Here is a 57,671-nt window from a genome sequence, read left to right on the forward strand (position 1 = left end):
AATCATAGAGGATCATAAGGAGGGTGGACATTTCGCACTTTTCCTTGTAGAGAACGATACTGTGCGCATCACTATCACCCCCGATGATGAAGGTGCACGTCTGGATGTTGTCGCAGGAGGTCCAGAGCAAGAGAAGTGGTTGGAGATGCAGCGTATGTCCAAAGGCCTTTTCGGACAGGAGGCTGAGATGATAGAGAGCAAGCTCGACTCCTTGGAAGACAACGATCTGCTGGATACGCCCGAGGGGCGTAAATTAGTGCAGGCACATGACTCACTCAAGGCACGGATTGACGCATGGATGAAAGCCTACAAGGCCGACCATCCAATGCTTTATGGATTGCTCTACTTAGAGGTTGGAATGCTCTATGCATACGATGATATAAACGAGGCTCGGCCTTATCTTGATGAATACCATCAGCTATATGAGCACCTCTTTCCAAAGCATCCCGCTCATCGCCGCATCGCCCTAAAGGAACTAGGACTCCAGCTGCAACCAGGACAGCCATACTTCAACGATTATGAGGCTGCAACAGCCGACGGGGAGAAAGTCAGCGTCGGCACTCTCTATCGTGGACGGGTAACCCTCATCATCATGTGGGCATCATGGTGTAACTCGTGTCGCGGCCATGCCAAGTTGCTCATCCCCCTCTATGAAAAATACCATGATGCAGGACTTAACGTCGTAGCTATTGCCCGCGAATGGAATATGAAATCCTTCCGTCTGGCTATGAAGCGCGACAAGTACCCATGGCCCAGCCTCGTGGACTATCAAGACTGCTTTGGCGTCTGGGAAAAGCATGCCAAGAAGAACGGCTCTGGTAAATTTCTGCTTATCGACCGCGATGGTACCATTCTATCCACCTCTTTCGATGCTCAGGAGTTGGAACCGATTATCAAGAAAGCACTAAACATTGAATAAAGCATGAACAAGCAAACCATTATCACCCTCCTGCTTGCCCCCGACGGCACCATCCTTGCCCGCGGCCTGCATGGAGAGGACATAGAAAAGAAACTGACTGAAGTGTTCAGCAACAAGAAAAAGGAATAAATATTTGGTAGTTTGGGCAAAATTTAGTATCTTTGCAACTGATAATATTTAATTAGTTTCTAAAAGAATAATGATTGATACAGATAATATATTATCAGTTCTCGACAACTATACGTTAGAATCTGCTGATGACATCGCGCTAAAGTTGGCAGAGGATTTTCGTCATAGGCGGATAGAGAAGAGTCTGACGAGAGAAGAACTTGCAAAGAAAGCAGAAATCGCTGTTAGCAACCTGGTAAGGTTTGAACAAAAAGGACTGATTTCGCTAAAGAATCTGATTGCGCTGGCTATGGCCTTAGGCTATACTTCGGAAATCAAGAATCTGTTTGCAACTCCCAAATACACCACCATGGAAGAACTGACGCAGATTCGCAAGAACACCAACAAGAAGAAAGCATATAAGAAGCAATGAAAAGTATAGATCGTCTGACTGTAAAATATCACAATGGGGTCGTTGGCATATTATCGCTGACACCCGATGATAAATTCTGTGCTTTCGAATACGACAAAAGCTGGTTGGCTGATGGTTTCAGCATCTCGCCACTCGAACTACCCCTACATCAAGGACTATTCATCGCCAAGCCACAGCCTTTCTATGGCAACTTCGGCATTTTCGAGGATAGTCTGCCTGATGGTTATGGGCGCTATCTGCTCCACAAAGCTTTAATGCGTGAGGGCATCAACGACACTAACCTTTCCTCACTTGACAGGCTAAGCCTCGTAGGAAATGGTGGCATGGGGGCGCTCACCTATCATCCTGAAACGCATATTCAATTAAGCAACGGTGCGACAGATTTGGACATGCTGCAACAGAAGGCTCTTGAAGTCCTGAAAGAACAGCAAGACACTGACGCAGGATTACTACTTTATAATAGCGGTAATAGTGGAGGCGCACGGCCCAAAGCCATCTTCCATGATGAAGAAGGACATTGGCTGGTAAAATTCCGCCACACCTACGACCCCAAGGATATAGGCCAGCAGGAATTCCATTATAACGAGGTAGCAAAACATTGTGGCATCAAAGTTCCAGATTTCAAACTGATGAACGGACGCTATTTCGCTTCACGTCGCTTTGATATCAACGAAGACGGACAGCGTATTCATACTGCAACTGCAGGGGCATTACTCTGTTTGTCGCTGGCCAATCCTGTTCTTGACTATAGCAACCTCCTGGCATTAACTGGCTATTTAACCCAAAGCAGCAAGGAAGTTGAGGAGATGTTCCGTCGTATGGTGTTCAACTATCTGACTGAGAATAAAGACGACCACTGCAAGAACTTTAGTTTCTTAGTCATCCAGGAACCTACAGGTCGTTATGTCTGGCATCTTGCTCCAGCCTATGACCTGACGCTCTGCACAGAAGGTTATAACGGTGAACACGCTACATCAGTCAACGGAACAGGCGATCCCACCTTAGCAGATATGATTGCCGTAGGAACAAAGATTAAGATGAGAGAAGAGCGATGCCGAGAAATCTTCGAAGAAGTAGAAGCTGGCTGTGGTGACCTTTTGCTTCATCGCATAAAGAAATAACATGGGACAGATTTGACTCCACCCTTCTGGCAGAAAATCAAATCTGTCCCAATAATGATTATTCGTATTGTCTTTACCAGTCTTCGTCCTCGTTGCCCACGATACCATTCTTGATGGCTTCTTCCACCTTATCCATGATAGCGTTGGAATAGGCGTGGGTCATCACGAGAGCCTTTGAGCAGGTACGCTTCTTATTATCTTTCTCCACAAAAGGATAATGCTTGGCAATCTCCCACTGCTCGTCATAGAGACGGCGATCGGTATTATCGCCCTTCAGGCGCTTGCCATCACCATAGACATTCTGACGGTCTGTACGGTTGGAACTGTTGTCAAGAATGCCACCAATCCAGCCAGCAGCCTCAGCCTTGAGGATGTCATAGTTTTGTACGGTATAAGTGACACGCACACGTCCTTCCTTGATATCAATCTTGATAACGGGCGTGATGCTCACCACATAACGGTTGAGGGTACCTGTATGATCAGCGATACCATCGATAGAAGAAGAGATGATGATGCAGCCTGCATCCTTATCATTGAGCGTGATAGCCTGCTTGTCCTTAAAAGTTGCCGTAGCCCAGTAGTTCAGCGCCACATAAAGCTGTGACTTCGTCTTACCAGGAGCCTCGATAACCTGCTGATAAGACAGCGACTCGTTCTTATCCAGCGTCAGTTCCTTGGCCAGGTTAGCAGCAGCATCGAGCCACTTATCACCATATTTCTCTTTAGCATATTTCTCCAAATCGGCTGCTTTCATCACTTGTGCCTGAGCACTCATAGCACCACAAGCAAGGATAGCGGTCAGCATCCAACAAAAAATCTTCTTCATATTCATCAGGTTTTTTATATAATTTTCAAACTTTCACCTTTCAACTCCTTGCACCTGCTGCATGACACGCAGGAAGTTGCCTCCCCATATCTTCTGGATATCGGCATCACTATAACGACGAGCCAGCAGCTGGCGGGTGAAGTTGGTCAGCTCACTACTGTTTGCCAACCCACAGATACCACCATCGCCATCAAAATCGGTACCCAGTCCTACGTGGTCGATACCCATCACCTGAATAGCATGATCCAAATGTTGCATAGCATCCAAGATGGTAGCCTCGCCCTCTTTCTTCAGAAACCCATGATAAAGCGTTATCTGGCACACGCCACCCTTGGCGGCAAGGGCACGCATCTGGTCGTCGGTCAGGTTGCGCGGATGGTCACACAGGGCACGAGCCGAACTATGACTGCATACGATAGGCGTCCTTGACAGTTCCAAGGCATCATAGAAACTCTTCTCGTGGGCATGACTCAGATCGACCATAATACCCAGTCGGTTCATCTCGCGGATAACCTCCTGCCCAAAGGCACTCACGCCACCATGGGTCTCAGAGCCACGGGCAGAGTCGCAGATGTCATTATCGCCATTATGACAAAGGGTGATATAGACGATGCCACGGTCCTTGAAATGCTGAATATTGTGGATGTCACCATCAAGTGCCAAACCGTTCTCGATACCCATCATGATACTCTTGCGTCCGGCATGCTTATTATCCCACAACTGCTGAGGCGTACGGGCAAGCGCCAGATAATCGGCATTCTGTGCCACGATTTGTTCAATCTTATCAAAGATATCGTCAGCAAAAGCACGTTTCTCGCCTTTAACGCCCTGCCATTGGTCACTCTGCTGAGGCAGATAAGCCACCATGATCGTGGCATCCTGGCGTCCCTCGGTCATCTTATGCAAGTCAACAAGGATACGTGGGTCGCGAGCGGCGAAGTTCACATCCTGAGGGAAGAACATCGGCGTGTCGCAATGGGTGTCGAGCGTCAAGGTGTGATGATGCACACGCTTCACCTCCTTGAACTTCCGTGCCTCGTCCACCAGCCACTGAAAGACAGGCAGTCCGTCGGCACCCATACACTCCGGATGCCACTGCACACCCAGGATAGGCTTGAACTCGGTACTCTCAATAGCCTCTATCACCCCATCGGCAGCACGACCGACAACACGGAAACGAGGTCCGGCATCGCTCACCGCCTGATGATGGAAGGAGTTGACATAGAGAGGGAAAAGTGAAGAGTGAAGAGTGAAAGACTTGCTACCGCTGTATATTTTATACAAGGTAGAATCTTTTTCAATGGAGACAGAATGCGTAGGTTCTGAGCGATCAGCATCCTGTGAATGTTTCACGGTAGTCAACTTGATATCCTGCTCCACCTTGCCGCCCAAAGCCACAGCCAAGGTCTGGATGCCACGACAGATGCCAAGGATAGGCAACTGACGGTTATAGGCCATTCGGGCAATGAGCAGTTCGGGCAGGTCGCGCTCACTATTGATGCCTCCCAGGCCCGGCACAGGTTCCTCACCACAATAGAGGGGGTTGATATCGGCTCCGCCACTGAGCATCAGGGCATCAATACGGTCGAGCGTGTCGGCCAGCACTGTCTTGTCAGCCACAGGCGGAATAATCATAGGCACACCACCAGCAGCCACTATCTGTTTATAGTATCCCTCACCCAGTTTACAGGTCAGCTCACCATAGTTGCCTGTAATACCAATAACCGGCCGACGCTGCGCGACAGGGAATTCCTGATGAGCCTCGGCCAGTATAGCATTCAAATCAAAATGCCTCATTTACAATTCTATTTCTTCGAAATGAACAGGTATTTCACGTTTGATGCTCTGTTCGAGCGAGATCAGCGTCTCTGTAGCCACCACGCCGGGAATTTCCTGCAGCTGGCCATTGATGAGGTCCATCAACTGCTCATTGTCGCGCGCATAGAGTTTCACCATCATGGTATAAGGACCAGTGGTGAAATGGCACTCCACAACCTCAGGGACGAGTTCCAGACGCTTCACCACATCCTTGTACATAGAACCACGCTCCAGGGTGATACCTACATAGGTACAAGTGCGATAGCCCAAAGACTTGGGGTTAACGTCAAAGCCGCTGCCCGTGATAACATTATTATCAACAAGGCGCTGCACACGCTGATGAATAGCAGCACGCGACACACCGCAGTCGGCGGCAACATCCTTAAAAGGAATACGTGCGTTCTGTGACAAGATGCTCAGAATTTTCTTGTCTAGGTTATCAATTTTCTCCATTTAAAAAGTGTACTTTTGCAATCTGATAGCAAAAGTACACTTTTTTATTTAATCATGCAACTTTTTTCGGAAAAATTGATGATTTATTTATCAATACCTACCAATTCTACGTCAAAAATTAAGGTAGAATAAGGAGGAATCTGTCCTGCAGCACGCTCGCCGTAACCCAGTTCCTGAGGGATAAAGAGCTGCCACTTAGAGCCAACAGGCATCATGGTGAGCGCCTCTGTCCATCCCTTGATAACCTGGTCGGGACGGAAGGTAGCGGGTTCGTTGCCATGCTTAGAAGAAGCATCAAATACGGTGCCGTCGATCAGTCGGCCCTCATAGTGCACCTTCACCTTGTCGGTCTTCTGAGGCACGATGCCATCGCCCTGCTTCAAGACCTTATACTGCAAACCGCTGGGCAGACAAATCACACCTTCCTTCTTGGCATTCTCGGCCAGGAAAGCACGACCTTTCTCTGTCAGGGCAGCAATCTTGGCCTGACGGTTAGCCTCGGTCTTCTGACTAGACACGGTATGAGCCTTTGCGGTAGTCATCACCGTGGTATCACCCAGCAAAGCATCAGCAAAGCCACGGAAGAAGAGTTGCTCGTTGATGGAATCGGGAGCACCATCGGCCTCCTGCTTCAAACCAGAGAGCATACGTCCGCTCACCTGCTCGGCAATCGTCACACCAGCCATACGCGCCTTCTGACGGGGATCCTTCAGTGCCTTGACAGCCTCTTCGAAACCAGCCACGAAATCAGTCATGTAAGCGGTGTCAACACCCAGCTGAGACTGCAGATAGCCTACCAGGCCCTCGGTAACAGACATACCAACGGTATAGCTCAGCGAGTCACTGCTTGAGAGCAGCTTCACGGGAGCCTTCACCACCTCGGTCTTGTCGGCCTTCTTATCCTTCTTCTTTTTAGCATCCACGGTGCTAAAAGAAGCACTCACCACGAGGGCGAGTGCTATAGTCAGTATCTTCTTCATATCAGAATTACTTCACTTCAACAAGTTCTACCTTGAAAATCAGGGCAGAGAAAGGAGGAATCTGACCAGACTGGTTGGCACCGTAGCCCAACTCCTGAGGAATGTAGATCTCCCACTCTGAACCAGCAGGCATAGCCTTCAGAGCCTCCTGCCAACCCTTGATAACACGGCCAACCATGAACTCGGCGGGCTGGTCACCATGACGGTTAGAAGCGTCGAACACAGTACCGTCAACCAGACGCCCCTCGTAGTTAACCACTACGGTAGAGGTATCAGCAGGCATAGCACCGTTGCCTTCCTTAATCACCTTGTACTGAACACCGCAAGGCAGGGTCTTCACACCTTCCTTCTTGGCATTCTGAGCCAGGAACTTCTCACCGGCAGTCTTGTTGGCACCAAACTGCTTCTCCTGAGCCTTGGCCTTGATAGCCTCGAACAGAACATTGGCAACTGAGTCAGCCTCCTGAACAGTCATCTTGCCGTCGCCCTTTACACCATTGACGAAACCTGCAAGGATATTGCGGAGAGATACGGTCTGAGTAGAATCCTCACCGAAGAGCTGATAGTTCAGACCCTTCACCATGTTGTTGGAAATCTGCTGACCAATCTCGATACCAGCGAAATAAGCAGCCTTCTTAGGATCATCAGCGGCATTGGCACCGTCGTTAACACCCTGCAGGAACTCTGCGATGTAGGTGGTGTCAACGCCCTTGGCACGTGACAGATAATCCATGAGACCCTGACTCTGACTCATACCGACAGCATAGCTCAGGGTATCAACATCAGTTTTCAAACTTGCCTTAGGCGAGTTTCCGTTGCATGACATCATGCCAGCAACAGCAATGGCTGCAACAGCCATAGAAAAAATCTTTTTCATTTTTGTTTTAAATTTTTATTGTGTTATTTGTCGATATACCAATTACATCACCTCGATGAGCTCTACATCGAAAATCAAGGTAGCAAAGGGAGGAATCATTGCACCTGCACCACCCTCGCCATAAGCCAGGCGGTAAGGGATGAAGAAGCGGTACTTGCCACCCTCAGACATCAGCTGCAGACCCTCGGTCCAGCCAGCGATAACCTGCTGCAGACCGAATACGGCGGGCTCGCCACGCTGTACACTGCTGTCGAACACGGTACCGTCGATGAGGAAACCCTCGTAGTGACACTTCACAGAATCCTTGGCGGTAGGCTTCTTACCGTTACCCTCCTTCAGCACCTGATACTGCAGGCCGCTGGCAGTCGTGATAACACCTTCCTTCTTGGCATTCTCAGCCAGATATTTCTCGCCCTCTTCCTTAGCAGCCTTGCCCTTCTCGGCACGCTCTGCATTCATAGCGGCTTCCTTCTTTGCAAAATATTCCTGCACAATCTGCTGGGCATCACGATGTGACACCTTCAGCTCAGCACCTGCGAGCACATCCTTGATTGACTGTGCGAAATCATCTACATTCAGATCTGTAGCACCCATCTGTGCCAGCTGCTGTCCGATGCCCAAACCCAGGGCATAACTTACTTTATCCATGCTTTTTTATTATATAATAATGTGTATTGTCAAAAATTGCGTGCAAAATTAAACATTTTCTACGACACATGTGCCAACTGTGGATAAAAATTAGTTTTATTTAAGGCTATATGCAGAAAAAAGTTCGTACCTTTGCACCCGGATTTAAATTAATATGATGAAGAAACTATTTATAGAAACTTATGGCTGTCAGATGAATGTGGCCGATTCTGAGGTAGTGGCCTCAGTAATGCAAATGGCTGGTTATGAGACTTGTGAAAGTCTGGAAGAGGCCGATGCTGTATTTTTGAATACTTGTTCGGTGCGCGATAATGCCGAACAGAAGATATACCATCGTTTGGAGGCACTGGGTGCCATCAAGCGCAAGCGTCCGTTGGTTATCGGCGTGCTGGGCTGTATGGCTGAGCGCGTGCAACAGGACCTGCTGGAGAATCATGGGGCCGACCTCGTGGCCGGACCCGATGCCTATATGACCCTGCCCGACCTGGTGGCCCAGGCCGAACTGGGACATAAGGCCATGAATATCGAACTGTCTACTTCAGAGACCTATAAGGACGTTGTGCCTCAGCGCATTGGCCTGGGTCATAAGATTGGCGGTTTCGTGAGCATCATGCGTGGCTGTAACAACTTCTGCCACTACTGCATCGTGCCCTACACCCGTGGTCGTGAGCGCAGCCGCGACGTAGAGAGCATCCTGCGTGAGGTACGCGATCTGCGTGACCGTGGCTTCAAGGAGGTAACGTTGCTTGGACAGAATGTGAACTCATACAAGAGTGAAGTCGTGAAGGAGGGTGGCAATGAAGAAGTCACTTTTGCCCAGCTCCTCAGACTGGTGGCCCACGAGGCACCTCAGATGCGCATCCGCTTCACTACCTCACATCCCAAGGATATGAGCGACGAGACATTGCATGTCATTGCGGAGGAACCCAATGTATGCAAGCATATCCACCTGCCCGTACAGAGCGGCTCTGACCGTATCCTGAAACTGATGAACCGCAAATATACCCGTGAGTGGTATATGGACCGTGTGGCTGCCATCCGCAGGATTATACCTGACTGCGGGCTGTCCACCGATATCTTCGTAGGCTATCACGACGAGACAGAGGAAGACCATCAGCTCAGTCTCAGTCTGATGCGCGAGGTAGGCTATGACTCTGCCTTTATGTTCAAATATTCTGAGCGCCCCGGCACATACGCCTCAAAACATCTGCCCGACAATATCGCAGAAGAAGAGAAGATTCGCAGACTGAATGAGCTCATTGCCCTGCAGACGGAGATTTCTGCCCAGCAGAACAAGAAGGACGAGGGCAAGGAGTTTGACGTGCTGGTAGAAGGTTTCTCCAAGCGCAGTCGTGAGCAGCTCTGCGGTCGCACGGAACAAAATAAAATGGTGGTCTTCAACAAAGGAAACCACCATATTGGAGAAACAGTACGGGTGCGCATCACAGGCAGCACCAGCGCTACTCTTTTCGGCGAGGAAGTATAAGGACTACTTCCGCATCCTCTCAGGATGCTTTGCCTTATACGCCTCGATTCGTTCGGCATACGCCCGGTCTTTCTTACTGGAAGGGTCGGGCGTATATTCCATATATTCAGGAATATCACGACCAAAGTCCAGGATATTCACACTATCACCTTTCTTTACAATACGCAGGGAGTCATAGAGTGAGTGATGATAGGATTCATAGGTAGCCATCACCAATGTATCTCCCTTAATATCAACGGTTTGATAATAGCGACTGGAGATACCAAACTTATCAAACTCATCATCAAACTGTATGCGATAATTCTTGGGTGAACAATGGCTCACGGTATAGACAGGCGTCGTTGCCTTGTCATTGTCATCATGGCGCGTCATGCGTCCATAGGCATGTTCGTGACCCTGCATCACCAGGTCAACCCCATACTCCTCAATCAGGTCATTGAACACCCATCGCTGAATCAGGTTGTTATGGCCTTTCAACGAGAAAAGAGGATGATGCAGAACCACAATCTTCCAACGTGCGCTGCTGTTCTGCAACTCACGTTCCAGCCAACTGCGCTGGGTCAGCAGGTAAGGCAGTTCACGGTTACTGTCCAACAGGAAGAACTGTGCAGAACCATAACGGACGGTATAGACCTGGTTATCCTCAATCTTGGAATCAAGGAAATAGGAATAAATCAGGGGGAAACGGCGTTCCAACGATACGATGACGCCCTTCAGATAGTCGTGATTACCCGTCACGGTGAGCAGGGGCATCGCCTGACAGATACTGTCCACATCACGGAAGGTCTCAGCCCAGCACTCATCTTTCGGACGATCCGTCAGGTCGCCTCCACAAACCAGGAACTCGGTCTGGGGATGATAAGCCAAGGCTTCCTTCAGAATACGGTTGGAAGCTCCGCCCACCGTATCCTGCACATCACCTACATACATGAACGACAGGTTGTTACGGTTTTCCTTGTAGGTCTGGAAATGATACCATTGAGAGGCTTTCCCGTCGGTCACAGCACGATAAGCATACTGGGCATCAGGGCGCAACTGACGGAGACGGGCCACATAATAGGCGGCCACGCCACTGCGTGAACGGAACACTTCGCCATAGGCCTCAATCCTTACCGTATCGCCATCAGGCAACTGGGCCAGCTCCAGATACGAGGGATGGAGGATACTGTCGGCCTGCCAACTGACATTTCTTGACGATTCCAGACTGTCACCAAAGGTGAGCAGCACGCGATGGGGTTCTGCCTCAGATACATAAGGCGCCTCTTCAGGATTACGAAACCAGGCATCCCAACGACTGGATGTCCAAAAACCAGCCCCTATCAACACTAGGAGAATAACGACTAGAGTCGTTCGTTTTGCTCTTTTTTTTGCCATATGACTGCAAAAGTAGTACAATTTTTTGAAATAAAGCCTTTACTACGCTGATTTTTCGTAAATTCTTCGTACTTTTGCACCTTTAAAGTATGAAAAGTACATTTACAAAAATGAAAAGTTCATTTTATAATCATCCCGTAATAGCACTGGTTGGCAACTTAGGCATTGTCTACCTGATGTTCACATTCTGCCGACTGGTATTCCTACTGCTGAACTGGGGTATGTATGCTGACACCATGACATGGGGTCACGCCCTTGACTTATTTGGCGCTGGACTGATTTTTGATACCACAGCCATTCTCTATACCAATGCCCTGGTCATTCTGATGATGCTATTCCCCCTGCATTGGAAAGAGCGTAAAGGCTACTACAAAGTAGTCAGGTGGATTTACGTTATCTGTAACTCCGTTGCCATCTGGGCAAATCTCTGCGACTGTGTATATTTCCCCTTTACGGGCAAGCGCACCACAACCTCGGTTTTCTACGAGTTCAGTAACGAAGGCGTGGGCGGCATGACCAAGATTATGGGCGAGCAGTTTATTGCCAACTGGTACCTGGTACTGCTGGCATTCCTGCTGTCGTGGGTGCTGTGGAAGACCTTCCTGCCAAGAGTAAAAGGAAAGGGGAAAAGTGAAAAGTCTGCTTTCACATCACCTCTGCTCAGATATTATATTGTGCAGACAGTAGCGTTACTGGTAACCATCCCCCTGACGGTGGCCGGTATGCGTGGAGGCTTTACCGCCGCTGTGCGTCCTATCACCATCAGCAATGCCAATCAGTTTGTAGACCGTCCTGCTGAGACAGGTATCGTACTGAACACGCCTTTCAGCATCTATCGCACGCTGAGCAAGAAACCACTCATCACACCCGATTACATGAGCGAGGAAGAGGCCTTGGCACTCTACTCCCCTATTCATACGCCGGCCGACTCTGTAGCTTTCACGCCGAAGAATGTGGTTGTGTTTATTCTGGAGAGTTTCGGCAAACAGCATTTCGGCTATTACAACAAGACGCTGCGTAATGGCACCTACAAGGGATACACACCATTCCTTGACTCACTGATAGCCAACGGAGCCATGACATGGCAGTACTCCTATGCCAACGGACGAAGGAGTATCGAGGGTATGCCATCGGTACTGTCGTCGCTGCCCAACTATGTAGAACCGCTGTTCCTCACACCTGCATCCCTGAACCACATGTCAGGACTGGCACGCGAGCTTGGAGAGCAGAAAGGATACACCACGGCATTTTTCCACGGCGCACAGAACAATTCCATGGGATTCCAGGCCTTTGCCCGTGCTACTGGCTTTAAGAATTATTACGGCAGAACGGAATATAATGAAGACCCCAACTTCCATGGCGACGATGATTTCGACGGCACCTGGGCCATCTGGGACGAGGAGTTCCTGCAGTTCTATGCCCAGCAGATGACCAAGATGCAACAGCCTTTCATGACTGCTGTATTCACGGCCTCATCGCATACGCCCTGCGTCGTGCCCGAAAGATACAAAGGGAAGTTCCCCAAGGGTGAAGACGACGTGATGGAATGCGTGGCCTATAGCGACAATGCCCTCCGCCTCTTCTTTGAGACTGCCAAAAAGCAGCCATGGTTCAAGAATACGCTCTTCGTGATTACCGCCGACCACACCAGTGGCGCCACAGACCCATTCTACCGCACCACGCTGGGCAACTACTGCGTGCCTATCATCCTCTACGCTCCTGGCGACAAGGCCTTGCGAGGCTATGACACGCAGCACATCGTGGAACAGACTGATATCATGCCCACCGTGCTCTCATACCTGCATTACGACAAGCCTTACCTGGCTTTCGGAAAGGACATGCTCAACACGTCAGCAGAAGAGAGCCACGCACTCCACTGGGTAGCGAGCAGCAATGGCTATGAATTCGTGAAGGGCCCCTATGCACTGGAGTTTGACGGCGAACAGGTCACGTCAGCCTTCCATTATCGTACAGACTCCACCTTTACGCACAATATACTGAAATCCATACCTGCCGACACGTTAGACCAGATGACGCGACAGATGAAGTCCATCATCCAGCAGTACATGCAGCGTATGAACAACGACCAGTTGGTAATCAAAAAGTGAAAGTTGAAAAAAGATAAATGAAAGAGTTTTTGAAAGTACTGAGGCGTTTCGTGCCTCCCTATAAGAAATACCTGCTCCTGTCGATATTCTTCAACGTGTCATCGGCAGTGCTCAACATTTTCTCATTTGCAGCCCTGATACCTATCCTGCAAATCCTGTTCCAGACCGGCGACGCAGAGGCTGCGACCTCCGTGATGGCATGGGACTGGGGAAATGTTCAGGAGGTGTTGATGAACAACCTGAACTATTATGTCAACGGCCTGATAGCCGACTATGGCCCAACCACTACCTTGTTGCTCATCGGTCTGTTCCTGGCAAGCACAACCATGCTGAAGACGGGATTCTACTTCCTCACCTCAGCCTGTATCGTACCTATCCGTACCGGTGTGGTACGCGATATACGTAACCAGATTTATCAGAAGATCACGTCTCTCCCCCTGGGTTTCTTCTCTGAGGAACGAAAGGGAGATATCATTGCCCGTATGAGCGGCGACGTACTGGAGGTAGAGTCGAGCATTATGTCATCACTCGACATGCTGTTCAAGAACCCCGTACTGATTATCGCCTATTTCTCTACGATGCTGTTTGTATCGTGGCAACTGACCCTTTTCACCCTGATTATCGTACCCGTCATGGGATGGATCATGGGAATGATAGGACGTAAGCTGAAGCGCAAGAGTATCGAGGCTCAGGCCCTATGGAGCGACACGATGAGTCAGGCAGAGGAGACGCTTGGTGGCCTGCGCATCATCAAGGCTTTCTGTGCAGAGGAGAAGATGAACAAGCGTTTCGACAAGATCAACTCTTCTTATCGTGACCATCTGATGAAGGTTAATATCCGTCAGTCATCGGCTCACCCCATGAGTGAGTTCCTCGGTACCGTGATGATTGTCATCGTACTTTGGTTTGGCGGCATGCTGGTACTCAACAACCAGGCTATCACCGGCCCTACGTTCATCTACTACATGGTGATTCTCTATTCTATCATCAATCCATTGAAGGAATTCTCAAAGGCCAGCTACAACATCCCCAAGGGACTGGCATCCATGGAGCGTATTGACAAAATCCTCTTGGCAGAGAACACCATCAAGGAGAAAGAGAATCCTAAGCATATCGGCTCTTTCGAACAACAGATTGAGTTCCGTCATGTATCCTTCCGCTATGGCGACAAGTGGGTGCTTCAGGACATCAACTTAGTGATTCCAAAGGGAAAGACCATCGCGCTGGTAGGACAGAGCGGTGGCGGTAAGTCAACACTCGTAGACCTGATTCCCCGTTACTACGACGTACAGGAAGGAGAAGTGCTGATTGATGGCATTAACGTGAAGGACCTTGGCATACACGACCTGCGCCAGCTGATAGGCAATGTCAACCAAGAGGCCATCCTGTTTAACGACACCTTCCGCAATAATATCGCCTTTGGTGTGGACAAAGCTACAGACGAGCAGATTGCCGAGGCAGCAAAGATTGCCAACGCCTATGATTTCATCATGCAGTCGGAACAGGGATTTGAGACTAACATCGGAGACCGTGGCGGACGATTGTCGGGTGGTCAGCGCCAGCGCGTGAGCATTGCCCGTGCCATCTTGAAGAATCCTCCCATCCTGATTCTCGATGAGGCCACATCAGCCCTCGATACAGAGAGTGAGCGACTGGTACAGGATGCCCTGGAACGTCTGATGAAGACACGCACCACCGTGGCTATTGCCCACCGCCTGTCGACCATCAAGAATGCAGACGAGATATGCGTACTCCACGAAGGACGTATCGTAGAGCGCGGCACCCACGATGAACTGCTCAGCATGGATGGCTACTACAAGAAACTGAACGACATGCAAAGTCTTTAAAAGAGCATAGCGGATAGTGAAGAAACGACTATTATATCTCATCAGGTTCTACCTATTGACAGTTCTGATTTTCATGGCTGCCAAATGGGCATTCATGATATGTAATCATGCCGAAGGCACATTCTCTGTAGGTGATATGTTTGCCGTGTTATGGCATGGACTGAGCCTTGACTTGTCAACAGCTCTCTATTTCCTGATACTGCCATTCCTCATCACCATGGTCAGCATCTGGGTCAGGATACCCAAATGGCTGATGAGACCTTATTATGCCCTGATAGCACTGGCTTTCGCCTTGGCATTCGTCAGCGACACCAGCATGTATGCATTCTGGCATTTCAAGCTTGACTTCTCATGGTTGCAATACCTGGAATCGCCCAACGAGGTGATGGCCAGTGTATCCGTTGGTTATATGATTATCAGGGTTATCGTCTTGGTTTTCAGCACAATTGTCTTCTTCTTTGCATACGACAGACTTGCAGGCGTACCTGCTTCGTCACGCGGCAACTGGAAAGAGCTGATTCTCTATGTCGTGACGGCCCCATTGATGGTCATTGGCATTCGCGGCGGATTTGGAGATGCGACAACCAATACCGGACAGGTATACTACTCGCAGAACCAGTTCCTGAACCATTCTGCAGTAAACCCCATATTCTGTTTCTTCTATTCCATGTCTCACCAACTGGAAGATTTATCACAATACCAGTTCTTTGAGCCGGAAGAATGTGAAGAACTGCTCCAAGGGGTCTACACCACAGAGAGTCTGCACCAGGACACCCTCCTCACCACCGAACGTCCCGATATCCTCATCATCCTTCTGGAAAGTGCGGGAGAACAGTTTGCCAGTGTCATGCCACATCTTCAGGAACTGAAGAAAGAAGGCATCTATTTCAGTCAGTGTTTTGCCAACTCCTGGCGTACTGACCGCGGAACGCTCTGCGTATTGAGCGGCTATCCTTCGTTCCCCGCCATCTCTATCATGAAGACGCCAGAGAAGAGTGGGTTCCTGCCCAGCATTGCCGGCAGATTAAAGGAAAAGGGCTATCAGACCAGCTATCTGTACGGTGGCGATGCCAACTTTACGAATATGCGCAGTTACCTGTTCTCCACAGGCTGGGACCGGCTCACGGACATCAAGGACTTCTCGTTCAAGGAACAGCAGACTGGTCAGTGGGGCGTGCGGGATGATATCACTTTCCAGAGGATTTACAACCAGATGATTCAGTCGTCACCAGATGTTCCTCACCTGTGGGGATACAGCACACTCTCCAGTCATGAGCCCTGGGAGGTACCCGTCAAGAAACTGGATGACGAGGTCGATAACGCATTCTGTTATCTGGATGACTGCATTGATGATCTCATCAACAAACTGAAACAGACACCCCGATGGGACAACATGCTCATCGTGATGATTGCCGACCATGGTATCATTCACGGAGAGATAGACCAGACAAAGCCCTTACAGAAGAACCACATCCCCATGCTATGGGTGGGCGGTGCCATTCGTGAACCACGAGTCATCGACAGGCTCTGTAATCAGAGCGACCTGGCCGCTACCCTCTTCGGACAACTCCATCTGAACCACGACGACTTTATATTCAGTCGCGACGTGCTCTCAGAGAGCTATACCCTCCCAACAGTGGTGAACAACTACAGCAATGCCCAATGGATTTACAACGCCACTGGACAACAGCTCTATGATTTCGACTTGAAACGGCCCCTCATCAATGAGTGCGAAGATGCACAACAGATGACACGCCTGAACAAGGCCATCATACAGCAGACCACTACGGACTTGCAAAACAGATAAATTAGAGCGATGATAAAATTCTTAGACCTACAGCGCATCACGCAGAAATACGGAGAAGAGATTCACGAAGCCATCACACGCGTCGTGAACTCGGGCTATTATCTGCAAGGAGCGGAGAACAAACGCTTCGAGACTGACTATGCTGCCTTTATCGGCAGTCGCTATTGCGTGGGCTGCGGAAATGGCCTGGATGCCCTGATTTGGATTTATCGCGCCTATATAGAGATGGGGGTGATGCAGCCAGGCGATGAAGTCATCGTGCCGGCCAACACCTTTATCGCATCCATTCTTGCCCTGACCGAGAATGGATTAGTTCCGGTCCTGGCCGAACCTCGTTATGACACCCTGGAGCTGGATGACAGCAAGTTGGAAGCCCTCATCACACCAAAGACCCGTTCCATCCTGTTGGTTCACCTCTACGGCCGGTGTGCATATACGGAAGAGATTGGCAGATTATGCCAGAAACACAACTTAAAGCTGGTGGAGGATAATGCGCAGGCCCACGGCTGCAGATATACTGATGGCCGACGGACAGGCAGTCTTGGTGATGCGGCAGGACACAGTTTCTACCCAGGAAAAAACCTTGGCGCATTAGGCGATGCAGGAGCCGTAACCTGCAACGACAAGGAATTGGCTGATACCATCCGTGCGCTGGCCAATTACGGCAGTCAACAGAAATATATCTTCAAATATACAGGACGAAACAGCAGAATGGATGAGACACAGGCTGCCGTGCTGGATGTCAAACTGCATCATCTGGATGAAGACAATGACGCGCGCCGTGCCATCGCCAGGATTTACTATGAGGGAATCAGCAATCCTCTAGTGACTCTCCCCGATTACCTGGAAGATGAGCAGAACGTCTATCACATCTTCCCCGTATTCTGCGAACACAGGGATGAGCTACAGGAATACCTGAAAGAGCAAGGTATTCAGACACTCATCCACTATCCTATCCCGCCTCACAAGCAGGAATGCTACAGCCAATGGAACAGTCTGTCGCTTCCTGTCACGGAAAAGATCCACCGCCAGGAACTCAGTCTGCCCATCAGTCCTGTGATGACACCCGACGAGGCCCGTGAGGTGGTTAAGGCTCTCAATACATTTAAACTAAAATCCAATTAACGATGATGAAGAATCTCTTATATTATCTCCTGTATGGTTTCGCATACCTGATTTCCTTGTTGCCCTTCAAGGTGCTTTACGGACTGTCTGACTGTATTTGGTTCCTGATGTATCGCGTCGTGAAATACAGGAGAAAAGTAGTGTGGAAGAACCTCAAGGCATCATTTCCTGAAAAGGACGATATTGAGTTATCCTGTATAGAATACGAATTCTACCAGTGGTTGTGCGACTATATCGTTGAAACGATCAAGCTGTTAAGTATCAGCGACAAGGAACTCCTGAAGCATATTGAGTTCCAGAATGTAGAGGAACTGGAGAAATGCTACGACCGTGGTCAGAACTGCGCTGCCATCCTTGGCCATTACTGCAACTGGGAATGGCTGTCAGCTACAGGACTGGCCTTCCGTCGCTATCCCAACGCTGTGATGGGCCTTATCTATCATCCGCTCTATAATGACGCGTTTGACAAGCTCTTCATTGCAGTCCGTTCGGCTCATGGTGGCAGTTGCATTCCCAAGAAGGATGTGTTGCGCCACCTCATCACATGCAAACAGGAGCAGAAGCCCTATCTCTTCGGCTATATCAGCGACCAGGCACCACGTTGGATGAACATCCACCTGTGGATTAAGTTCCTGAATCAGGATACCGCTGTCTTCACGGGTGGAGAGCGCATCATGCGCAAGGCAAACGATGCCGTGTTCTATGTTGACATGTTCCGTCCACGACGCGGCTATTATACCTGTACGTTCCGTAAGATAACAGATGACATCAATTCACTGCCCGAGAACGAAGTGACCAAGCAGTTCTTCCAGCTACTGGAGAAAGCTATCTATCGTGCCCCGGTTTACTACCTGTGGACACACAACCGTTGGAAGCGCACAAAGGAGGAGTTCGACCGGGTTTATAACCTGGTGAACGGACGTACCATTCCCAAGGATCCCAATGTCACAGGCAGTTAATCATAAAGACAAGACTATGGAAGTAAAAAATGTACTCGTAGTACGATTCCGACAACTGGGCGATGCCGTATTGACCACAGTTATCTGCAACACCATCAGGAAGACTTTCCCTGATGCACGCATCGACTATGTGCTCAATGATAACCTGGCTGCGCTTTTCGAGGGCCATCCCTCTATAGACCGCATCATCACCTTTACGAAGGAAGAACGTCACGATACGATGACATACCTGAAGAAGGTGTGGCGCATCATGCATGAGACCCGTTATGACGTCATCATCGACAAACGTTCGACCTTCAATACGACACCATTTGCCCTTTTCTCCTTGCACACACCCATCCGTGTGGCCTTGAAGAAGCCCTACACCTGGCTGTTGTATAACCACCGTGTCGGTTCGGTAGAGAACACACCAATGATTGACCACATCCTGGAGCATCTGGAACCCCTGGAGCGTATCTGTCCTGTGCAATACGACCGGAAGATGACCCTCTGGGTATCAGAACAAGAGAAGGAAGACTTCAGGACCTATCTCCATCAGCAGGGAATGGACCTCAGTCGTCCTATTGCCCTGATAGGTGTCACCGCCAAATTGGAGAATAAGACCTGGCCAAAAGAAAAGATGACCGAGGTACTTAAGCGTTTTATTGAGTGTTTCCCGGAGATACAACTCATCTTCAACTATGCCCCAGGCAAGGAGGAAGAGAATGCACGCGACATCTACCAGCGCCTTGGCGCACCGGCCTCCGTCTTCATTGACGTACAGGCCAGAAGCAGCAGACAATTGGCTGCCATGTGTGACGCCATCAACCTGTACTTCGGAAACGAAGGTGGGGCACGCCACATCGTACATGCCATGCAGAAGCCGTCACTGGTTGTCTGTTCACCAGTCGCCAATCCACAGGTATGGATACCCCAGGATGAAGTACCAGCCGTAGCCATCCGCAACGAGGAAGCAACGGTAGACCATGTATGGCTGATGCTGAAAGAATTTACAACAAAACATATAAAGACACAACTATGAGTGATTTGAAACGCAAGTTCTATTATACTTTCCACAGCGGAAAGAACCCGAAATTCATCTACTACCTGGTGAATTTCGTTCGTCAGGCTGTACCAAAGCCATTACTCAACGCCATGCTGGACCATGAGCTCCGCAAGCTTGACAGTCGTCCTGACAAGGAATATATCCTGAGTCGTGTGGACTACTATTGCAGGCTGACAGCCGAGACGCCCTATGACCGCGAGGCCTTTTTGAAAGCATCAACAGAACTGCGTCATACGAAAAAGACCGGTGCATCCGTCTACTATTACGATGCGCTGGAGTTCTCCCGTTGGTTCAACCAGTCCCTGCGCTGGATTCTTCAGGCTGGCGATATAGACTATGCCCTACCCCTGCCGTCTATTGTGAAGAGCCGCCTCATCGAAGGCGACATGACGAATAATGTCATCATGAAGCTTGAGAAGGTACGCCACTTTATCTTTGTGAAGGACCGTTTGAAATTTACCGACAAGAAGGATATGGCCATCTTCCGTGGAAAGATTGGTCAGGCCAATAGCAAGGAGATGAAACGTAACCGCTACGACTTTGCCTGCAAATACTTCGGCCACCCGATGGTTGATGTAGGTGAGATAGGTGGTGTGGAACCCAAATGGCAAGTGCAGAAGATGACCATCCCAGAACATCTTGACTATAAGTTCATCATGTCACTCGAAGGTAATGACGTTGCGTCAAACCTGAAATGGGTGATGTCGTCCAACTCTATTGCCATCAGTCCGAAGCTGCGCTGTGAGACCTGGTTCATGGAGGGTACGCTGAAACCCGACTATCACTATATCGGCGTGGAGGAAGACTATAGCGACCTCATCGACAAGATGGAATATTACATAGCCCATCCGGAGAAAGCACAGGAGATTATTGACCATGCCCACGAGTATATAGACCAGTTCCGCGACCGTGAGCGTGAGAAGCTCATCTCTCTCCTGGTACTGAAACGCTATCTGGATATTATGAACCCCTAGGCCATCAGACAGATGAAGAACGTACTTGTTGACTTTTCCAATTATGATGCGCTGAGTGGCTTTGGCGAGATAGTACGCAACTATTGTCGCCGACTGGCCGTGGCTGATGTGCCCGATATGCATTTCATCTTTATCATCCCAAAGAAACATATCGGAGAGTTCGGTCCGCATATTGACTATATAGCCACCGAGAACCGCAAGCGGGAAATACGTCGTTATCCTAACCATATCGACCTGTGGCATGCCACGGATCAGCAGTTCGGCTACCGTCGCCATACAAAAGGCACCCTGCAACTGCTGACGGTGCATGACCTGAACTACCTCTACGAGAAGCACGGCATCCATCTGTTACGTCACAAGATAGAGATGCCATGGCTTATCCATCGCAGCGACGCCATCACGGTGATTTCTGAATACGTAAAGAAAGATGTGGAGCAACACATTCCTTTCCTTGACAAAGAGCCACAGGTTATCTATAATGGTATAGACGACGTGGAGGCCCACCCTCGCAAGCAACCATCATTCGTCAAGGATGAGCATGCTCCCTTCTTCCTTTGCATAGGACATGTCAGGGAGAAGAAGAACATCCATACCGTGGTGCCCATGATGAAATACTTCCCCAATCATCATCTTTACATCTGCGGCGCAAACCACTGGGCTTATGCTGACAAGATACGCAGCATGGTAGCCCCGGAGGATAAAGACCGCATTGTATTGACAGGAAAGATTGCGGATGAGGAGAAATGCTGGCTCATGGCTCATGCCGATGCCCTATTATTCCCCAGTAAGCTGGAAGGGTTTGGCATCCCTGTCCTCGAAGCCATGCGTTTCGGCACGAAAGTATTCTCGTCACGCTTCAGTTGTCTGCCAGAGGTCTGCAGCACACATGCCTCCTACTGGGACAGCTATGAGCCAGAGGCTATGGCAGAGGTAGTAAGGAAAGGACTGGAAGGATGGAGCAGAGACGGTCAGGAAGCCGTGGATGCCCGTGCTTACTCACGCACCTTCAATTACGACCACTATACTGAACAGTATATCGCTCTCTATCGTCAATTACTCCATATTTAAGACTCAACATATGCGACTCTATAACGAAACAAATTACGATATCCATATCCTGCAACAGAAGATAATGGGTAACCTCAAGGCTATTGACCAGGTATGCCGTAAACATGGACTGCGCTACTATCTGTGGGCTGGCAGCATGTTGGGTGCCGTTCGTCATCAGGGCTTTATCCCTTGGGATGACGATATGGACATCTGCATGCCACGTCCGGACTACGAGAAGCTGTTAGCGCATTGGAAAGAGTGGCTCCCGGCACCATACGAGGTGATCAGCGCCGAGAACGACCCCACCTATCCTTATCCGTTTGCAAAGATTGAAGACGCTTCGACAACAGTCCTGGAACGTCCAGACTTTCCGTTCCTTGAGGGTATCTATATAGACGTCTTCCCCATTGACGGTGTTCCTTCTGATGAGAAGGAAAGACAAAAGCACTTCAAGCGCTATAAGTTCTGGCGCCATTTGCTCTTCCTACGTGGTCGCAACCCATTCAAGCATGGCTACGGGCCACGCTCATGGTATCCTTGGCTGCTGCATCAGGTCTTCTCTCTAGAGGATCTGCAGAAGCGTGTAAAACGCCTGATGACGAAATATGACTATGACAGTTCGGAATATGTGGCCGACTACGATGACGGTGTTCGCGGAGCAATCAAGAAGACCATCTTAGGAACGCCTCAGCCATACGCTTTTGCTGATACGACATTCATGGGAGTAGAACGTGCTGATGAGTATCTCTCAAACAAATATGGTGACTATATGCAACTGCCACCAAAAGAGAAGCAGATACAGCATCATTTCTTCCGTATGGATCTGAATCAGCCATATCGGGAAACAACAATAGAGGAAGTAAGAGCTAAAGTTTAAACCTCCGATGTTCAAAACGGTCGAGCAGTGCAACAGCCTGTTGGACCGTTTCCTTTTCATCCCACCCTCTTTGACGTGCATAACTGGCAACGAGATATTCATAAAGGTCTCGCCGATGGGTTGTCCTCACCAGATTCTTCAGACATTCCTTGTTGGAGGGATAACCGTCACAGAAACGGGAACGGTTGATGTCAATCATATTAAAATAATAGTTGCCAGACTTCTCTGTACAGAGGAAGTTCGACAGGTTCAGATCACCATGCAGGATGCCTTTGCTATGCATCAAAAGAGTCTGTTTCATCACGGCATCAGCCAACTGAGGACTGAACTCTTTCACCTCTCTCAGCAACAGATGGCATTCCGTTCCCTCAACCTCCTTACTGACGAAATAGCCTTTCAGGAACAAGCCACAGCGTTTCTCTTCCAAAAAGGCAATACGCTGGGGTGTGTTGATTCCCCGACTGGCAAATTCTCCTGCAAAGAGAAAGGCCCGCTCAGCCTTAGACTTACGGAAGAAGGTGTAGACAATCTGCTGGATGATGTTCACGCGCTTGAAACACTTCACCATCATCGTCTCTCCTTCATATTCCAGTCTTACTACCTTATTACGCCCATCATACACGGTAGTGCCAACACCGTCTTCTATCAGACGAGGTATCTGTCTGATAAAGTTTTCGTACTTCTGGAACTGCTGATCAATGACAACCTTCATTCGTTCTCCATTTCTTGAGTTATGCAAAAGTACAAATAAAAATGCAACTCTCTGCACAAATCGTCTTAAAATTAAAGAAAAATATGTAACTTTGCACGCAAGAAACACATCTTACACTATGGCGAATTACGACATCAGACCCTTACAATTACATATACTCAACATACTTTTAGCTGTTGACAAAGTCTGTCGTGAACATGATTTGCGATATTATCTTTGGGCAGGCACCATGTTAGGCGCAGTGCGACATGGTGGGTTCATTCCCTGGGACGATGATATGGATATCTGTATGCCACGTCCCGATTACGACCGTCTGATGGCTCACGCACACGAATGGCTCCCTGCTCCATACGAAGCTGTCAGTGCTGAGACCGACCCGCTCTATCCAGGTCCGTTCGGGAAGATCCAGGACAGTTCCACAACATTAATAGAGCGTGCCCACATCAATTATATCGGAGGCCTCTATATTGATGTATTCCCACTCGATGGTGTACCACAACAGTCATGGAAACAGCGTTTTCAGTTCTCACACTACGAGATTCAGAAACGCATCATATATTTTCTTCATCGCGATCCTTTCAAGCATGGTCATGGTCCTTCATCATGGATACCCTTATTGTGTCAATGGCTGACAAGCAATGCTGCCGTACAACGTCGCTTGCGCAATATCATGACACGCTACCCATTTGATGATTGCACACTGGTGGCCGACTATGATGACGGCATGAACGGTATCTGCGACAAATCTGTATTAGGCCGTCCTACCCCCATTGAATTTGAAGGAAAAACCCTGATGGGAGTTGAGCACGCTGATACTTATCTCACGCAGAAATACGGTGACTACATGGTCGTACCTCCTCACGATCATCAGCGTCAGCACAACTTCTTCTATCTCGACTATAACCTCCCCTATCGCGAATATGACGACAAACGGGTGTTCATGAAACAGGACACCTAGTCTTCCCAGATATTCTTGATACGTACATCACGGAATATTGTCAGCAGACGTTTCAGACGACTGCGCAGCAAGTCTGCCTTCAAACGTGAAGACGGAGCATCAAGCTGGCCGTTCCATTTTTCGCCCCGGTGAAGCACGTCACGGATAAACGATGCAGATGTAATACCCCACTTGCGGAGGAACTGAGTAGAACCGTCGTTCTTAATGATGCGATGTGTTGAACGTGCCTCAAAATGATATACACGACTACGACTCACGCCTTTGAACAGTCTGACACCAGCCTTCCACAGCTTGGCAGAAAAATCAGGGTCGCTATACATGCCCGGGCTATACTCTATGCTATATCCTCCCACTAAGTCCCACATATCACGGTGTACCACATTAGGAGGCCATGTTGCGCCCTGCCAGTCATCATGTTTCAGCTCCTGATATTCCTTTAACAGACGTTCTTCCTCAAAGGACTCAACCGTCTGACCATAGTCTGCCGGAGCTATGACACTCTTACAGAAGAAAGGACGAGGCTGTATGAGTGTGGCTGACAAGAAGAACCTGTTATGGCCAATGGCCGTAATCTCCTCATCAAGAGCCGTATCCCATCCCGGACACACATACATGTCGTCGTTCATGAACAGCACATATTCCGTTGTCATCAGCGTGCGAAGACCATTAAGGGCATAGCACACACCTATATTCTCATCAGAATGCGTATATTTAATATCGCTTTGCGCCTTGACCCACGCCAAAGTGCCATCACTACCATCATTGACATGAACCAATATCTCATGATCTATGGCTGAATTCTTTCTGATGCTCTGAATACACAGTTGCAGAAAAGCCAAGTTATTCCAAGTAGGGATAAGTATCGAGAATCGTCTTGGGGTACCCATATTTTTATATCATTTGTGGTTATCTTAACCAATAAAGAAATCGTTTGTAATTTTTCTTAAATATCCAACGCAACTTGATCATCCGGTCATTGCGCTTTGAGAGCGACGAGCCAAAGACACCCATAAACGACCCTTGGGTGGCCATGGCTGGCTGAGCCCATAGGCATTGAATAAGACCACGACTCATCAATAGGTTGTGATAGTGGTCAATCGGGATTCTGCAACGCTCTGTCTTCAAACTGTCAATGATAGCCTGACAGGCCTGCTTATTCACATAATAGGCACCTGCCATGCGGCCTTTCTCTGCTGGGTAAAGCATTTGTCCCTTAGTGCGTTGACTACGAGGGACAAACCGCAAAGAACTATCCTCTAATGAAATCAGGATCGGGCTGTCGGCATGATGCTGCTGATACTCGCTCATACACCTTCCAAAAAGCGATTGGAAATCCTTGTGCAGGACGATGTCGTCCTCCAATATCAAAGCACCGTCATCATGAGCCTCCAGGACTTTCTCGCAGGCTATAAAATGTTTGATGGTACACGATGCCGTTGATAATTTCTCACGCATCTTTTCCGGTCCATCAGCAAGATAACGGTTCATCAGCTCATCGGTCAACAGGTCACGGTCAGCCTCCGCTATGAACTCATACTCCAGCCCCATGCCTTTCAGCATTCGGTCTATGTGCTCACCACGTTCTTTCAATGAAGCTGCGTGTATAACCAGAATCCTCGTCATTCTATCAAATCTCAAGTCTTTTTTATACTATTTGTATGCAAAGGTATGAAATAATTATGAATTATAACACTACGTCTGTGATTTATTTCGTACCTTTGCCGAAAATATGAATAAAAGCATGATTATAGGCTTCGATGCAAAAAGAATTGTCAGCAATGGCACAGGATTGGGAAGTTACGGGCGGACACTTATCAATGATCTTGCACAGGATGACTCCTTGTCCCTTCGTCTGTATGCCCCCAATTCCGGACGTACGAATCTAAGGGGACAGATTATTGAGCGCCCCAACGTCACTTTCTGTTACCCCGGCCAGGGACTTTCCGGACTACGTGCTGCCATCTGGCGCAGCCGCGGCATCACCAACGACTTGAAACGCGATGGTGTTCAGCTATATCACGGTCTTTCCGGCGAGCTGCCTATCAACATCAGCAAGAGTGGCATCAAGAGCATTGTCACCATCCACGACCTGATATTCATGCGTCATCCTGAGTTCTACAACTGGATTGACGTCAAGATATACACCTGGAAGTTCCGTCAGACAATCCGTGAGGCCAGTCATATCGTAGCTATCAGCGAATGTACCAAGCGGGATATCATAGAACTTGGCGGTGTTGACGAGAGTCGCATCTCTTTGGTCTACCAGAGCTGTTCCCCAAAATTCCAGCGCTCAGCCTCAACAGACAGGCATGGACTGCCCTCTCGCTATATCCTCAATGTGGGCACCATAGAACGACGTAAGAACATACTGTTGGCAGTCAAGGCTCTGCCTTTATTACCCGAAGATTTGTCGCTCGTCATCATTGGCCGTCAGACGCCCTATGCCGATGAGGTAAAAGCCTATGCCAAGAAGCATGGACTCGGACATCGTGTTATCATGCTCCATGCTGTCAGCAACCCCGAACTCGTGCCCTATTATGCCAATGCAGAAGCATTTGTGTACCCATCCATCTATGAAGGTTTCGGCATTCCTATCATCGAAGCCATCAGTTCCGGTCTGCCAGTTGTAGCTTGCACAGGTTCCTGCCTCGAGGAAGCAGGCGGTCCCGACGCTTTCTATGTGGCGCCAGATGATGCTGAGGGCATGGCGCATGCCATCATGGCAACACTACACGGCGCTGAAGGCCGCGAACAGCGCATAGAACGCAGCATGCAATACATTAAGCGCTTTCAAGGGAACAGTGTCGCCAGTCAGATGGCTGATATCTACCGCGAGCTCATTTAAATCAACCCATATAAACTAAAAACTTATGAGAAAACTATTTTCACTTATCGTCATGATGGCAACAATGACAACAAGTTATGCACAAAAGCAGCTGGTGCTGTATTATTCTGAGACAGGAACAACGAAGACCATTGCTCAGGAGCTGCAGAAACAGTTAGGAGCCGATATCGAAGAGATAGAGGCTGTAGTGCCCTACTCTGGCAATTTCCAAGAGACAATCCAACGCGGACAACGCGAGATGCAGAGCGGCGAGATGCCAGCTATTAAGCCTTTAAAGAAACAGATTGCCGACTACGACATCATTTTCCTAGGCTACCCCATTTGGTTTGGCACCTATGCCAATCCAATCATCACGCTAGTAAAAGAGCAAGACTTTGCCGGTAAGACGATAGTGCCATTCTGTACTTTCGGCAGTGGTGGTCTGAACACCTCTTCAGATGCGCTCAAGAAAGCATTACCAAAAGCCACTATTGCAAAAGGCTATGGTGTACGCACTGCCCGCGTAAATGCCGCCGCAAAGGAACTTGACCGTTTCCTGAAAGAGAATGGTTACAAGAAAGGGAGCGTAGAGAAGTTGCCCGACTATTCCGCACAACAACCGGTTACTGATGCAGAACGACAGATTTTCGACGCCGCCTGCTCCAGCTATCAGTTCCCCTTGGGCACACCACAAACAGTAGGCAAGCGTCAGACACCCGATGGCACCGATTACAAATTTACGGTTGCCAGCCGTGGCATGAACGGTGGCGGTGAGACAACATCCATTATCTACGTCACCGTAGGCAAGGATGCCAAAGCTGAGTTTACGGAAGTAGTACGTTAAGCTGACTGACAATCTGCTGTAACGACCCGTCCTTGACGACAACCCGCTTATGGGCATCCAAGAGATAAAGCGACGGTAACGCTGGCAAATAAAAAACCTTCATCACATCGGGATTCAAGTTCGTATCAATATAAACGACCTTGAGTCCCGATGTTTTTTGCAACAAAGGCTCACGTTTTATCTGAGGCATTTGCTCCTGACAATGCTCACATTGAGGGTCAAAGAACACAAGGAGGACGTATTGGCTTTGGATATCATAAAGACGCACCCTGTTACCTTCTGCATCAACAAAGGAACAGTCTGCCGACATCATTCCCGGTTGATTCAGGGATAACTGATGAATGAGGAACTGCCGCTGAGGCGATGCAGGAAAAGCGCGTAGCAGATGGCAATACACCATGTCGTTGCGAAGCGGAGACTGTGGGTTCTCCAAATAATGACGAGCCAACTCTTCAAAGAAGTTCAGTCTTTGTTCCGAAGATATCACACCCTCTGCAAAGATGCCCGCAGCCTTGGCACAAGTTGCAGAATCAGCATATGCCATTAGATTGGCAAAGTCAACAAAACCCTGTTCGCCAATCTGATGGTTGGTTTGCGAAGAGTTTCTAAAGTCATAGTTTTCCCAGAAATGTTCCAACGTATAGGCTAACCGTGCTTTCTCGTCTGTCAGCGATACCGGTATCTCTGGATACGGGAATGCATTCTCCTGTGTCCATCCTTTCACAGAACAGACAAAAAACAGCAGCAATATGGTCCATCTACGCATCACTTTCCTATTTGCACATTTGTATTACCTGTAACCACAGCAGTAGAACCATATCCACCGCCATAGATACTTCCACGAATGTCCACACCCTTCACCTCATGGGTACGGTCCTCAGAAGTCGTGATCACCTCTATATTGTTCACCGTTTTCGTAAAGGGCGTATTAAACACAATGCTCTCACCAACCTGTGTTCCGATATTCACATAGGTATCACCATCCACCTTGGCACCATAACCGCCACCATAGACATTCTGAATAGCACCTATTTTACCCTGTACGTGGGGAGGAATAATCACCTGATGACCATCAATGGTCTTTTCCGTGCCTTCATAGCCATTTGCAGCATACTTACCTTCCGTCACATTGATGTTCACATGCGGGTTGCCCACCATGACAGCCGTCTCACCATATCCACCGCCATAGATACTACCGATACTGGTAAACGACCTGACATTTACCTGAGGATCAGCAGCAAGCACAGTGCCCGGTTCCTGTCCGTCTTTTGCCTCACGAGGCAACCACACGTCATCCACTTTCTTATAACCGTATTTAGAATAGCCGGCCAGATTACCACCACCATAGAGTTCACCGATGATAAGTGGTCGGCAGCCAGTCTCCTCAATATTCACGACGATAGAACCACGGATGGTACCACTCTCATTATTTCCACCAAATATACGGTCGAAGGTACCATTAGTGATATTGAGCACCACATCACCCTGGATGTCGGCAGCGCGAGCGCCACCATAGGCAGCCTTCAGACCTGGGATACAAGCCATCAGCAGCTTAGCCTCGGCATCCATCGGTGCACTCTTACCACCACCGTATGCTTCATCCACGCAGAAGTCACATCCGCTGTTCTCGTCCAGCAGGGTGACAGCGCTCTTTCTCACATTACCCTTGGTGTTAGAACCACCAAAGACACGGTGAATGGTACCGCCGAAGACGTTTACAGAAGCCTGGCCGGTGCCATAGACGATAGCACTGGCTTCTGCTGTTCGTTCTTCTTTCGTATCATAAGCAGGGTCATCCTTGGCAATCCATTTGTCCTCCCCGTCTTTCTCGTAAATCGTATAGTTCTTGTAACCCACGTTAGCACCAGGGTTAGGTCTGCCGTCGGGAAGATTATCAAGACCGTTACCACCACCGAAGAGCTCCAGGATTTCGTAGGTGCCATTGACCTCCACATTGGTAGCAGGTGTAGAAGCAGCGTTACCACCACCATAGACCTGACGGATGCTCGTCAGTCCGCAACCATCGATGATGACCTTGGTAGACTTATTGGTGTTCTTGCCGCCTTCAGGCTCATAAGCAGCCAGGCTGCCACCGCCATAGACAGCCTCGACGTCAAACGTCTCAGTACCCTTAGCCGGTTTGGTGCTGATGTTGTCCTTGTCAGGAGATTGTGTGGCATAGACGTGTACGGTGACGGTGCCCTTTGGCGTTCCGTTGATGTTGTTGCAACCGAAGACCTGTCCAACTACACAACCCTTCGCATCCGCATCGATGGGTGAGCCTGTATCGCCTGATGATGTGGTACCATTCAGGTCAATCAGTACGTCACCCCATACATAGGCAGGTTTGCCGGCTTCTCCCAGTCCACCGCCAAAGACATCTTCACCGATACGTCCGCCAGTCAAACGAACGGTAGTGGTATGGAGTGCAGATTTCTTTTCTGCGTCAGCCCAGCCACCCGCATTTTCATTAGCAGTAGCATCCCAGTTGTCGGTCTGCGTGTCAGCCAAGGCACCACCGCCATAGACGTCTTTCAGAATCAGACCACCCGTCATGTTGACGGCTACGCTTCCCTTGACAGTACCGGCCTCGCCGCCACCGAATACAGTACCGGCGATGAGCTGAACATTCTTGTCGGCATTGTCTGCCGCAGGTGTTGTTGTATAGTTGATGTTCACTGAGGTCTCCCTGACGTTAGCGAGACCTGAAGCAGCAGTGCTCACGCCATACTCACCGCGGGCAGCACCAAATATATGACCATTTCCGTCACCATCATAACCGATACGGCCACCAGAAATGTTAATGGTAGTCTTTCCGCTTGCGGCATCAGCACCACCGCCCACAGAACCCATAGCACCAGCGCCATAGACATTATGCACTACGTGACCACCGGTGATGTTGACAGTGGTCGTACCCTTTACAATACCAGCCAGCGGGTTGTACGCATCCTTTATATCATCACCGTCAGAGTCATACTTGTCCGTACCGCAACCACCGCCATAGACATTGCCGCGATACGCATAAGCAGCACCTCCGTCAGTGCCGGTATCGGTAATACCAATAATACCTTTATTTATATCTACAATAGTATTCTGGAAAGTGTGACCATTCTCACCACTACCATAGACAGAACCTTTAATCGTAGGACTCGTTGCAGCACCGGCATCGCCAATGGTGACATGCGTGCTGTAAACCCACGCCATGCGATCATTGGGGTCAACAGCAGGGTCGCCCTCTGGAGTGGCTACGTCACCTCGTGATGAACCGAACACCATACCGTTCTCCTTACCATCCCAACCGAAGGTGCCACTTTGAATATTGACGGTGCAACTACCTGTATTTTCAGCACAAGCCGTAGGCATACCTGTTGTGCCATCGTAAGTAAAATCACCCACAGAGCCGTAAGCACCACCGCCATAGACATTGTGATAGATGGTTGTAGGTTTGTCTGCTGATGCCTGACTGATGTTAACTGTCGTATTACCCTTAACGTAGCCAGCCACCTTGTCACCAACCTTACCTTTGCCACCGCCATAGACGTTGCCATACTCAACACCACCCTGGCCCTGACTACCAATGGTACCGCTGGTGACATTCACTTCAGTATCGCCAGCTACACCGGATTCCTCACCACCGCCATAGACACTTTTACCAACAGTGGTTGTGCCGTTGATGGTGAGAGTTGCCTTACCAGTGACAGAACCGAGACCTTCAAGAGATACATCAGTATGGATGTAATGCTTTCCATCTTCATCTGTAAATGGGTCTGCATTGGTGCCGTAGGTGTTACTCCAGGTATATACATCAAATTGGTCGTTATCCTTAGGAGTCTTAACGTTGGCATTATTAAATACGTTAGCCGTGCGGTTATAGGTTGGTTTAGGAGTCAGAAATGCTCCTGTATTCCATACTTCAACCGTTGGTACTGATGCAGAGAAACCAGCTCCAAATGCGCTACCTGTAACAGTACAGTTCGTAAGCGTAGAATTGACATCGCCATTAACAGCTCCTAAACTACCTCCACCATAGAAAGTTCCAATGGTGCAACCTGATAGCGTGTTTGTGACATTTCTTGTAGAAGCCAATGACAGAGATGCATAGTTTACAAAGAAACGTGCTACAGTCTGGTTTCCGTCGGAGTGTAAGATAAATTCATAATCATAGTTAGTACTGATGCCGCCATTACCTTCATCATATGCTCGTTTATAGTATTTAGTTACCCAAGAATCCCAACCGCGGCTGTTGTCAGTTTTACTGTCGTCTTCGCAACCTACACGGTTGAATGCCGTTCCGCCATAGCCTGCTCCGAAGAATTTACCAAAATGGCAGTCTGTCGCATTGGTAGTGACAGTTTTTTCTTCGTACATATCTCCAAACTTTGGACCTCCATAGAATTCATCGACATTACTGTTGCTGATGGTAGTGCTGATACTACCGGTAATAGGCTTGGTTGCATTGATGCCACCGCCAAAGAAACTTGTAATGTCTGCAGCATTAATAAGCCATGTGACATCACCTTTAATTTGCTGCATACCAGCACCAGCTACCTCAGTAAAGCGTCCGCCGTCAATATAGCATTCTGCGTTTTCTACATTTTCATTAGTATTTGGCTGATAAATTCCTGTGAGATAGAAATTAGTATAATCACCACCTGCTACATTAATAGGTACTTTCGGGGTTGTGTTTGCCTGTGCCGTGTGGCAACCATTAGCAAAATTCTTGAACCAGGCATTGCTACCAATAAGCAGGTAGTTGGTGTTTTGGGCATTGGCTCGCGTACATGACACGAACTGCTCATAAATTCCGCCCTGCAGAATAAGAGGTGCCATATTATCTTTCGTGTCTCCATTGTTTCCTCCAGCATATTCAAACTGACCAAAACGGATGAACACGGTATTGGTTATTTCAAACCATCCTCGTGGTTTAAAGATGCCTGGCTCTGGATCCATAGTAGCATCGTAGGTGCGCTTTACCATACCTACACCAGGTATGTTGAGGAAATCAAAACGTATCGGAGATACTCTTTTACGCTGATTGTGATAATAGAACAGAGTGTTATCCGGCTCGTCGTCTCCATCAAGGTCGGCACTCATAAAGGTTACAGGTTTATTATCTTTGACAAGTGCATCATTGGAATACTGATGATAGTTTCCTACTAATACAACAGCATAGTCATAAACGGAATGTGAGGCATTGCTACCTAAAGCAGTCATAGCGCTAGATACAGAATTATACACCTGCTGTCCATTATAAGTCGAAGGACAAGAGCCTCCTACAGTAACACCATATTTTGATGTTCCGTTGTATGTGACGTCGTAGTTGGCATCACTCAGATAGACAGCTTTTGCCCAATATGGCTCGATGGTGATGGATTCCACGCCATCAGGCACTTCCCAATATGCGCCTTGTGCAAACACACGATTACTGCCGCCTGTTCCATAGAGGTCTTTGTTAGTGCATTTTCGGTCGACATAGTTGAAGGAAGGATAGTCATAGGTGTCGGTAGTAAAACTGCCAGGTGTTCCTCCCGTGATTGATGTAATCTTCCATCCTGTCACTACGCGACCGTCTGTATAGTTGCCTTTACCCACCTCATTATAGTAAGGCAACTGCACTTTCTTGTAGTTGTAGTTGAAGTTGTCATAGTCCTTATCGGTGATGTTAAGAGTCAGGTTGTCGGTTGTGAGTGAAGCTCCTGATGGTGCAGTGAATTGCGCACCGCCTCCTACGCCACTAATGGTAACAGACAAGGTGCCCAACAATCCACCTTTATTCCTGTCAGTCTGTGCTGTGGCATGAGCGGCATCAGGATTGACAACCGAAGGATATTTGCCTTGTGTTTTGAGTATAGGATAAGGTGCAATGCTCTTGTCAAGCACCCACTTAGCCATTTCGTCCTTCTGAGTAGCATCTCCTGTGACATAGAATGCCGCCATATCGCGCGTAGAGTTCAGTGTCATTCGGAAGAACTCAAAGCGATTTAAGTAGCGTTCCTCGGCACCAAGTGCACCATGATATTTATCATTAGCAATCTCTTTTACATAAGGAACTTTCTCTTCATCATACAGGAAGTAGCAGTAATTATTAAGACCTGTATTGTTTGCATTGGAATATTTGTTGTGGATTATTTCTCCACCATAGATAGGAGCAGCGTTTCCACCTGTAATGTTACCATAGAACATACAGTTCATCACCATAGTCTGCAAGTTGCTGCTGGTGGATGCCACTCGGTTGTACCCTACAATACCGCCGCAATTATTTCCGCTTTCAATGTTGGCATAGTTGTAGCAGTTAATAACACGTGATAAGCCTTGCAGTTCACCCGCAATGCCTCCTACATTGTCATCACCACTGATAGAACCATCTAATACTCCACAATTATAGATTCTCGTTGATCCTTTTGCTGTATTTACGATGGCTCCCGCATTGCCTGAGCCACTTATGTTAGCACTACTGATGATAATATTCTTGATGATAGCTCCATCGGCCACGTCTATAAAGGCTTGACTAAGAGAGAAGGTTATGTAGTTGCCGTCAATGGTACCACTAAAAGGATTTTCTGAAGTACCTATAGAAACATCAGAACTGAAATCTGACGCCAGTGAATAATTGCCATTCATGTCTGTTATCTCACTCGAAAAAGAAACTTCTGTTGGAGGCAACAGAGCGGTCTCATTGGAGTTTACATAACCTACTTTTGTGGCAATGGCTCTGATTTCATTAGCGCTGCCCTTAGCAAATGGTCCAGTATAGACAGTTGAAGATGATGTGGCGTGGGTACCATCTGTTGTATAATGAATCGTAGCACCTTCAGTAGTGCAAGTGATGGTAACATAACCACCACTAACAGAAATAGAAGGTCTTTCGCAGTTGGGCAGGTTGTATGTAGTAGCAACCGTAGGGTAATAATCACTTTCCACCTTGGCAATCGCCTTAATGACTGTCATGCTCTCCGTCTGGTTGACATTAACGGAAGTAGTACCAGTACCTGCATAAGATTCTGTGGTTGGCGTGCTGCCATCAGTAGTATAATATATGGTAGCGCCAGTCGCTGCCGCAATGGTTATTGTGCCATCAAAATTATTGGTAATGGTAGGAGGGTCGATTGATACTGCAGATTCAAGGTAAAACTTGCCACTTCCTGAACTTTCAGAATTACCAGCTGTCCATAGACCAATGATACCACCAGTCAAAATCGCCTGGGTTTTATCAGCATCCGTTCCTGCAAGGGACTGTTGGTTTCCTTTGTTAATATTTAGATATTTTCTTGGCTTATTACTATCGGGGTCGATATTATTGTCCGAAGCATATTTAGAAATGATTTCATAAGAAGATGTATTGTCGTAGTAGTTAATATAAAACAATGCGTAATCATTATTAGAAGGTGATTCTTCAAGATGAAAACGTACACGCCCCATGTTCGTTAAAAAGCCAGCATTGTAAGTTAGATATTTCCCATCAATAGCATGCTTGATATAATAGCAATCTAAACTAGGGTGCTTCTCAATAACCCACAGAGCTTTCCTTTCATTATACCCTACAGTACTTCGGCAATTGTAGGTAGTAAGGAAAGGCATGCCATTATCTACGTTAGTATAGTATGGGGATGTAGATTGATAATAATAATATCCTTCCGTGGGACATAGATAGAAGTTATTGGTAGTACTTTCGGTACTATGAGTTACAGTACCGATATAATACACTCCCGAATAGTCAGTTTGTCCCCACACATTACCGCTTCCTAATGTGAGCATCAGGAGCATGGATATAGTGAGCCGTAATCTCGTCATGAGTGAGCCGTAATCTCGCCATGAGTGAGTAGTAATCTCGTGACCGACGAGCCGTCGCTCGAGCTCTGCTCGCTTGCTACTGAAAGGACGCAAGAACCTCGTTGTAGGCGAGGCATACTTTAGCCATACTCTAGCCATACTCCAGCCATACTCTAGCCATACTCTAAGCATACTCATGAGTATGGCTATAGTATGGCTATAGGCTTGCTGATTCCTTGTTACTCCCTTCTCATATATTTTGTTCATATCAGATGTATTTTTATTTCAGCGGGTGTTGTTATTTTACTGCCAGCTTCTTTTTATGGCGTCCGTCAGCACTCTGAACGAGATAGACGCCACGATTGGTCATTCTGGTCTCGACAGTCTGACCCGGTTCTACCGTGACGGTATTCAGCGTGACACCCGCAGGTGTGATGATATTAACGTCAACAGTCTGCTTCAGCGTTGACTCTACCACAATCTTGTGCTTCTTGGTGAAGATATTCAGCGTACCGCTGTATTCATCATCCCTCGGGTCTCGATCATCAACACCAAACTTGCTGTTGGTCTGACTGAACACTATCTGCTGAACCCTCTTTGCACGAGAACCGGCTGTGGCTGGTTTCGTGAAGTATGGACGGAAAGCAGCGATAGTCACCTCGCCGGGAGCGGTCTTGTTGAAACTGCTACCATCAGCATCCATCAGGAACACATCCCTACCCTCTGCTATCTCTGGATTATTCAGATAGGTTGACTTGAAGGTAAAGCCATCTTCTGTCACACCAGTCTCGTCGCCGCTCAGAGTCTTTACCGTCTCCTCGTCGCTGACATGTATCTCCGCACCAGTAGCAGAAGCGAATGTGATGACCTGTTTACGCAGTTCCTTAGAACCACCGGGAGCAGTGTTTGCAGGAACAAAAGCGCCACTGAGGTCAAACTCATAGTAGGTAGCGCCCGGGAATCCGATGATATATGGTTTACCCGATGTCAGACGCGCATATTTCTCATACTCACGCGTATTGCTATAGTAGGTCTGATAGAGATCACTATTGGCATCCTGGCGGTCATAGTCGGCCTTATAGTAGAAATCCCAAAGGAACGTGTTTGTCACCTCCTTGTCAGGATCGGTGCTGACAGAAGTAGGATAGGCAAAGTTGGCTGTATAGACCTTCTGGTCATCAGACAGTGTACCGCCATCCTTGAGTTCGCGCAACCAGTATTCATGTCCCACCTTGGTCTTTGTGGTCTCGTCCTCGGAGTTGCTTCCACTATAGAAGTGTGTTATCTCACCCTTCGTATTAGTAGTAACGATGTCTGCAGTGAACGGCAGACTGACGCCCTCCCATCCCTTGGTTCGGTCAACATATCTGTCCGGCTTACGCTGATACCACATACGGTGGCTGTCGTCAAACTGATAGGCGATAGGTGCATTGAAGTCATGCTTATCCAACAGGAAATGGTCGAGTGAGGCGATATAATCCGTGCCCGACTTATATACCCAGTGACCGTGCATACCCTCATAGTTTGAGGTATAGTCCCATTCTGCCACAGTCTTATAATCGGCATCAGTCTCTATATAATCATAGTCATGCAACTTAGCGCTGATGACATTGGCCGTCTTCTGAGCCGGCATGAGTTGTGCGGCATCACTCTCTGCTTCCGTATATACCAGCAGGTTCTTCGTCAGGTTCACATTCTGGAATGCCGTCAGACCACCATCATCGAGCAATGGCGGATAGAACACGCCACCTTCGACATGGTTGTAAGGAGCAGCTGTTGTCCATTCTATCTGATAGCCATTAGATACGTCACCATAGCCAGTGAAGTCGATAGCTGTCATATCCTTATAGGCCACCTTGGCGGCATCGCCATTCATGGTCTCTGCAAAGACGGCATTAGGATTGAAGTGGGCCATACGCATCTTACTGCTACGGAAGTAGGCTGGTGCACGATAGACACGGTTATTGTCATCGGTGGTGAGCAGACGTTCATCAGACTTATTGATAACCGAAGGCAAATGCTGATGAGAGCGTCCGTCAACATAGCCATAACTCAGCGTCTGTCCAAAGAACAGATAGTCGTCGGGCCATATAGGAGCCCACGCAACAATCGGGTTACCATACTCGTCGATGTCTTCACTCTCCCTTCTTCGTACGTTGTAGCCCTCAGGAATCTGACCGGCGGCATAACGGAAGTCACCATCATAGAACCGTTGTTCCACATAGCCCATCTTTGGTGCCTGCGTAACCCCCTGTTTCAATGGTACGCCCTGCGGCGTGTAGTAAGCATACGAACTTGGATAGTAAGCCGTACTCGTCACATTTTTCGTGCCTTCCGTATTGGTAGGCAGCGTACCATCAACATGAGCGGGGAAGTATTCATACGCCTGTCCGGTGCCGAGGTGGATGCCATCGTAATAGCGTTTACACAAGTAGAAGCCATTCAGGTTGTAAGCCACTTCACCGTCATAGAAAGCCTTATCCGCCATCTTGCGGGCCTGACCGCCGGCATAGAGAGCCGCATTACTCTCCGGATAGTAGCAGTTCACCACCTGAACACAGTTAGGATTCGTCGGATCACTCGGATTGCCGAATACTGCATTCACCTTCTCCGCATTAGCAGGGAGGGATGTCGCAGACGTCTTTACCCAACAGTTCTCTACGAAGCCATCGCCCTCGTCAGCCACACCGGCAGAAGTAAATGAACCCGTCACCCCGAGGTTATACACATTACCGCAGAGTTTTCCGAAGAGAGAATTCGTCAGTCCTGTTATCTGATGTCCGTCACCATGCATATTACCACCGAAACAGGTCTCGCCTGTGACAGGAGCTATGGCTTGACGGGCAGGAGAACCATCAGGCACAGAACCATCAATATCTGTACGCAGGATGAACTCCAGATTCTGAGCACCACGGATATGACTACCCAGAGGAGCATGCCCCTGGAAGGTGCCCGTCTTGATGAGTCCATCCTCATCCAGCTCATCTTCAGATGGTGTGAGCAGACTCAAGTCGAAGAGGTTCTTCAGTTCGTCCAGGCCATTCTTATCCTTTCGCGGGTCATCATCACTTACTGATGCATAGTTGTTAATATAAACCTTAGCCGGACGATCCACATCGGCACGATCAATATAAAGGTGGTTGTCCTTATAGCGTTCCATCACCTCACCCAAATCGTGATAGTTGGCCACCTTCACTGGCACACTATTAGAATAGGTCTTACCCAGATAAGTCTTCGAATAGAAGGCGATATAGTGATCGTTGTTCTGATACCAGTAAACCGGCGTTTTGTTATTAGTGAAAGGTACTCCGTTACGATGATGGTCGGCATCATTCTTGTCGGCATAGAGTTCCCAACCATTGATAAGCACCTCATAGATACCGGCTCTTACCTCAGGTCTGTCCAGACCAACGGCACTACCCGGCAATACAATTGGCGGTTCGTTCAGCGTGCCGATAGAAGGTGCTCCACTCTCCAACTGCAGGTGGATATTCACCACATGGAGTTCGTTGGTCATCTTGATATCACCATTATCACCATTCTCGTAGTAGGTGTATTGATATACCACCGTGACAATCTTTTCCTTGGTCAGATCGCGGATGTCACTCTCACGGTTCACAAAGAGCGTTGTGGTCTCAGTAGGCTCCTGTCCTTGGATGGTAAAGAACTTCTGATGGTCTATCAAATCGTTCTTATAGCGACTCTCATCAATTCTATCACCGACATTTATCATACTGCCTCCCTCCTGATGTGCTTCAAAACAGTAGTAGGTCGTTGAGTTTGGTGTCAGTCCCGTGACTTTATTTACCTTTCCGGCATGTGCGCTATAGACATCTGCATCTACCACCTGTCCCTTACCATACGGTGTTCCCTGAGCATCAGTAAAGTTGTCGATAGCCACATAGGCATCGGTATCTGTTGTTCCGGTCTCTATACGAGTATAATAACGTTTGTCGTTACGTATTCTCTCAAATTCGCCACTTGTAAGTACTGCTCCAGGTGTATTAGACGTGAACGTGCGTGTTGTTCCATCTGTAAACATCAACGTCTGTGTGTTATCTGAATTGTACACTGCATTATATTCCACAGGCACCTGGTTACTATATGGCGCCCAGTAGGCCTGCTCCGTGGTCTTTTTCTCAGACGGGTTATAGAAGCCCAGATAGTTAGGATCGGCGAAGAGGTCTAAGGCATCGTGGTTGAAGTCGAAGTGTTTACGGTCGTCTTCAGATAATGAGCACCACGAGTCCTTCGCACTATAGTTCATATTAGCCTCATAGGTCAGTCCGCCGTATTTTCCTGTCAGCGTACAGATATAAGCCTCCGTCATGATAGCATCTATCTCTTCTTCGTCTATCACATGATGGTACTTAGTCTTCAGTGCTGCTATCTGCGATGCAGTGAGCAGGTCGCCATTCAACAGATAGTCTTCTTCAGCCAGTTTCAAAGAACCGATACAAACCCAGGCCTTTCCGAAGCACTTCTTCTGTTCTGTGGTCAGTTCTCCATACTCCTTGGCAGGAATAGCGGTACCCGAATTAGCCGTCTTGTTCTGACCATGATAGGTATAGCTTACAGTCTCAAGAGCCACATAAGCTTCCTCCATATGCTCCTTACCATCGTCTGTATGATCATAGACCGCCTTTGTGATGATATCGCCCTCGGAATAGTCACGACGACCATAGACAGCCGTTGTCTGAGGACTGAAGGTAGGACCTTCCACCCAGTCTGACTTACTTTCTGGCGAGAGGGCGTCATACTCTTCCTTCGTCTTTCTAGTGGTGCTGACGGTATTACCATTGACGGTATAGGTGCTATTACCAGTAACAGGGCTATACCAGTCGCTCCAGATCTTTGGTGTGTCCATATCGAAGGTCAGCACATAACCAGTATCATGTCCGATATTATTTGATGTGCGGAACACATCGTCCACCACATCCGAATTACTCATAGGATGTCCATGGACATCAACGAAAGGATGACCCTCAATGTCGGTGATTGTATGATTATCCGCTTTGAAGGTGCTCACATCCGTGGGCAACATCACATACTCTCCAATCTTATATTCCTGTCCGTCAATCTTGCACGACCTGCTGTTGACAACAGTCTCGGTAACAAAGAGTTTTTTATCAGACACACTCAGGTGATTCCAGTCCCACCAAGTGATAACGTCATTCAAGTGATACCTGTCGGCATTGTTATTGACCCATGCACTGCCATCATTTCCCTCTGTACCAATCTTCTTGCCTTCCTCAAAGTAGTAGGCATAGAGATTTGGTTTGACATCAAGTAACTTCAGGCGTCCGTTAGAAGCCGCCGTAATAGTAAGTGGCAGACGCACATCCTTGGAGTAGGCATTGGCACTACCAGTATAGGCCGATACCACCTGTTTATAGACATATACCGAACCCTTTACATACCAGTAATGAGCCTTAGAGTAAGGATCAACACCGATGATGTAGGCATTATTCGTGGGATAACAGTCGTCGATAATACGCTTGTCGCTGGGATGAATGAAGTTACCAGATGTCTCAATAAGCTGTGGCTTATAAGCATTCTCCTCCACATCACCACTAATGATATAACTGCCCGTACTGCTCCAGTCACCTTCCTGGTCTTCAGAATAGCGATACTGCTTATAGGTACGTGCATCGTCGCGTACTTCCTCGCCATTGACTATTCTGGGCTTATTATATTCTGAGAGAACTACATTCTTCTTGTTGGGATAGAATCTTGGCACACGGTGTTCGTTCTTTGCATAGACGAAGCCACCACCCTCTGTAGAACGTTTCACATTGATTAGGTCAAGTTCCACCACTCCGGTTATCAGACCATAGTCTTTCTCCTTATTTGGATTCTGTTCCGTCAGTTCAGTGGTCAGCTCCAGGAACACACCCGAGGCCAGTGCCACCTGGTTAGGACTCATGCCATAGTTTCTGTCATTACCCGTTGGGCGTGACTTCTTAAAACTGTAATAAGTATATGGCTTATTGGTTGTGAGGTCTGTTACCGGATTACCATTACTATCCACATAGTCATCACCAAATGCCACATCACTGGTCAGGTTACCCAGATAATTCACAATACTATAGATACCAAAGTAGTTGCCATGCAAAGCCTCACTACCGGTATCAGGATTACTGCCAGTATAACCAGCCGCATCGGTACGTACCGAACGCTGTTTGTTCAATGACAACTCGCCGACACGGTTAATGGTATAATCGATATCCTCGCCTACCTCTGCCACACGGTCCTTAGCGCCCTGAAGCACCATACGACTACCGAAGACAGCACAGAAGTCTGCTCTCTGGATGGTGTTCAGCAAGCGTCCGGCATAGATAGAACAGAATCCGAACTGTTCCCAGTTAGCGGCATTAAAACCAGATGATTTCTTCAGTTTTTCAAAGTCTTCCTCCTTGACACGCTGTCCATTCTCGTAGAAATCCCCATCTATATTGACACCATACTTAGTAACGCCATCCACCTCATGGGTCTCCGTACCATCCTTACAAACATATTCCAGTTGGAAGTAAGCATGCTCACGGTTCGACAAGTTACGGTATTCTTCCAAGGTGATACGACTAGACAGACCATAGTAGTCGGTACCATAGTTCGTGATATTCAACTCACGATAGCCATCACTTTTGGAAAGGTTTCCACCACCATAGAGGCCACCGGTATGTTCCGTACCAACGGTGATAAAGTCACGATGATAACAGTCATAGAGCGTGGCTGTGGTATTACCAAAGACTGTCGTAGCATTGGCATAATGCGTATCACTGTTTGACGACACGTTGCCACCGCCAAACACAGCATTATGAATAAGCACGCCACGCTCCTCGGTATCACCTGGAACAGGATTGCCATTGGCATCCTTATCGCCTGTAAACAAGCCAGCCCATGCCGATTTATCTTTCGGAAGTGTGTTCAGGTCGTTGGTCTCGAAATACTCATACTTGTTTTTTGTCTTTCCGTTGATTGTAGCCTGATCAGCCTTTACCTGCAGGTATGGTTCAACCACCACCTTACAGTCTTCTATCAGTTTATCCTCACCATTCTCCCTGTAATAATAGTAGTAGTGCTGAGGAGAACCCGTAGTAATACCGGCCTGTTTGTCAGCCTTTGTCTTGGGATTATCGAAGCCTTTACTATAGACATAGCCCAGGTCTCCACCGCCAAACACATTACCATAGTTCTTGCCTTCCTTTACAGCTTCTGCAGTACCAATCTCACCACCATGAATATAGACTTCCGTCTGACCGAATACATAACCATCAGTATAGAGATCATTGGAGCCACCAAATCCTAAGACGTTATAGCCCTTACCTCCTCCAAACACATTACGCTTCACATGTCCATTATACATGGTCACATGAGTCTTACCAGGCTTCGTAATCTTGCCGAACGTACGGATATGGTTCACCTCACCACTCTCAGTCGTCTCACCACGTCCGATAGCGGCAATCTCAGCACCTCCGTGTACACTACCACGAACGATACCACCCCACATCACGACATTGGTCTCGTCTACATTACTCTTATCACTATAGCCGCCACCGAAGATGTTTCCATAGTCCTTCAGGCGACCGATACTGTCGCTCACCGTCCAGGTCTCATCATTCAGTTTCTCAATGAAATCACCATTGATATAGTCATAACCGATATAGCCATTGTTGAGAGTCACATTGGCCGTTCCATAGATAGCACCGCCACGGCCTCCCTTCTCAGTCTCACCCTCACCGCCGCCATAAACGTTACGCTGGATGGCAGGTACGCCATTAAAATAACCATACTGATAGTCATTCTCCGTATCGGTATCATAGCCATTAGTTGCAGCCTCATCCTTCAGGTATTTCATAGCCTTCTTCAGACTTTCGGTTACCTGGTCCTTACGAATACCGATGATGATATTTGCCTGAGCAGGGATATCACCCTCGGTAGAGGCATTCAGATTAGCATCCACCTCTACCATCAAGGGATTTCCCTGCTTGTCATTTATAGGATTACCTTCGTTATCCAACAAAGGTTCCGTAGTTTTGTGCTTACCCACGCTACCTTTGTATCCGCCACCAAACACATTACGGACAACACCTGCAGCGATATAGGCCGTAGTAGAAGCCTCGAAGGGATTATCGTACTCATCCGTCAGATTACCGTAACGGTCAAACACAGAACCGACAGAACCTGCAGCAACAACATCCTTCTCAACCAGTCCACCAAGCAGAGCGATATAGGTAGTGCCATTGACATCACCACTTCTGTTCTTACCAACGGTACCCATGCCACCACCATAGGCATAGCCACCGCCAACCTGATAGCCACCCAAGTAAGAACCGACGACAGAGCCCTTGTTGATTATGACATTGGTATTATATTTCCTGCCATCGTGACGTGGCTTTGCCAAAGGATTCTTCAAACCGTCTTCTTCGTAGTCTTTGCCAATAGCCAGTCCTTTATAGGTAGGATCATTAAATTCCTCCACCGACATCCTGCGGGCTGTAGCCACATTACAAACACGACCATTCTGACCACCACCGTAGATAATATAAGCCTGTGCCCCTTTATTGAAGTTCACCTCCGTATATTGTGACCACGTATCCTCACCACAGCCAGCACCAAAGACAGAAGCCATATACCCGGATGTCTTATTAGTCCAAACTGGTGCATTGATATTCACACGTCCATAGAGCGTTCGGCGTGCATTGTTGTTGCCACCAAAGATATATCCCACAAGAGCATCAGAACTATTCCAGTTCACATTCGTCTCATAGGCATCACAGATAGTGTCATTGCTCAAACCATAGGCACCACCGAAAAGTTTATTCAGACTGATGGTAGATTTCTCAGGCACATTCACTTCCGTACGACGGGTGAAGCCTTCCTGATAGCTGGCGCCATAGACAGCATTAATCTGACCACGAGGCAGGTCGATAATAGCCGACACCTTATCCAGGGCAGCTTTCTCCGTAGCATTAGGTGTCGCTATAGGAGCTACGTATTCTCTCATGCCCAGTCCGCTCCATGCACCGGCACCAAAGACCTCCATCTGTTTGTAGTTCTCCATATCCTGCGGAATATCAATCAGGATATAACTACGGTCCTGCATGATATCACGGTCAGCATCACCTGGACTACCCTGTCCGGCACCATAGACCTTTGTCACAGTGTTATTGGCATTATTCTTCAGGAGGGCTGTCGCTGTTGGCCGGAAATTCACGAAGGCATTATCCATTCGTGGTTTGGTATAGATAGCATCAGCAGTCACTTTTGCGATGCCATGTTCATCGAAGAATTTCCTGAACTGCAATTCCGTATAGTCATATGTACCGTAGCAACCAGCATAGATTCCCACCAGATGTCCCTGCGTATACTCTGTATAAGCCGACACCTCCTTGGCTGCATTTATGCCTGGAAGCGTCAGGCCACTTACCCCCTGACGTATTCTGCTGGTGAAATCGGCCTTATTAAGAATACGACCACCCAGGTCATTACCACCATATATATAGTCACGAACATAAGGGAATCCCTCTGTGAAAGAGCCGTCTGCATTCACTTGCCTACCCACGTAGGTCTCAGTATGACCAAGGATATCAGCATTACAAGAACCACCAAAGGTCTGGTAGACACGTCCCTTACCAAGGTTAATCACTGTGTTACCACAGATAGGACCTAAGAAGCCACCACCGTAGATATACTCACAATCGGCCATCTCATCGCTACTTGTGGCACTCTTTGGAACACCTTCCTTAGCACCTTTCAAGTTGACATAACAACTGTAGTTCGGATGATATTGATAGCTCTTGCCATTGAAGGAATAAACACCATTGGCATAAGTACCATCAGGCTCTGTTGAGGTGCCAGTAGCTTCACCGATGATGCCTTCCTCACTACCACCGAAGATCTGGAACACATACGATTTCTCATTCAGGTTAATGGTGGTACTACCCCATATCTCGGTATCTCGTCCCTTACCGCCGCCAAATACGTTGAGGCCCTTACCCAGCACGTCAATACCCTGCTGACCACGGATGACACCCGTGCGGCGTTCCTCAATAAAATACTTGTCGTTACCAGGATGCAGCTCATCACTTGCAAAGAGTTTCTCTTCACCATTTGCATCCAAGGTCACCTTGTCGAAGAGAACGTTCGTATCTACCAGACTGGCATTGATATTGATAATCACATTACCATTCACATGACCACTATTATAGCAGCCGCCATAGATATTTCCACCAACAAGACGTCGGTTCAAGTCATCCGTAGTCGTATTACCACCGCTTGTATCCGTCGCGCCTATCGTCGTCGGTGTTCCTGATTTCACACCCAGATTCGTATAGACATTCCATTCCAGCTGTGGCTTGCCATTATTATCCAATATCAAGTTTCCATATGAGTCAGTCTTCCATCGCATAGGTCTGATTTCCAAACCGGAAAGGTTCAGCGTCAGCTTGTTTCCGATCTTTCCCTCCGGTGCACTGTCGGCATTGCCTATAAGTCCACCATTGTAAGCCGCATTATACTGCGTAGGTTTGATATAAGCGTTATTGCTGCCGCCCACCAGCTTGTCATAGATAATCACACCATAGTTAAAGTCAATAGTGTTCATACCCTCAGTATTCACACTACCTCTGTTGCCGCCGCAGAAGAACGAGCCGAAATAGGTCTTTTTGTTCACATAATCAGGATCGAACACCACACGTGGTTTGATGCCCATCTCGCAGCCTTTCATATAGGTAGCAAACTGAGTGGCATCAAGAAGATTCATCTGACTGAAGTCGGCATCAGACGTGTTGTCAGTGGTGTTTCCATTCTCATCCACATACTTAGCCAAGCGCGCCAGCACACTCTCTGTCAGCATATTCTCACCATTACTGCCCATGAACACCTGGTGAGCATAGACATTGGCACCAATTTTCAATTCAGCTCTTGCCGTACTACTCGTAGAACGTAGTGTTGCGCTATTGCCTCCACAGTACACAGAACCGCCGATATAGGTTGGCTTTGCCTCCGTACCTATCAGACGTACAGTCACAGCCTCCGTATTTGGTCGGAACTGATAAAGTGCCTCAGCACTCTCCTGTCCGGTAAAGACAGTATTACTATTATGCCCTAGGATATCATTGACATCGTAGAAATAATCACCATAGAGGTCGGATGTCTTCAGCTGTTTATTATCTGTATATGGGTAAGAACCGTTACCGCCTCCGAACACATGTCCATTGACCGTGCTGTGGATACCCACTGCCGAACCGCCATAGACCATGCCCGAGATATCATTACCGCCATAGACATTATAGATATTACCACCACCAATATGCACACGGGCTGCATAACCAGCCGGACAGAGCACACCTTCGATGGTTTCTTCATCGATAGCCTTTCCTGGATTCACGTCTGCCATACGACAGCCACCATAGACATTATTGATTTCCAAAGCGTCAGAGTTCACCGGCAGGAAGATACCTTTCTCGTATGTCATCGCACCACGGTTACCACCTGAATACAGGTTACGTATCTTACCACTGTTCAGGTGCCACTTAGGACGAATATCCATCGGTGCCTTATTATTTCCGCCAAACACACGAGAGAACTGGTAGGCATCACTCGTGGCCACATTTTCACCAGCACTGCCAAGAGCGAAAATACCCATGGCTTTCAGACGTTCGGTAGTCAGTTTACTATTACCTTTCTCATCTGTCATATCATAGGTAATTGCACTCTCATTATCAATACAAATATCTGTTGCCTCAGTCACTGTGGCATTGTTGCCACCGCCATAGAGGATAACAATAGAACCGCCACGGATTTCCAGATACGCCTTTCTCAGTTCCGGCTTCACCATACCATAGAACTCACTCGTCTGCGAAGTATAGTCATAGTCGCCATTACCACCGCCAAAGACCTGTCCAATATAAATCTTGTATGGCTGGGTTGAACCTACCATCTTCTCTTTTGTGGTGAGAACCAAGGAATTATAAGAATTGTCAATACCATTTTCTTCTGCCTTTTTCAGCAGCGGCACCTCTTCATAGGTAATCTCATTGGTAGCCTGATTGATTTTCTGAACCGTTTTCGTTGGCAAGACCGATGTTCCAATCGTTCCTGCGATATCGTTACCACCATATACATAATTGATAAGGATATCGCCACTCATATTCTCGCCATCGATATTGACGAAGGTATGACCGCCCACATTAGCCTGACGAGCACCACCATAGACCGAGCCATTGATATCGCCGGCACGCACGGTAACACTCGTCTTGCCGTTCATATCACCGGCATTACCACCGCCATAGACGTTACCACCAATGGTAATCTGTGCCTGAGCCGTCACGGCGCCCAGGAACATCATGAAGCCTATTATCGTATCTTTGATTCTCAATTGTCCATTCTCCTATTGTTATTCAGTTACCACCGTAGGACTGTCCAGATCCGGATCGGACAGGACATAAATGAAGGTTGGTTTCACTGTCAGTTTTATCGTTCTCCTCTCACCACGTTTGATAGTTTGCAGCACATCCTGCAGTTTATTCTCGCTGGTACAGTCTTTACGTACAAGGTTATTTTTCCTGTCGTACACATCATAGATACATTGCAGTTTCAGATTCACGCTGGCACCACTGGCGAAATAAGTTGGAACACCTAAGGTCTCATAGGTTGTTGTCAACTCATGTTCGGTATCTAGCAGCATATATTCTCCCTTTGCCTCGTCTGTCGGTGTGTAAGTGATGCTGTTAATAGGTGTAGCACCCGGTTTCATCACGATATCAGCATTCACCTTTGATGTTGCACTGGATGTCAGCACGATTGACTTGATATGAATTTTCCGCATCTCCGCGTAATTCTGATCGACACGAATGCTGAATCGCAAGGCAGAATAGAGATGATCGAACAGCAGATAGACATGATTATGATTACGTCCCTTTGCCTGATAGAGGAAATTACCCGTTTTCACCTCAACATTGGCATCAACACTCTCAGTACCCTTCACCCCGACTATCAGACTGATATCCTTATTCGAGAAAAAATCTATCCCCGACAAATGAAGCGTAGCACCCAGACTATAGTCGTCCTGGAAAGGAGATATCCCTACATCCTCTACCGCATTCATCGGCAGATAGCCATAGATATAATAGTCCACTCCGTCCTTCACGATGGCGTTGGAATGCCAGCGGTCTGTCTCATAGACAAAGCGTCGAAGACTTGCTTCTTGAGGCGCGACAGTCAGATACGTGCAGATAGCGTGTCCCTCTTCTGCCACCTCTGGATGCTGCACAGAATAAAGTTGATAGCCTGCAGGCACAGTAGCGCTGCGCGTTACGTCTTCAAACTCACGACTGTAGGAAAGCAGTTGCAACGTATCCCCGTCCATAGGTTCATTATCATCAGAACATGACGACACACACCATATCATGAGCAGTAAGACTGTCCATAACAGATTATCATATATCGTCATTCTACGTTTCATCACCACACTCCTTACCAATTATATAAATCACGTTCTCTCTCGGCCTCTTCCCATGAGCGGATATATACCTGAAGCATACGCAGTTCCTCACCTCCGAGATAATATACATAGACTATCCAGGAATGGTTTCTGCTGAAGTTATAGTTGCCAGGAACCTCGTTCATCTGGAAGTTCACCGTTTTGTTATACACCTGATTATTCTCCTCAATACGATAACCAATCGTACCCGACAGGCGTATGTCACTCTCACGGAAATAATATGGTCCTAATTGCGAGACCTCACCATCCGCTACAAACTTATCGAGGATATCCTCGTAGTCTTGTATCTGTTGCGACTTATACACAAGATCAAAAATACGCTCCGTCTTTGCCACGACAGCAGGAGGTGTGATGGATACAGGGTCTGTCACATATCCGTCGCTGATATAGTAGGGGTTGGCAGTCGTATTAAACACATGCTCCGTCTCAGGGAACTGGTTGCCATGCAACTGGATACTGGTGATAGAGAACTGCGCATCCACATCTTTGTTCTGAGCCATCACGAAACGAATCTTTGATACGCAACGTGTCAGCTTCACCACGGGCAGGCTCAGAACAGGATAGGAGCCCTGAACAGAGATATTCTCCGCACAGCCCGCCATCGGCAGTCCGGCTGCAGAGATGTCCGTTGTCAGACTGGTTGTTCCGAAATAGCCGGACGCAATCACCGCATCGCGTACCTCACTACGCTTGGAACTGCCATTCAAGGTGCCCAAGCCGATACTCTCTGCATTTGTCAGCACATAGACATCCACCTGATTGCCATCACCTGTTATCGCTTTTACCTGCTCCTCCGTCAAAGCTATCTGAAACAGTTTTGCACGACTGCCCTGCAACTCTGGTTCTGCCGGCGCCAGATAGTGAAGCGGCAAGTCCGTGGCAGCACTTCCTGCATGCTTGAATATCCATATCTTCAGAGATTTCACCGCATTCTCCAAAACCTTTGCACTAATCAGTCCCTCGTCACCACGAGTCACCATCGGGTCGTCTGCCGGATAGACATAGATATTCAGCACGCCAGCATCTTTCAGAGAAGACGTAGTCTCTGAGTCATGCCCGCAAGATGCAGCAAGCACTAAGGTCAGTATCAGTACTAAATATCTCATCATATCAATCCAGCAACACATTCGTTGTCGTGCTATGTGTCCATTTCATTTCCATCGACACGCCAATCTCCAACTGCGGGTCACGTGTGTCGGGCACCACATTCCATGCGCCCTTCAGGTCACTCACCACACAGGTCACCTCTGTATAGCCATCCTGCGAGAACACACGGTTCATTGTGTTGTCGTCAGCATTATAGCCAGTAGCTTTCGCAGGGTCAAGTTTCGCTGTCATATAGAATTTCGAGCCATTCAAAATGATACCATTAGCCCCGACAAAGTCAACGCCACTCCTGTTTTCAAACTCCAGTATCAGGTAGATCACCTCATCCTTTCTGGTAGGCAATACCAAGGTATTGGCATAGGCCGTAGCGACATTATACGGTAACAAATAAATTGTCTTGTTATCTTCATCAATAATCCGTGGGTCATAAACCGTATGTTCGTCGGATGATGCCAACGGGTCAAAATTATACGCCACATCATATTGCGGACCAACAATAAGTGCCGTCAGGGGGAAGTTCGTTCCAGTCAACATGATCTCATGTATATTTCCCCGGTCAAGCAATCTCAGCGGACTTTTTAAACAAACACGCAACTGGGCCACACCATAGTTGATAGCATCCTTGACGGCTATCGACTGTGTTTTTGAATTGACCACAGCCGATGAATTCTGATATTCATCCAGAATCTGACTCCAGCTATTAGAAGACACATAATGCTCCTGTTCTGAGTCGGTATCCGATGTCTTGATACGGCTATTGCCATAATAGCACAGTAATGGAGGATAACAGATACGACTGGCACTCAACACCTTTGCAGAAGCCTTTGTTTGCAATACCACCTGAAACTGTTGTGCATCAGCATTCCACTGGATAGCAGCAGCGCCATCAGGCAGTTTGAGACTTGTAGGATACTGATTCCGAGGAGTCTTCAGACTAACGGTTACGTTACTTCCATAACCGCTTAGTTGCACAAAATCCGAATTATTTATTGCTGTACGAATAGCTTTTGCCAGTTCTCTATATGGATAAATGGTGCCTACGGGTGTCGGAGCATTACTGCTAACGTAATAACTCACTGCTGTAGGATCAGAGGTAGCCACCTGATAGAGTCTGTTATAAAGAGCTGTCAATAGGCAACTGACATGTTGTGAAGAACCACCCATCACTCTATCGTCATTTGACAGAAGCGAGAAAGCATCAGCCAGCCCCTCATGCTCATAACTGTCTGGATTACTCCACACATAGACTGGATGACGCAACACGCGGTAGAAGATATCTCCATAATAGCCTTCCGGCAACTCATAACGAATCGTTGCAATACCCGTCAGGAAGTCAGCCAATTCCTGCGCTACAGAAGGAATTCCGGTTTCTGTATAGATAGGATTCAGCGAGAAGGTGATGTCGCTTGGCTTGGTATGGTTCTCAATATCTTCAAATCCAGAAAGAGAGCCATAAGCGAAAGGATCCGTGCCAGCAGGAGCATGTCCGAAAATAAGGAATGAAGCCGTCTTACGAGGTACGTAGACGGGCTTATAGAAGGCTGCATTGTTATTATTGATGAGACGCGTCTCACTGATATAACGCCCCAGTTCAATGTTCTTCTTCAGAGGGATGTCATTAGGCCCAATCACCCCTTCCGTGGCATAAGGAATCAGGAAAAAGTCTGATATTCCCCGAAAAGTGCCATTAGTCTGTGTGGCATTAGCAGACATACGTGTCTGTCCCGTATGTCCTTTCTCAAAACTGACTCCTAAACCTACGGCAACAGAGTCTACGATTCCAAGAGGAGAGTTTTCAGAAGAATCGTCGATGGTCTGATCAACGAAAGTACACGCGCTGAATGCCTGCGCCAGAAGCACAGGCATCAGCAACATGCGATATAATCTTCTTCTAATCACTCTCTGCCAGATTTAAATAAATTAGATTTCTGGATTCAGAATCAATCCCTCCTGCCATTCCAAGTCGACAGAAGTACCCAGTTCGATACCAGGACTTGTCAGGTCAGGCACACCATTGGTGGCGCCACCAAGTCCCTCGGGATTATTGGGCGCATCAGGATATTTTCCTGTCTCCTGATCAGGCGTCACATGGATATCCACCTCACCATCATTATCGATATCCCAACCGGGACCACCATGAACAGGGTCTGTGATGAATACATCATCATTTCCGTCGCCATCGATATCGTAAGGATCCACTAATCCGTCGCCATCAACATCAACACCGGTGGGAACACCATTCTCGTCCTTGATATAGACATCAGGCGTGCCATCATTGTTGCGGTCAACAGTAGCACCACCATTTTTGATAGTCACGGTCAACTTGGTAACGTGATCTTGCATCACGATCTTATTCAGATCATCATCGTCACCCAGATTCTTATAGTTCGAAGCGGTTGTAGGATCAAGCTTTACAGCCAGATAGAATGTGCCTCCATGAGGAATTATACCGTCGAAGCCCATAAAGGCATCACCATTATTTACAAGCTCAAGGGCAGCGTGTACCACCTGATTGCTCTTTGTCTCCAAGGCAAGTGTCTGATTGGCAGAAGTAGTATAGTCGGCTTTGGCAATGATGCTGTTTGACGACATCATACAGTCATAGATAGCCATATTTTCATCACCTTTGGAAGCAAAGTCATACCCCACGCTGTTCTGTCCACCTATCAGGATACCTTTCAAGGTATAACCAGCAGAGACATTCACCTCCTTACTGTTACCGTCATAGAAGGTGCCACTTCCCATCTTCACCTTGGTCTGCAAGCGACCCACGCCATAATTGGCAGGGCTACGCAGGGCAATGGAACGCGTACCGGCTTCCACCTCATCCTCAGCACCACTATATACCGAATTAATCACGCCACTCCATGTGCCTGCATTATCATATTGGTCAGATTTCTTCTCTGTGGCAGCCTTCAGCGGGGTATTGGCATAATACCACAGGGATGCAGGATATACATAGTCGGTTATCTTCATCCGGAAGCCCTTGCTATAGTTGGCAGTGATATCCTCGTAGATCTTTGATATCTGATTCCAGCGTAAGCGAACGGCACCATCAGGCAGACCGATATTTCCAGGATAGCCGCTATAAATGCTTACCAGGTTCACAGGATCATTGTTGACTGGTTCTGATGCACAGGCAGACAAAATCTTATTCTTGATAGCATCGGCCAAAGGACGGGCAGGATCATTGCTCTTCACGATATCCATCGAGAAATAGAGTCTGCTCAACATGATAGCCATCGAATTGGAAGAACCGGTTGTCAAGCCCAGGAAATTTTTATAGAGGGCTGCCAACGGCAAGTTATTGGTAGTGCTCCATTTATCATTAGGAGCAGCAACACCCGATACACTGATATTTGCCAGTTGTGTCAGGAATGCCACAATAGCCTGTCCTGTGGCGTCACCTGCCTGAGCAGCAGCATTGGTGTTGATCTGAACTGGCGAGAACAGGATGTCGTTGACAGTTGTAAACTCATCGTCCGACAAGCCTTTCGCATTCAGAATGCCATATTTGAACTTATCGCTTCGTAAACTGATAGCCTCATCGGCAGCATTATCTATAGCCTTGCCATAGAACAGGAAGTACTTGGTACCTACTGGTACGAACTTATCACTATAGACCTTGTAGTTCACGGCACCAGGACTACTCAAGGCGGTGATGGAACTGAGTCGCATGATGTCGGTGAGCTTAGCAGATGACGTAGTAGGCTTCGCATCAAAAGGAATCAGACGGATATTATCGATGCCGCGGAACTGGCTCACACTGCCGCTCTCCTGTGTCACATCGTTACTCATACGGGTAGTACCAACCACCGATCGGGGTATAGAGATGACAAACTCTGATTTTACGCCAGCCTGACCATTTTCATTATAAACAAGCTGCTCATTAATCGCATCGTCAGACGACGAGCAAGCGGTGAAAACCATCGAGCCACCAAGGACGACAGTCATCATTGAGGTAAGTGTTTTAGATTTCTTCATATCGTTATCATTTTGGTTATTTCATTATCATAGTTTTACCATATTACTGGCTCTAACGGAACATCATCATACCAGAGTCCCTCCTCCCATTTCAAATCAACACTCAGGCCAACCATCGGACGAGGTATCTGCATATTGGGTAAGCCATAGGTTGCCTCTGCCAGACTATTGATTGTGATATTCACAGAGGTATATCGGTCTTTGCTGACAATCTGATTCAGCGTCTCACTATAGTTGATGCCATCCTGAGGCTTCATAGATGCCACCAGATAGAAGGTGGCCCCTTTTACTATCACGCCATCAGCTCCTTGGAAGTCATCACCATTGTTTACCAATTCCAAAGCAATGAGGATGGCTGTATTGGGAGCCGTACCGAGTGCAAGGATATGATCCTGCTCAGTAAAATAACGGCGTTTCAGAGGTTGCGGTCCTCCGTTGACATCTGTATCATAGATGGCATAGGCACGACTGGTTGTCATGGGCTGAAAGTCATAGTCCACCTCATGCTGTCCGCCCACCACATAGCCTTTCAGGGTGAACATGCCATCAAAAGCAGGCACATAATTTCCTTTCGCATCATAGATGGTGCCAGTACCAATACGCGTTTTTACTGCTATACGTCCTACGGCATACTGCACCTGCTGAACCATCGCCACCGACTGAGTCGTTGGCTGAACGGTCTTGTCGGCACCGGCATAGCCATTGTTAATCAAGTCTGTCCAATTCTTGTATTGGGTTGTATCCGCGGTCAACGTATCGCTACTTGCAGGCTCAATCTTATTGATGACCTGCTCTTCAGAAGCCAGCAAATCAGAGAATACCTGATACTGCAGGTTCATAGGGTAGACATAGTCGGTGACTGACGTAGCATTAAGGTTATTACCATAAGTATAAGTGCTGGGCACCACGAAATGTTTCTCTGCTGCGTTCCAGCTGATGCGGGCAGCACCATCAGGCAGGTTGATGTCAGCAGGGAAGCCCAGATACTCATCTTTCAAGATAAGCTTTTTATTGGGCGAATCAGGCACCTCCACACAGCAACTGGCAATCTTCGCAGATATAGCCTCTGCCAATTCCTTTCCCTGTTCATCGGGGCTTTCCATATTCATCATCCTATAGACATAATCCAGCATCGTCTGGATATGAAAAGAAGATAGCGTGGTCAGCTGCACCATCTGCTGCCAGGCCTCATTCATGTAGAGATTGCCTGCCGTAGGCCAGCAGTTATTAGGAGCAGCCACATCCACGGTGGTATTCATCAGGTCATCCAGCAAACGGAGAAGAGCATGTCCTGCAGGACTGTCGCCCAAGCTGTCCCTCGATGTGCATATCTGTACAGGACGGAAGCGGATACCACTATTTCCCTGATAAGAACTGCGACCTAAGCCCACCGTCTCTATCACACCATATTTCATACGCTCTGCGTGTGTCTTGGGCGCATCATCGGCACGGGCATAGAAACCAAAGTGCGAGGTACCCACGGGGATACTTATCTCCTGACAGAGGGAATAGTCTTCCTCTGTAACAGTATCGTTGACCTGACTGCCAGAGGTTTTAATATCAATAATGTTACCCAGATTATTCGAGGACTGGGTAGGATACTGATTGAAGCAAAGCATGTGTACGTCGGACAGGCCACGGAAATCGTTCTCATCACTATTAGCCTGCACGATGTCCGACGACATACGGGTGATGCGATGCATGTTGGCAATGCGTTTGGGCAGAGAGATTGTCAGGTTTGCATTCACCAAACGCAAGGGCTGGCCTGCCCCCTGATCATCATCAGAAGTGCAAGCCATCATCAGAAACAGCCCCATCAGTACTGCTCCCATCAACACCTTATTATAATAATATAGGCTCCTCATGTCTCTATTTCCAATCCATCTTTCCAGTCAAGCGTCACAGAGGTACTCACCTCCGAACTGCCACCATCCACCTCTATACCACCATTACTGCCTATCCTGCACTTGATAATCTTCAACTGACCAGCACGCAGAGGCTCCTTCACTCGCAGTACTGTCTCTGTAATAGTGCCGTCTGATTGTGGCACATAAACACGGAGTTCCCACAAGGCATTCTCATCGGGCTGAGCGATAAACGGCTCTTCAGTCTCTATCACCGTACGGGTAGCCAATGGCTCTCGCGAAGGGAAGGTCACCGAACAGAAGGTGAGGTTATCATTCTCTGACTCCCTATGCAGCAGTTTTGTGCGTACTATAGGCGAAGGATTGCTGAACACGTAAGAACTGTCAGCAATATTAAATGCAGTGGCGAAGCCAGTAGAATAAACCTTGATGCCATCGGTGCTATGACCCTGCGGGTCCATCACCAAGGCAGCAGCACAGTTGGACATATACAACTTCACGTTAAAGGTCTGGTTAATACCCTCAATCATCTCCATGAGCTGACGGGCCGTAAACAGCCCCGTTGTCTGCGAGTCGATAGTGTCAGGAATCGACGTTGCTCCTCGTGAGGTAGCCAGGTCTCTCAAAGCCACCTGCGCCGTATAGCAGCGATCATCATACATCAGGTCAACAAGTGGGTCGTCCACAATATTGGCCACAGCCAGGTGCATATACTTCTGGCGAGGGATGTACAGTGTGTAACTATGCTGGTTGGCATCCATGATATGCTCATCATGATGCAGGCGAGCGGAGTCACCCTTGGTATCGTAGAACGACAAGTCCACATCGTGGGCATAGTCGGTGAAGATATCCGACAAGTGAGCACGCAACACGGAAGCCACACTGACATCAGTCTCTGCCGTGAGTTGTGTCTGCACCTCCGTCGTCATATTCGTGATGAGTTGCAACTCATAGTCCAACTGCGTACAGTTGTCCAAGTTGTCGTCAATCATCGAGCAACTTGTGAAGAGGCATAGAACCAGTAGGCAAGGTGCCATCATCTTGCCTATCTGGTTCCATATGTTCATATACCTCTTCATATTATTCGTCACGCATGTACGCGTACACTATATTATTGTCCGCCTCCAACATTTACATCACCGAACTTCAAGCCTTCACGCCAGTGGAGGTCAACGCTCAATCCAAGTGAGATCTGAGTAGAACGCAGGTCAGGCACAGCTACGAGGGCATACTTCAAAGAGTTCTCTGTAAGCACGAAGGTCACG

37 protein-coding genes (2 of these 37 running past the window's edge) are annotated in these 57,671 nt (G+C 48.0%); 17 read left to right on the plus strand and 20 right to left on the minus strand.

The genetic code is table 11. The features are described from left to right. The 4 genes from L6468_RS13600 to L6468_RS13610 form a co-directional block, all read left to right on the plus strand. A protein-coding gene (locus tag L6468_RS13600) for a TlpA disulfide reductase family protein (protein ID WP_237793612.1) crosses the window boundary here: on the plus strand, window positions 1-919 show its 3' portion. The gene continues 227 nt to the left of window position 1, outside the view; only the last 919 of its 1,146 coding nucleotides appear in the window; its start codon lies off the left edge, out of view; its stop codon occupies window positions 917-919. A gap of 3 nt (window positions 920-922) precedes the next feature. Next, on the plus strand, window positions 923-1,048 hold the full coding sequence (locus L6468_RS14730; RefSeq protein ID WP_255779405.1) for a hypothetical protein: 126 nt from the start codon (window positions 923-925) through the stop codon (window positions 1,046-1,048). Between the two features lie 70 nt (window positions 1,049-1,118). Further along, entirely contained in the window at window positions 1,119-1,460 is a 342-nt protein-coding gene (locus tag L6468_RS13605) for a helix-turn-helix domain-containing protein (protein WP_091813627.1), read from the plus strand. After that, window positions 1,457-2,581: a type II toxin-antitoxin system HipA family toxin gene (locus L6468_RS13610; RefSeq protein WP_237793613.1), complete on the plus strand. Its 1,125-nt coding sequence runs from the start codon at window positions 1,457-1,459 to the stop codon at window positions 2,579-2,581. The genes L6468_RS13605 and L6468_RS13610 overlap by 4 nt, the downstream gene beginning before the upstream one ends. A gap of 73 nt (window positions 2,582-2,654) precedes the next feature. Here the strand turns inward: L6468_RS13610 and L6468_RS13615 are convergent, their stop codons facing one another. The 6 genes from L6468_RS13615 to bamJ (L6468_RS13640) all read right to left on the minus strand — a co-directional run bounded on the left by L6468_RS13615 (window position 2,655) and on the right by bamJ (L6468_RS13640) (window position 8,183). Beyond that, window positions 2,655-3,407, minus strand: coding sequence for a DUF4468 domain-containing protein (locus L6468_RS13615; protein ID WP_237793614.1), 753 nt, complete (start codon window positions 3,405-3,407; stop codon window positions 2,655-2,657). A gap of 33 nt (window positions 3,408-3,440) precedes the next feature. Continuing rightward, a complete protein-coding gene (locus tag L6468_RS13620) occupies window positions 3,441-5,204 on the minus strand; it encodes a membrane dipeptidase (protein ID WP_237793615.1) in 1,764 nt (587 codons plus the stop codon). Beyond that, a complete protein-coding gene (locus L6468_RS13625; protein ID WP_091813618.1) occupies window positions 5,205-5,678 on the minus strand; it encodes an Lrp/AsnC family transcriptional regulator in 474 nt (157 codons plus the stop codon). An 83-nt stretch (window positions 5,679-5,761) separates the two neighbouring features. After that, window positions 5,762-6,658, minus strand: a complete 897-nt coding sequence (gene bamJ / locus L6468_RS13630; RefSeq protein WP_237793616.1) for a BamJ family beta-barrel-assembly machinery protein — start codon at window positions 6,656-6,658, stop codon at window positions 5,762-5,764. 7 nt (window positions 6,659-6,665) lie between these two features. Further along, entirely contained in the window at window positions 6,666-7,535 is an 870-nt protein-coding gene (gene bamJ / locus L6468_RS13635; protein WP_091813612.1) for a BamJ family beta-barrel-assembly machinery protein, read from the minus strand. Window positions 7,536-7,577: 42 nt separating this feature from the next. After that, a complete protein-coding gene (bamJ, locus tag L6468_RS13640) occupies window positions 7,578-8,183 on the minus strand; it encodes a BamJ family beta-barrel-assembly machinery protein (protein WP_091813609.1) in 606 nt (201 codons plus the stop codon). Window positions 8,184-8,340: 157 nt separating this feature from the next. Here bamJ (L6468_RS13640) and miaB point away from each other — a divergent pair, with 157 nt between their 5' ends. Then, on the plus strand, window positions 8,341-9,669 hold the full coding sequence (gene miaB, locus L6468_RS13645) for a tRNA (N6-isopentenyl adenosine(37)-C2)-methylthiotransferase MiaB (RefSeq protein WP_237796684.1): 1,329 nt from the start codon (window positions 8,341-8,343) through the stop codon (window positions 9,667-9,669). Between the two features lie 3 nt (window positions 9,670-9,672). Here the strand turns inward: miaB and L6468_RS13650 are convergent, their stop codons facing one another. Beyond that, a complete protein-coding gene (locus tag L6468_RS13650) occupies window positions 9,673-11,043 on the minus strand; it encodes a purple acid phosphatase family protein (protein WP_237793617.1) in 1,371 nt (456 codons plus the stop codon). Between the two features lie 110 nt (window positions 11,044-11,153). Here L6468_RS13650 and L6468_RS13655 point away from each other — a divergent pair, with 110 nt between their 5' ends. From L6468_RS13655 to L6468_RS13695, 9 genes are read left to right on the plus strand one after another with little or no spacing between them, the layout of a single operon-like run. Then, the gene (locus tag L6468_RS13655; RefSeq protein ID WP_237793618.1) at window positions 11,154-13,151 is read left to right on the plus strand and encodes an LTA synthase family protein; all 1,998 of its coding nucleotides are present in this window, start codon (window positions 11,154-11,156) and stop codon (window positions 13,149-13,151) included. Between the two features lie 17 nt (window positions 13,152-13,168). Next, window positions 13,169-14,998 (plus strand): ABC transporter ATP-binding protein, encoded by a 1,830-nt coding sequence (locus L6468_RS13660; RefSeq protein ID WP_237793619.1) that lies wholly within the window; start codon window positions 13,169-13,171, stop codon window positions 14,996-14,998. Between the two features lie 16 nt (window positions 14,999-15,014). Then, entirely contained in the window at window positions 15,015-16,805 is a 1,791-nt protein-coding gene (locus L6468_RS13665; protein ID WP_143010048.1) for an LTA synthase family protein, read from the plus strand. Window positions 16,806-16,814: 9 nt separating this feature from the next. Then, a complete protein-coding gene (locus tag L6468_RS13670) occupies window positions 16,815-17,930 on the plus strand; it encodes a DegT/DnrJ/EryC1/StrS family aminotransferase (protein ID WP_237793620.1) in 1,116 nt (371 codons plus the stop codon). Between the two features lie 2 nt (window positions 17,931-17,932). Next, window positions 17,933-18,889, plus strand: a complete 957-nt coding sequence (locus tag L6468_RS13675) for a lysophospholipid acyltransferase family protein (protein WP_348534597.1) — start codon at window positions 17,933-17,935, stop codon at window positions 18,887-18,889. A 16-nt stretch (window positions 18,890-18,905) separates the two neighbouring features. Then, window positions 18,906-19,910: a glycosyltransferase family 9 protein gene (locus L6468_RS13680; protein ID WP_237793621.1), complete on the plus strand. Its 1,005-nt coding sequence runs from the start codon at window positions 18,906-18,908 to the stop codon at window positions 19,908-19,910. Beyond that, on the plus strand, window positions 19,907-20,908 hold the full coding sequence (locus L6468_RS13685; protein ID WP_091854613.1) for a glycosyl transferase family 90: 1,002 nt from the start codon (window positions 19,907-19,909) through the stop codon (window positions 20,906-20,908). Before L6468_RS13680 ends, L6468_RS13685 begins: the two co-directional genes overlap by 4 nt. Window positions 20,909-20,920: 12 nt before the next feature. Next, window positions 20,921-21,976: a glycosyltransferase family 4 protein gene (locus tag L6468_RS13690; protein ID WP_091854611.1), complete on the plus strand. Its 1,056-nt coding sequence runs from the start codon at window positions 20,921-20,923 to the stop codon at window positions 21,974-21,976. 10 nt (window positions 21,977-21,986) lie between these two features. After that, window positions 21,987-22,835: a LicD family protein gene (locus L6468_RS13695; RefSeq protein WP_237793622.1), complete on the plus strand. Its 849-nt coding sequence runs from the start codon at window positions 21,987-21,989 to the stop codon at window positions 22,833-22,835. Here the strand turns inward: L6468_RS13695 and L6468_RS13700 are convergent. After that, a complete protein-coding gene (locus L6468_RS13700; protein ID WP_091813582.1) occupies window positions 22,825-23,547 on the minus strand; it encodes a lipopolysaccharide kinase InaA family protein in 723 nt (240 codons plus the stop codon). The genes L6468_RS13695 and L6468_RS13700 overlap by 11 nt on opposite strands. Window positions 23,548-23,665: 118 nt before the next feature. Between L6468_RS13700 and L6468_RS13705 the strand changes: the two genes are divergently transcribed. Continuing rightward, window positions 23,666-24,505: a LicD family protein gene (locus tag L6468_RS13705; RefSeq protein ID WP_091854607.1), complete on the plus strand. Its 840-nt coding sequence runs from the start codon at window positions 23,666-23,668 to the stop codon at window positions 24,503-24,505. Here the strand turns inward: L6468_RS13705 and L6468_RS13710 are convergent. Both L6468_RS13710 and L6468_RS13715 read right to left on the minus strand, forming a co-directional pair. Next, a complete protein-coding gene (locus L6468_RS13710; protein WP_237793623.1) occupies window positions 24,502-25,392 on the minus strand; it encodes a glycosyltransferase family 2 protein in 891 nt (296 codons plus the stop codon). The genes L6468_RS13705 and L6468_RS13710 overlap by 4 nt on opposite strands. A gap of 19 nt (window positions 25,393-25,411) precedes the next feature. Further along, complete coding sequence (locus L6468_RS13715; protein WP_143005801.1) at window positions 25,412-26,128, minus strand: glycosyltransferase family 25 protein; 717 nt, start codon at window positions 26,126-26,128, stop codon at window positions 25,412-25,414. A 106-nt stretch (window positions 26,129-26,234) separates the two neighbouring features. Here L6468_RS13715 and L6468_RS13720 point away from each other — a divergent pair, with 106 nt between their 5' ends. Together L6468_RS13720 and L6468_RS13725 are read left to right on the plus strand one after the other, a co-directional pair. After that, complete coding sequence (locus L6468_RS13720; protein ID WP_237793624.1) at window positions 26,235-27,350, plus strand: glycosyltransferase family 4 protein; 1,116 nt, start codon at window positions 26,235-26,237, stop codon at window positions 27,348-27,350. A gap of 25 nt (window positions 27,351-27,375) precedes the next feature. Continuing rightward, complete coding sequence (locus L6468_RS13725; protein ID WP_237793625.1) at window positions 27,376-28,173, plus strand: flavodoxin; 798 nt, start codon at window positions 27,376-27,378, stop codon at window positions 28,171-28,173. Here the strand turns inward: L6468_RS13725 and L6468_RS13730 are convergent. The 10 genes in view from L6468_RS13730 to L6468_RS13775 are tightly spaced (at most 35 nt apart) and all read right to left on the minus strand, a layout consistent with a single transcriptional unit that may run on beyond the window. Then, window positions 28,154-28,939: a DUF5106 domain-containing protein gene (locus L6468_RS13730; protein WP_237793626.1), complete on the minus strand. Its 786-nt coding sequence runs from the start codon at window positions 28,937-28,939 to the stop codon at window positions 28,154-28,156. The genes L6468_RS13725 and L6468_RS13730 overlap by 20 nt on opposite strands. After that, window positions 28,939-36,210, minus strand: coding sequence for a chitobiase/beta-hexosaminidase C-terminal domain-containing protein (locus tag L6468_RS13735; RefSeq protein ID WP_237793627.1), 7,272 nt, complete (start codon window positions 36,208-36,210; stop codon window positions 28,939-28,941). Before L6468_RS13735 ends, L6468_RS13730 begins: the two co-directional genes overlap by 1 nt. A gap of 31 nt (window positions 36,211-36,241) precedes the next feature. Continuing rightward, window positions 36,242-48,325 carry a hypothetical protein gene (locus L6468_RS13740; protein ID WP_237793628.1) on the minus strand — a complete coding sequence of 4,028 codons (12,084 nt, stop codon included), beginning with the start codon at window positions 48,323-48,325 and terminating at the stop codon, window positions 36,242-36,244. Window positions 48,326-48,343: 18 nt separating this feature from the next. Then, entirely contained in the window at window positions 48,344-49,411 is a 1,068-nt protein-coding gene (locus L6468_RS13745) for a hypothetical protein (protein ID WP_237793629.1), read from the minus strand. A gap of 11 nt (window positions 49,412-49,422) precedes the next feature. Beyond that, window positions 49,423-50,559, minus strand: coding sequence for a hypothetical protein (locus L6468_RS13750; protein WP_237793630.1), 1,137 nt, complete (start codon window positions 50,557-50,559; stop codon window positions 49,423-49,425). A 1-nt stretch (window position 50,560) separates the two neighbouring features. Beyond that, window positions 50,561-52,456, minus strand: coding sequence for a hypothetical protein (locus L6468_RS13755; protein ID WP_237793631.1), 1,896 nt, complete (start codon window positions 52,454-52,456; stop codon window positions 50,561-50,563). A 21-nt stretch (window positions 52,457-52,477) separates the two neighbouring features. Further along, window positions 52,478-54,541, minus strand: coding sequence for a hypothetical protein (locus tag L6468_RS13760; protein ID WP_237793632.1), 2,064 nt, complete (start codon window positions 54,539-54,541; stop codon window positions 52,478-52,480). A 35-nt stretch (window positions 54,542-54,576) separates the two neighbouring features. Further along, window positions 54,577-56,406: a hypothetical protein gene (locus tag L6468_RS13765; RefSeq protein ID WP_237793633.1), complete on the minus strand. Its 1,830-nt coding sequence runs from the start codon at window positions 56,404-56,406 to the stop codon at window positions 54,577-54,579. Continuing rightward, a complete protein-coding gene (locus tag L6468_RS13770; protein ID WP_237793634.1) occupies window positions 56,403-57,485 on the minus strand; it encodes a hypothetical protein in 1,083 nt (360 codons plus the stop codon). The genes L6468_RS13765 and L6468_RS13770 overlap by 4 nt, the downstream gene beginning before the upstream one ends. A gap of 32 nt (window positions 57,486-57,517) precedes the next feature. Beyond that, window positions 57,518-57,671: the end of a hypothetical protein gene (locus L6468_RS13775; protein WP_237793635.1), read on the minus strand. The gene runs 2,237 nt beyond the window's last position; only the last 154 of its 2,391 coding nucleotides appear in the window; its start codon lies beyond the right edge, outside the window; the stop codon is at window positions 57,518-57,520.

Origin of the sequence: Prevotella communis, from assembly GCF_022024115.1 — a bacterium.
GTDB lineage: Bacteria > Bacteroidota > Bacteroidia > Bacteroidales > Bacteroidaceae > Prevotella > Prevotella communis.

What these genes read in the sequence shown, in the direction of transcription:
- L6468_RS13745 (WP_237793629.1), bottom strand. Translation starts at nt 49,411, where the DNA reads ATGAAACGTAGAATGACGATATATGATAATCTGTTATGGACAGTCTTA.
- bamJ (WP_091813612.1), bottom strand. Translation starts at nt 7,535, where the DNA reads ATGAAAAAGATTTTTTCTATGGCTGTTGCAGCCATTGCTGTTGCTGGC.
- L6468_RS13705 (WP_091854607.1), top strand. Translation starts at nt 23,666, where the DNA reads ATGGCGAATTACGACATCAGACCCTTACAATTACATATACTCAACATA.
- L6468_RS13680 (WP_237793621.1), top strand. Translation starts at nt 18,906, where the DNA reads ATGGAAGTAAAAAATGTACTCGTAGTACGATTCCGACAACTGGGCGAT.
- L6468_RS13685 (WP_091854613.1), top strand. Translation starts at nt 19,907, where the DNA reads ATGAGTGATTTGAAACGCAAGTTCTATTATACTTTCCACAGCGGAAAG.
- miaB (WP_237796684.1), top strand. Translation starts at nt 8,341, where the DNA reads ATGAAGAAACTATTTATAGAAACTTATGGCTGTCAGATGAATGTGGCC.
- L6468_RS13695 (WP_237793622.1), top strand. Translation starts at nt 21,987, where the DNA reads ATGCGACTCTATAACGAAACAAATTACGATATCCATATCCTGCAACAG.
- bamJ (WP_237793616.1), bottom strand. Translation starts at nt 6,658, where the DNA reads ATGAAGAAGATACTGACTATAGCACTCGCCCTCGTGGTGAGTGCTTCT.
- L6468_RS13670 (WP_237793620.1), top strand. Translation starts at nt 16,815, where the DNA reads ATGATAAAATTCTTAGACCTACAGCGCATCACGCAGAAATACGGAGAA.
- L6468_RS14730 (WP_255779405.1), top strand. Translation starts at nt 923, where the DNA reads ATGAACAAGCAAACCATTATCACCCTCCTGCTTGCCCCCGACGGCACC.
- L6468_RS13730 (WP_237793626.1), bottom strand. Translation starts at nt 28,939, where the DNA reads ATGCGTAGATGGACCATATTGCTGCTGTTTTTTGTCTGTTCTGTGAAA.
- L6468_RS13715 (WP_143005801.1), bottom strand. Translation starts at nt 26,128, where the DNA reads ATGACGAGGATTCTGGTTATACACGCAGCTTCATTGAAAGAACGTGGT.
- L6468_RS13750 (WP_237793630.1), bottom strand. Translation starts at nt 50,559, where the DNA reads ATGATGAGATATTTAGTACTGATACTGACCTTAGTGCTTGCTGCATCT.
- L6468_RS13675 (WP_348534597.1), top strand. Translation starts at nt 17,933, where the DNA reads ATGATGAAGAATCTCTTATATTATCTCCTGTATGGTTTCGCATACCTG.
- L6468_RS13620 (WP_237793615.1), bottom strand. Translation starts at nt 5,204, where the DNA reads ATGAGGCATTTTGATTTGAATGCTATACTGGCCGAGGCTCATCAGGAA.
- L6468_RS13610 (WP_237793613.1), top strand. Translation starts at nt 1,457, where the DNA reads ATGAAAAGTATAGATCGTCTGACTGTAAAATATCACAATGGGGTCGTT.
- L6468_RS13700 (WP_091813582.1), bottom strand. Translation starts at nt 23,547, where the DNA reads ATGAAGGTTGTCATTGATCAGCAGTTCCAGAAGTACGAAAACTTTATC.
- L6468_RS13625 (WP_091813618.1), bottom strand. Translation starts at nt 5,678, where the DNA reads ATGGAGAAAATTGATAACCTAGACAAGAAAATTCTGAGCATCTTGTCA.
- L6468_RS13735 (WP_237793627.1), bottom strand. Translation starts at nt 36,210, where the DNA reads ATGAACAAAATATATGAGAAGGGAGTAACAAGGAATCAGCAAGCCTAT.
- L6468_RS13710 (WP_237793623.1), bottom strand. Translation starts at nt 25,392, where the DNA reads ATGGGTACCCCAAGACGATTCTCGATACTTATCCCTACTTGGAATAAC.
- L6468_RS13605 (WP_091813627.1), top strand. Translation starts at nt 1,119, where the DNA reads ATGATTGATACAGATAATATATTATCAGTTCTCGACAACTATACGTTA.
- L6468_RS13770 (WP_237793634.1), bottom strand. Translation starts at nt 57,485, where the DNA reads ATGAAGAGGTATATGAACATATGGAACCAGATAGGCAAGATGATGGCA.
- L6468_RS13760 (WP_237793632.1), bottom strand. Translation starts at nt 54,541, where the DNA reads ATGAAGAAATCTAAAACACTTACCTCAATGATGACTGTCGTCCTTGGT.
- L6468_RS13720 (WP_237793624.1), top strand. Translation starts at nt 26,235, where the DNA reads ATGAATAAAAGCATGATTATAGGCTTCGATGCAAAAAGAATTGTCAGC.
- L6468_RS13655 (WP_237793618.1), top strand. Translation starts at nt 11,154, where the DNA reads ATGAAAAGTTCATTTTATAATCATCCCGTAATAGCACTGGTTGGCAAC.
- L6468_RS13765 (WP_237793633.1), bottom strand. Translation starts at nt 56,406, where the DNA reads ATGAGGAGCCTATATTATTATAATAAGGTGTTGATGGGAGCAGTACTG.
- L6468_RS13615 (WP_237793614.1), bottom strand. Translation starts at nt 3,407, where the DNA reads ATGAAGAAGATTTTTTGTTGGATGCTGACCGCTATCCTTGCTTGTGGT.
- L6468_RS13660 (WP_237793619.1), top strand. Translation starts at nt 13,169, where the DNA reads ATGAAAGAGTTTTTGAAAGTACTGAGGCGTTTCGTGCCTCCCTATAAG.
- L6468_RS13650 (WP_237793617.1), bottom strand. Translation starts at nt 11,043, where the DNA reads ATGGCAAAAAAAAGAGCAAAACGAACGACTCTAGTCGTTATTCTCCTA.
- bamJ (WP_091813609.1), bottom strand. Translation starts at nt 8,183, where the DNA reads ATGGATAAAGTAAGTTATGCCCTGGGTTTGGGCATCGGACAGCAGCTG.
- L6468_RS13725 (WP_237793625.1), top strand. Translation starts at nt 27,376, where the DNA reads ATGAGAAAACTATTTTCACTTATCGTCATGATGGCAACAATGACAACA.
- L6468_RS13690 (WP_091854611.1), top strand. Translation starts at nt 20,921, where the DNA reads ATGAAGAACGTACTTGTTGACTTTTCCAATTATGATGCGCTGAGTGGC.